The organism is Paraburkholderia gardini (genome assembly GCF_907164575.1).
Lineage (GTDB): Bacteria > Pseudomonadota > Gammaproteobacteria > Burkholderiales > Burkholderiaceae > Paraburkholderia > Paraburkholderia gardini.
Genome location: NZ_CAJQYY010000023.1, coordinates 1 through 57,671 on the forward strand (window position 1 = coordinate 1; position 57,671 = coordinate 57,671).

At 62.9% G+C, this 57,671-nt stretch carries 46 protein-coding genes and 1 pseudogene (1 of these 47 running past the window's edge); 35 read left to right on the forward strand and 12 right to left on the reverse strand.

The window, feature by feature from the left end; all coding sequences use genetic code 11:
• Positions 1 to 147: 147 nt before the first annotated feature.
• Complete coding sequence (locus LPA34_RS18790) at positions 148 to 1,536, reverse strand: MFS transporter (RefSeq protein ID WP_228981001.1); 1,389 nt, start codon at positions 1,534 to 1,536, stop codon at positions 148 to 150.
• A gap of 127 nt (positions 1,537 to 1,663) precedes the next feature.
• Here LPA34_RS18790 and LPA34_RS18795 point away from each other — a divergent pair, with 127 nt between their 5' ends.
• Together LPA34_RS18795 and LPA34_RS18800 are read left to right on the forward strand one after the other, a co-directional pair.
• Positions 1,664 to 2,584: a LysR family transcriptional regulator gene (locus LPA34_RS18795; RefSeq protein WP_228981002.1), complete on the forward strand. Its 921-nt coding sequence runs from the start codon at positions 1,664 to 1,666 to the stop codon at positions 2,582 to 2,584.
• A 440-nt stretch (positions 2,585 to 3,024) separates the two neighbouring features.
• On the forward strand, positions 3,025 to 4,011 hold the full coding sequence (locus LPA34_RS18800; protein ID WP_228981173.1) for a hypothetical protein: 987 nt from the start codon (positions 3,025 to 3,027) through the stop codon (positions 4,009 to 4,011).
• Between the two features lie 180 nt (positions 4,012 to 4,191).
• Here LPA34_RS18800 and LPA34_RS18805 read toward each other — a convergent pair whose 3' ends face one another.
• Positions 4,192 to 5,109 carry a LysR family transcriptional regulator gene (locus LPA34_RS18805; protein ID WP_228981003.1) on the reverse strand — a complete coding sequence of 306 codons (918 nt, stop codon included), beginning with the start codon at positions 5,107 to 5,109 and terminating at the stop codon, positions 4,192 to 4,194.
• A gap of 148 nt (positions 5,110 to 5,257) precedes the next feature.
• Here LPA34_RS18805 and LPA34_RS18810 point away from each other — a divergent pair, with 148 nt between their 5' ends.
• Positions 5,258 to 5,962 carry an alpha/beta fold hydrolase gene (locus LPA34_RS18810; RefSeq protein WP_228981004.1) on the forward strand — a complete coding sequence of 235 codons (705 nt, stop codon included), beginning with the start codon at positions 5,258 to 5,260 and terminating at the stop codon, positions 5,960 to 5,962.
• Between the two features lie 264 nt (positions 5,963 to 6,226).
• Positions 6,227 to 6,856: pseudogene (locus LPA34_RS18815) on the forward strand (transposase); the annotation flags it as partial.
• A gap of 38 nt (positions 6,857 to 6,894) precedes the next feature.
• Here LPA34_RS18815 and LPA34_RS18820 read toward each other — a convergent pair.
• On the reverse strand, positions 6,895 to 8,304 hold the full coding sequence (locus LPA34_RS18820; protein WP_228981005.1) for an HdeD family acid-resistance protein: 1,410 nt from the start codon (positions 8,302 to 8,304) through the stop codon (positions 6,895 to 6,897).
• Positions 8,305 to 8,886: 582 nt separating this feature from the next.
• On the opposite strand from LPA34_RS18820, the gene LPA34_RS18825 reads away from it, so the two are divergent.
• Genes LPA34_RS18825 through LPA34_RS18835 form a run of 3 tightly spaced genes read left to right on the forward strand, consistent with a single transcriptional unit; the run spans position 8,887 to position 11,972 of the window.
• Entirely contained in the window at positions 8,887 to 10,068 is a 1,182-nt protein-coding gene (locus LPA34_RS18825; protein ID WP_228981007.1) for a quaternary amine ABC transporter ATP-binding protein, read from the forward strand.
• Positions 10,061 to 10,963: a choline ABC transporter permease subunit gene (choW, locus tag LPA34_RS18830; protein WP_228981009.1), complete on the forward strand. Its 903-nt coding sequence runs from the start codon at positions 10,061 to 10,063 to the stop codon at positions 10,961 to 10,963. The genes LPA34_RS18825 and choW overlap by 8 nt, the downstream gene beginning before the upstream one ends.
• Before the next feature lie 10 nt (positions 10,964 to 10,973).
• A complete protein-coding gene (locus LPA34_RS18835) occupies positions 10,974 to 11,972 on the forward strand; it encodes a GlxA family transcriptional regulator (protein ID WP_228981010.1) in 999 nt (332 codons plus the stop codon).
• Between the two features lie 49 nt (positions 11,973 to 12,021).
• On the opposite strand, the gene LPA34_RS18840 is transcribed toward LPA34_RS18835, so the two are convergent.
• Entirely contained in the window at positions 12,022 to 13,104 is a 1,083-nt protein-coding gene (locus tag LPA34_RS18840) for a GlxA family transcriptional regulator (protein WP_228981011.1), read from the reverse strand.
• A 325-nt stretch (positions 13,105 to 13,429) separates the two neighbouring features.
• Here LPA34_RS18840 and LPA34_RS18845 point away from each other — a divergent pair, with 325 nt between their 5' ends.
• The 7 genes from LPA34_RS18845 (at position 13,430) to fdhA (ending at position 21,785) form a co-directional block, all read left to right on the forward strand.
• The gene (locus LPA34_RS18845; RefSeq protein WP_228981012.1) at positions 13,430 to 14,824 is read left to right on the forward strand and encodes an L-serine ammonia-lyase; all 1,395 of its coding nucleotides are present in this window, start codon (positions 13,430 to 13,432) and stop codon (positions 14,822 to 14,824) included.
• A gap of 38 nt (positions 14,825 to 14,862) precedes the next feature.
• On the forward strand, positions 14,863 to 16,107 hold the full coding sequence (locus tag LPA34_RS18850) for a sarcosine oxidase subunit beta family protein (protein WP_228981014.1): 1,245 nt from the start codon (positions 14,863 to 14,865) through the stop codon (positions 16,105 to 16,107).
• Positions 16,108 to 16,148: 41 nt separating this feature from the next.
• Entirely contained in the window at positions 16,149 to 16,448 is a 300-nt protein-coding gene (locus LPA34_RS18855) for a sarcosine oxidase subunit delta (RefSeq protein WP_228981015.1), read from the forward strand.
• Positions 16,445 to 19,447: a sarcosine oxidase subunit alpha family protein gene (locus tag LPA34_RS18860; RefSeq protein WP_228981016.1), complete on the forward strand. Its 3,003-nt coding sequence runs from the start codon at positions 16,445 to 16,447 to the stop codon at positions 19,445 to 19,447. The genes LPA34_RS18855 and LPA34_RS18860 overlap by 4 nt, the downstream gene beginning before the upstream one ends.
• Complete coding sequence (locus LPA34_RS18865) at positions 19,437 to 20,093, forward strand: sarcosine oxidase subunit gamma (protein ID WP_228981018.1); 657 nt, start codon at positions 19,437 to 19,439, stop codon at positions 20,091 to 20,093. Before LPA34_RS18860 ends, LPA34_RS18865 begins: the two co-directional genes overlap by 11 nt.
• A gap of 61 nt (positions 20,094 to 20,154) precedes the next feature.
• On the forward strand, positions 20,155 to 20,418 hold the full coding sequence (locus LPA34_RS18870; protein WP_228981021.1) for a hypothetical protein: 264 nt from the start codon (positions 20,155 to 20,157) through the stop codon (positions 20,416 to 20,418).
• Between the two features lie 167 nt (positions 20,419 to 20,585).
• Positions 20,586 to 21,785 (forward strand): formaldehyde dehydrogenase, glutathione-independent, encoded by a 1,200-nt coding sequence (fdhA, locus tag LPA34_RS18875; protein ID WP_228981022.1) that lies wholly within the window; start codon positions 20,586 to 20,588, stop codon positions 21,783 to 21,785.
• Positions 21,786 to 21,930: 145 nt separating this feature from the next.
• On the opposite strand, the gene LPA34_RS18880 is transcribed toward fdhA, so the two are convergent.
• Positions 21,931 to 22,926, reverse strand: a complete 996-nt coding sequence (locus LPA34_RS18880) for a GlxA family transcriptional regulator (protein ID WP_228981024.1) — start codon at positions 22,924 to 22,926, stop codon at positions 21,931 to 21,933.
• A gap of 435 nt (positions 22,927 to 23,361) precedes the next feature.
• On the opposite strand from LPA34_RS18880, the gene LPA34_RS18885 reads away from it, so the two are divergent.
• From LPA34_RS18885 to LPA34_RS18930, 10 genes are all read left to right on the forward strand, one after another.
• Complete coding sequence (locus tag LPA34_RS18885) at positions 23,362 to 24,636, forward strand: serine hydroxymethyltransferase (RefSeq protein WP_228981025.1); 1,275 nt, start codon at positions 23,362 to 23,364, stop codon at positions 24,634 to 24,636.
• A gap of 18 nt (positions 24,637 to 24,654) precedes the next feature.
• Positions 24,655 to 25,626, forward strand: coding sequence for a dipeptidase (locus LPA34_RS18890; protein WP_228981027.1), 972 nt, complete (start codon positions 24,655 to 24,657; stop codon positions 25,624 to 25,626).
• A gap of 46 nt (positions 25,627 to 25,672) precedes the next feature.
• Positions 25,673 to 26,209 carry a DUF5943 domain-containing protein gene (locus LPA34_RS18895; protein WP_228981029.1) on the forward strand — a complete coding sequence of 179 codons (537 nt, stop codon included), beginning with the start codon at positions 25,673 to 25,675 and terminating at the stop codon, positions 26,207 to 26,209.
• A gap of 61 nt (positions 26,210 to 26,270) precedes the next feature.
• Positions 26,271 to 28,334, forward strand: a complete 2,064-nt coding sequence (locus LPA34_RS18900; protein ID WP_228981032.1) for an NADH:flavin oxidoreductase — start codon at positions 26,271 to 26,273, stop codon at positions 28,332 to 28,334.
• Between the two features lie 2 nt (positions 28,335 to 28,336).
• On the forward strand, positions 28,337 to 30,250 hold the full coding sequence (locus tag LPA34_RS18905) for a (Fe-S)-binding protein (protein ID WP_228981035.1): 1,914 nt from the start codon (positions 28,337 to 28,339) through the stop codon (positions 30,248 to 30,250).
• A gap of 4 nt (positions 30,251 to 30,254) precedes the next feature.
• Entirely contained in the window at positions 30,255 to 31,427 is a 1,173-nt protein-coding gene (locus LPA34_RS18910; RefSeq protein WP_228981037.1) for an electron transfer flavoprotein subunit alpha/FixB family protein, read from the forward strand.
• Positions 31,424 to 32,200, forward strand: a complete 777-nt coding sequence (locus tag LPA34_RS18915; protein ID WP_228981039.1) for an electron transfer flavoprotein subunit beta/FixA family protein — start codon at positions 31,424 to 31,426, stop codon at positions 32,198 to 32,200. Before LPA34_RS18910 ends, LPA34_RS18915 begins: the two co-directional genes overlap by 4 nt.
• A 73-nt stretch (positions 32,201 to 32,273) precedes the next feature.
• The gene (locus tag LPA34_RS18920; protein ID WP_228981040.1) at positions 32,274 to 33,584 is read left to right on the forward strand and encodes an aromatic ring-hydroxylating oxygenase subunit alpha; all 1,311 of its coding nucleotides are present in this window, start codon (positions 32,274 to 32,276) and stop codon (positions 33,582 to 33,584) included.
• 33 nt (positions 33,585 to 33,617) lie between these two features.
• The gene (locus LPA34_RS18925; protein WP_228981041.1) at positions 33,618 to 34,847 is read left to right on the forward strand and encodes an FAD-binding oxidoreductase; all 1,230 of its coding nucleotides are present in this window, start codon (positions 33,618 to 33,620) and stop codon (positions 34,845 to 34,847) included.
• 145 nt (positions 34,848 to 34,992) lie between these two features.
• Positions 34,993 to 35,850, forward strand: coding sequence for a glycine betaine ABC transporter substrate-binding protein (locus LPA34_RS18930; protein ID WP_228981043.1), 858 nt, complete (start codon positions 34,993 to 34,995; stop codon positions 35,848 to 35,850).
• Between the two features lie 93 nt (positions 35,851 to 35,943).
• Here the strand turns inward: LPA34_RS18930 and purU are convergent, their stop codons facing one another.
• Positions 35,944 to 36,819, reverse strand: a complete 876-nt coding sequence (purU, locus tag LPA34_RS18935; protein WP_228981045.1) for a formyltetrahydrofolate deformylase — start codon at positions 36,817 to 36,819, stop codon at positions 35,944 to 35,946.
• A 240-nt stretch (positions 36,820 to 37,059) separates the two neighbouring features.
• Here purU and LPA34_RS18940 point away from each other — a divergent pair, with 240 nt between their 5' ends.
• Positions 37,060 to 37,806, forward strand: a complete 747-nt coding sequence (locus tag LPA34_RS18940; RefSeq protein ID WP_228981047.1) for an NAD-dependent epimerase/dehydratase family protein — start codon at positions 37,060 to 37,062, stop codon at positions 37,804 to 37,806.
• A 118-nt stretch (positions 37,807 to 37,924) separates the two neighbouring features.
• Here LPA34_RS18940 and LPA34_RS18945 read toward each other — a convergent pair whose 3' ends face one another.
• On the reverse strand, positions 37,925 to 38,368 hold the full coding sequence (locus LPA34_RS18945) for a MarR family winged helix-turn-helix transcriptional regulator (protein ID WP_228981050.1): 444 nt from the start codon (positions 38,366 to 38,368) through the stop codon (positions 37,925 to 37,927).
• Positions 38,369 to 38,500: 132 nt separating this feature from the next.
• Between LPA34_RS18945 and LPA34_RS18950 the strand changes: the two genes are divergently transcribed.
• Together LPA34_RS18950 and LPA34_RS18955 are read left to right on the forward strand one after the other, a co-directional pair.
• On the forward strand, positions 38,501 to 40,036 hold the full coding sequence (locus LPA34_RS18950) for a DHA2 family efflux MFS transporter permease subunit (protein ID WP_228981052.1): 1,536 nt from the start codon (positions 38,501 to 38,503) through the stop codon (positions 40,034 to 40,036).
• A gap of 165 nt (positions 40,037 to 40,201) precedes the next feature.
• Positions 40,202 to 40,843 (forward strand): LysE family translocator, encoded by a 642-nt coding sequence (locus LPA34_RS18955; RefSeq protein ID WP_228981054.1) that lies wholly within the window; start codon positions 40,202 to 40,204, stop codon positions 40,841 to 40,843.
• A 57-nt stretch (positions 40,844 to 40,900) separates the two neighbouring features.
• Here the strand turns inward: LPA34_RS18955 and LPA34_RS18960 are convergent, their stop codons facing one another.
• Complete coding sequence (locus LPA34_RS18960; protein ID WP_228981056.1) at positions 40,901 to 41,980, reverse strand: aldose epimerase family protein; 1,080 nt, start codon at positions 41,978 to 41,980, stop codon at positions 40,901 to 40,903.
• Positions 41,981 to 42,007: 27 nt separating this feature from the next.
• Positions 42,008 to 43,210: a XylR family transcriptional regulator gene (locus tag LPA34_RS18965; protein ID WP_228981058.1), complete on the reverse strand. Its 1,203-nt coding sequence runs from the start codon at positions 43,208 to 43,210 to the stop codon at positions 42,008 to 42,010.
• A gap of 351 nt (positions 43,211 to 43,561) precedes the next feature.
• Here LPA34_RS18965 and xylA point away from each other — a divergent pair, with 351 nt between their 5' ends.
• From xylA to LPA34_RS19000, 7 genes are all read left to right on the forward strand, one after another.
• Positions 43,562 to 44,884, forward strand: a complete 1,323-nt coding sequence (xylA, locus tag LPA34_RS18970; RefSeq protein WP_228981060.1) for a xylose isomerase — start codon at positions 43,562 to 43,564, stop codon at positions 44,882 to 44,884.
• Positions 44,885 to 44,998: 114 nt separating this feature from the next.
• Positions 44,999 to 46,477: a xylulokinase gene (gene xylB / locus LPA34_RS18975; RefSeq protein ID WP_228981062.1), complete on the forward strand. Its 1,479-nt coding sequence runs from the start codon at positions 44,999 to 45,001 to the stop codon at positions 46,475 to 46,477.
• A 146-nt stretch (positions 46,478 to 46,623) separates the two neighbouring features.
• A complete protein-coding gene (gene xylF / locus LPA34_RS18980) occupies positions 46,624 to 47,652 on the forward strand; it encodes a D-xylose ABC transporter substrate-binding protein (RefSeq protein WP_228981064.1) in 1,029 nt (342 codons plus the stop codon).
• Positions 47,653 to 47,752: 100 nt separating this feature from the next.
• Complete coding sequence (gene xylG / locus LPA34_RS18985; RefSeq protein WP_228981066.1) at positions 47,753 to 49,318, forward strand: D-xylose ABC transporter ATP-binding protein; 1,566 nt, start codon at positions 47,753 to 47,755, stop codon at positions 49,316 to 49,318.
• The gene (locus LPA34_RS18990) at positions 49,315 to 50,514 is read left to right on the forward strand and encodes a sugar ABC transporter permease (protein WP_228981068.1); all 1,200 of its coding nucleotides are present in this window, start codon (positions 49,315 to 49,317) and stop codon (positions 50,512 to 50,514) included. The genes xylG and LPA34_RS18990 overlap by 4 nt, the downstream gene beginning before the upstream one ends.
• 468 nt (positions 50,515 to 50,982) lie before the next feature.
• Positions 50,983 to 53,166 carry a DUF6531 domain-containing protein gene (locus LPA34_RS18995; protein ID WP_228981070.1) on the forward strand — a complete coding sequence of 728 codons (2,184 nt, stop codon included), beginning with the start codon at positions 50,983 to 50,985 and terminating at the stop codon, positions 53,164 to 53,166.
• Complete coding sequence (locus LPA34_RS19000; protein ID WP_228981072.1) at positions 53,163 to 53,630, forward strand: hypothetical protein; 468 nt, start codon at positions 53,163 to 53,165, stop codon at positions 53,628 to 53,630. Before LPA34_RS18995 ends, LPA34_RS19000 begins: the two co-directional genes overlap by 4 nt.
• Positions 53,631 to 53,731: 101 nt before the next feature.
• Here the strand turns inward: LPA34_RS19000 and LPA34_RS19005 are convergent, their stop codons facing one another.
• Positions 53,732 to 54,028: a hypothetical protein gene (locus LPA34_RS19005; protein ID WP_228981073.1), complete on the reverse strand. Its 297-nt coding sequence runs from the start codon at positions 54,026 to 54,028 to the stop codon at positions 53,732 to 53,734.
• Between the two features lie 235 nt (positions 54,029 to 54,263).
• Between LPA34_RS19005 and LPA34_RS19010 the strand changes: the two genes are divergently transcribed.
• Complete coding sequence (locus LPA34_RS19010) at positions 54,264 to 55,376, forward strand: GGDEF domain-containing protein (RefSeq protein WP_228981075.1); 1,113 nt, start codon at positions 54,264 to 54,266, stop codon at positions 55,374 to 55,376.
• A 21-nt stretch (positions 55,377 to 55,397) separates the two neighbouring features.
• On the opposite strand, the gene LPA34_RS19015 is transcribed toward LPA34_RS19010, so the two are convergent.
• A complete protein-coding gene (locus tag LPA34_RS19015; RefSeq protein WP_228981078.1) occupies positions 55,398 to 57,128 on the reverse strand; it encodes a peptidoglycan D,D-transpeptidase FtsI family protein in 1,731 nt (576 codons plus the stop codon).
• Between the two features lie 245 nt (positions 57,129 to 57,373).
• Positions 57,374 to 57,671, reverse strand: the final stretch of a protein-coding gene (locus LPA34_RS19020) for a methyl-accepting chemotaxis protein (protein ID WP_228981175.1). 1,247 nt of this gene lie beyond the right edge of the window; only the last 298 of its 1,545 coding nucleotides appear in the window; its start codon lies beyond the right edge, outside the window; it ends in the stop codon at positions 57,374 to 57,376.

Below are 57,671 nucleotides of genomic sequence, written 5' to 3' on the forward strand. Positions count from 1 at the left end.
GCTAAGGCCGACGGCGCGTCGGCCTTAGCGGACGAGCGACTGGCCGTTGCACTTCATCAAGAGACGCTCGGTGCGCCGAGCGTCGAGCGGCCGAGTTGGGCCGATTAAAACCAATCATATCGACAACGCTTTCACCGTCTCACGCCGCTAGCAAGCGCCACCCGGCCGCGCCGGCAAACCGGCCGCTTTCAACCCCGAGATCGCGATCACTATGCCTGCCACCATGACTACGCCTGCCAGTATGACGGCGGTGTGCAGTCCGTTGACTGGATTGCCTGCGGCCCCGGTGATGAGCGACCCGAAGACGCCCACTCCGAGCGCCCCTCCAATTTGGCGCGCCGTGTTCAGCAAACCTGAAGCGATGCCGACCGAACGCGGATCGACATGATCAAGGAGCGCCGTATTGATCGACGGAACGGCCAGCGCGACGCCGACACCGATCGCCAATAACGGCGCGGTAATCGTCAGGTAACTGCTGTTGACCTCGATCACCTCCAGCGACAGAAAGCCGCCCGCCGCCAGCACCTGCCCGGCGACCATCGGAAGACGATAGCCGAAACGCGACGTGAGGGCGCCCGACGCGAGGTTGGCCACGGTGACGACGGCGGTCATCGGCAGGAAGGCCAGACCGGTCTCGAGTGGCGTGTATCCTCTTTCGTGCTGGAAGAAGAGGCTCATGGCGAACATCAATCCGTAGTAGCCGAAGTTGAGCGACAGTCCTATCGCCGAACTCACGCTGACCGCCGGTATCTGGAATAGCGAAAGCGGCAGCATCGGTTCCCTTTGCCACGCTTCCACCAGCACGAACAGTGCAGCGGACGCGACAAAACAAACGATGCCCGTGATTACAGCCGGACTTCCCCAGCCCAATCGGCCACTTTCTACGACGGCGAACATCAACGCCGCAAGCGAAATCACCGCCAGCGTCTGCCCCGCCAGATCGATACGGCGCGTCGCGGTGCGCAGGGTATCGGGCGCATGGGCCAGCGTCAGCCAGATGCCGGTGACACCGAATGGCACGTTGATCAGAAAGATGCCCGGCCAACCGAAACGGTCGATTAGCAGACCGCCGACGAGTGGACCGGCGCCAAGCGCCAACGCGGCCGTCCCGGCCCAGATACTCACGGCCTTTGCCCGCGCCAGCGAGTCGGGAAAGGCCGCGCTGAGCAGCGACAGGGACGACGGCACGCATAGCGCCGCCCCGACACCCTGTACTGTCCGCGCCGCGACAAGCGCGACCGCGCTGGGTGCGAGGCCGCATGCCACCGACGCCAAGGTAAAGACCGCGAAGCCGCCTGCGAACACGCGCCGCGCGCCCAGCTGGTCGCCGAGCGCGCCTGCGCTGAGCAGAAGCGCAGCGAAGGCGAGCGTGTAGGCGTTAAGCACCCATTCGAGTTCCGTCGGGCCGACAGAAAAGCTTTGTTGAATCCGCCCGAGTGCGACGTTCACGACCGTGACGTCGAGGCAGATGATGACGAAGCCAAGACTGGCGGCAACCAGGGCGAGGCGCGGCGAGCGGGTCGATTGTCTGTGCATGATGTGCGATCTGACAGGGCGCGATGCAAACGGGATCGCTTGATCGTGAGCCACGCTGCACTCTAATACCCCAGTCATTCTTGATAAAGCGTCTTAGAATTGGCACAGAATCAACTAATATTGAGCAATGGACCTTCTCAAAGCGATGACGGTATTTGTGCGCGTAGTCGAGACCGGTAGCCTGACGGCCGCCGGGCTCGCTTGTGAGCTGTCGCCCACCATGGTCGGCAATCACCTTCAGGCACTGGAAACCAGGCTCGGCACCAGGCTCATCCACCGCACCACGCGCAAGCAGCAGATCAGCGCGTTCGGGCAGGCCTACTACGAACGTTGTGTAGAAATTCTCGGTCTCGTCAACGACGCCGAGCGATTGGCGCTCGATCATCACGGCACTCCGCGCGGGCGGCTGCGCATCACAGCGCCGGTGATCTTCAGCAACGAGTGCCTGATTCCCGCCATCGCGGATTACTGCGGGCGCTACCCCGGGGTCCAGTTGGACGTCGTCGCCAGCGATGCGTTGTCGGACCTGATCGAGGACGGTTTCGAAGCGGCAATCCGCATCGGTGCGCCGGGCACTCCTGACCTCGTTGCGCGTCCTTTGCAGCCGTATCGCCTCATGCTCTGTGCGTCATCCACCTACCTTGACGCGAACGGCATACCGGCGACGCCAGAGGACCTTCGCTCTCACCAATGTCTGACCTACGCCTTTCCGCCGCGCTCCGAATTGCACACGGCGCAGCCCGAGTGGACACTATCCGTCCCGAACGGACTCGTGAGCGTGCCGGTCGCTGGCCGCCTGAGGATCGACAACGCGGACGCCCTGCGCAGGGCCGTGCTTGCCGGTATGGGGATCGCGATGTTGCCCTCCATTCTGATCGACGCAGATCTCAAGACAAACCGGTTGATCGAAGTATTGCCCGACCATGCCGCGCCCATACGGCCGATCAACCTGCTCTATCTGCGCGACCGCCAGATGTCGCCGAAGCTTCGCAGCTTCATCGAATTTGTCACGGAGCGCTTCGGTAGAACCTCCGATGCTCAGCGTTAAAGCTATCGGTGGGGCATCAGTCTCGGTGCGGCCATAGAGCATCATTCACCTGAGAGTTCACGCGCACACTCGAACGGCTGGCCTGTTCCAGTAGTCGACCTTGCCCGATCAATCAGGCTCGTTGTGTCGTCGCCCGACATGAGGCGGTCACGTCGGGCGCTTAATCCTGTTCAACAGCTGCCGTCGAACTGCGCCGAGTTCTATCGTCTCGTTCAGCGATACAATTGGGCGGGCCTCGATGTAGCCCGTTCCAGGCGCTGCAAACGATGGAACGGTCGCTACTCGCTAGATCCGTGGTTCGGAAGTGTTGTGCTGACACGGAATGCCGTGTCCCGTGGAAGACAAACAAAACGACCTGACTGAGAGGCGTGGGTCATGTGCGTTCGGTACGCTGTGTGGCGCCTTGCAATCGCGCGGGCAAATGGCGAGGTCGCTTGACAATGCCTGCACTCCGGATGCATTGGACCTGCCGCGCATCGTGGGCGTGCGCCGCTCTGGCGTTCACCCTGTTGCCCCGCCCGTCGAATGCGCAGGCCGCGCCGAGCCAATCGACGAGCACTACTGTGATCGGTGGCAATGTGAAGCAGCACGCGAACGCCGTGCTCGCGATCATGACCTACACGACGGTCCCCGACGTTACCACCAGTAACCTGTCGGTCAACAGCGGTACCACCGGTAATCCCGGTTTTGGCCAGACGCAGTTTGGCGGCGGCTTCACGATCAGCAAATCCTTTCCGTTGTACCTTGAAGGGACGCTTGCCTACAGCCGTTACGATCCGATCTTTATCGCTACGGACGGCGCCGAGCAGCGTGCGATCCCGACTAAATGGAACACTTTCAGTAGCACGGTCGGCGTCGGCTGGGATTTCCGGATCACGGATGAACTGGTGTTCCGTCCAATCCTGAACGGTACGATTGGACGTGTCTCAAGCGATCTGAAGGTGGGGCAGTCGATCTTCAATCACGTCACTGACAGCAATCTGAAGTTCCTCGAGAATGGCTCGCTGGACGCGTACGGCTACGGTGGATCACTAATGCTCGACTACGAGCACTACCGCGAAAACTACGAAATCGATGCCGAATTGCGTGCCACCGACATCTACCTTCGCAGCTTCGGCGCTTCGTCGGAGGCTGTTCAGGGTTCGGCCACGGCGCAGCAAGTGAGCCTGTGGACACGCTGGCGAGCGCCTACCGGCTGGCACGCGCTGGACCGGCCGATCCGCTATGTGCTGGAAGCCGCTTATTCGCACTATTTGGGCGACAGCGCCGGCGTGCTGGGGTTCAACGACCTCACGTCGTTGGGAGTCGGGCTTGAACTCGATAGCAGCAAGTATCCCGTCATCATCACTCGCACGCGCGCGATGGTGCGATACGTCTTCGGTCACAACGTCCACGGCGTGTCGTTCGGGTTTGCAATGAGTTTCTAGCTCTTCCGGACCGCCGCTCCCCAGATTCTGGTTTGCTCGCTAGCGCCTGGCTGTTTCCTCGCAAAGCAGGCATGTCCCAAGCCCTGTCGTGCGCCGTCCGGCGTCGGCCACGAACGGATGCTTCCAGGACGGCTCTTTCCGGCACAAGATGCGCCGGGGCAACCAGCGTGCGTCCATTACCTAGACGGCGTATCGGATGATGCTCTGATCTTGAACGTTTGCGACCAACTCGTCGGCACGAGATAAAAGCCGAAGGAGCAGTGGAGTTGTATTCGCACTGTTGTATCCCAGGACGAGATCAATCGTCGGAGGCACGCCGTCAAGCGCCCGGGCAACAACATTCGGTGTCAGCATATTTTGCGCATACAGCGGGATAAGCGTAACGCCACCCGTGGACGTGACGAGCGACATTGCCGACGGCAGGTTCTCGCCTTCGTACCCCGCCTTGAGCGTGATCCCGACTTTCGATGCGTAATCCTGAATCACGGATTTCAATACCGGAGACGTCCTCGACGAACTGACGTAAATTTCGCGGGAAAGATCCTGCGGCCGGATCTTTTTGCGTGACGTCAGGCGATGGTCCGCCGGCAGCACGGCGATCAGAGGCTCCTTTGCCAGGAATTTGAAGGACAGGCCAACGGTCTGTATCTCCGGGCGAAGAAATGCAACGTCCAGCTTCCCTCGCATCAGCCCAAGAGCAAGTTCCGGGGAGGATTGACTGCACAACGTGATTTCGGCCTCGGGTGCCTCCTCCCGGAGGATGCGTAGCGCATGGGGTAGCCATACAACTTCCTGTCCGGCAAGGAAACCCATGGCCAGGACAGGCTTTTCCGGCTGCTCCGCGCGTCGCGCGCCGTCAGTAGCTGCTTCAACTTGCAAGAGCGCCAGGCGTGCGTGATCAAGGAAAATTTTCCCGGCGGCTGTGAGCGCCACGCCACGTGCCTGGCGCTCCAGCAACTTCACACCGATTTCGGATTCCAGATCGCGAATCTGCCGGCTCAACGACGGCTGCGACGTGTGCAGTCGCCGCTGAGCGGCCGTCAACAGGCTACCTTCCTCCGCAACGGCAATGAAATAGCGCAAATGTCGAAGTTCCATCGGATCTCCGGTATACCTTCAAGGCATAGGTTGAATCATACAAAGTCTTTGTCATCGAGGGAACGGACACCTATCGTTGCAGTAGCCCATCGGTGCACCGACGGGCGCACCCCAGTCAAACCGGTCGAATCTAAAAAGGAGAAGGCAAATGTCTATAGATTCCAAGCCCAGCATCGTGTTCTGCCATGGCATTTGGGCCGATGGCTCGTGCTTCAGCAAGGTAATCCCCGCATTGCAGGCGGACGGGCACGAGGTAATCGCGGTCCAATATGGCCTTGACTCATTCGAAGAAGATGTCGCGACAGTGAAGCGCACGCTGAACCGCGTCGGCGGCAGCCCCGTCATCCTCGTAGGGCATTCCTACGGCGGCGCTACCATCACGGCCGCAGGGGTCGATGACCGCGTGGCGGGCCTGGTCTATATCGCAGCGGTCGCCCCGGATGCCGGCGAAACCGTGCAGAACCAGCTCGACAAGTATCCATCGGACATTTTCTCGCGCGTTGAAGTGGCAGACGGGCGAGCCTGGATGCTCCCGAACGGCACTGAGTTCTTCGCTGGAGACCTCTCCTCGGCAGAGCAGAAGCTCGTCTGGGCTACCCATTACGCTCCCGTCTTCGATCTGTTCCAGCAACAGAAACTCGGCGCGAATGACATCGCATGGAAGTCGAAGCCGAGTTGGTATGTTCTGGCGACGCAAGACCACACTGTGCATCCCGACCTGCAACGGTGGGTCTCGAAGCGCATGGGGGCGACCGTCACCGAGGTGGCAAGCAGCCACGTGCCGATGCTGTCCCAGCCGAATGTTGTCCTCGACGTAATCCGCAAGGCGGCCGCAGCTGTTCAGAACGGGTGACGATGGCCGATATTCTCGGCACAGCTGCCAGGCTGGATCGAGCGTGCCCGCAGGTCGCCGGGCCATTCCATGTCGACGGACCTCCGCTACCTGACAGTCAAGCGGCGATGACGGCTTTCGGGCGAATCGATTTCGGCGACCGAAGTCTGCTATGCCATGAGCGGACGTACCTGTTTTGCCGATGCAATGGCTCCTCAGGGTCGAGGCTGTGTGAAAACGCATTGATCGCCTAAACCGAATCAACGCATTCAAGACGGGTGATTCATGAAGCGATTCGTTGAAGGCGAAGACCGCAAGCAGGTAACGCTGTTGCCCGAATGCCTTGATGATTTCGTCGCCGAGGATAACCCGGTGAGAATCATCGAGGCCTTCGTCGAAGAACTCGAACTGGAATCGATGGGCTTTGATGGCGTCACACCATCGACGACCAGTCGCCCCTCCTACCATCCGGGCGTCTTGTTGAAGATATACATCTACGGCTACCTCAACCGGATTCAATCGAGTCGTCGCCTTGAGCGTGAATGTCAGCGCAATATCGAACTGATGTGGCTCACGGGTCGTCTGGTGCCTGACTTCAAGACCATAGCCGACTTTCGGCGGGGCAACGGTACAGGCATCCTCAACGTCTGCCGCCGGTTTGTCGTTCTGTGCCGTGATCTCAAGCTGTTCTCGCAAGCGCTGGTTGCCATTGATGGAAGCAAGTTCAAGGCGTCGAACACCCGCGACCGCAACTTCACGACGGGCAAGATCGACAAGCGGTAGCAACAGATTGAGGAAAGCATCCAGCGCTACCGGAGTGCGCTGGAAACGGCTGACCGGACGCAGCCACCCGAGCGTGAAGCGAAGACAACCCGGCTGCAAGAGAAGATCGGGCAATTGCGCGATCAAATGCGTCGCTTCGGCTGTCATGACAGCGCGCTTTTCAAAGTCTGCTAGACCTCGCTACCGGCCGTGCCTGCCGGCTCAGCGTTACGGCCTTCCCCAGCGGCTTTTTCTTCTTCACGCCATTGCTGCCGCGAGCGATACATCCGTCGCAGCGCGAGCCGCGCCATCTTGCCCCAGCCGGAAGGACGCGGATCGGCCAGCATGCTGAGCGCGCGTGCGTAATCGAGCGTGAGGCCGGGCGTCCACGCCATCGTCGTCGCGCGCTTGCGGATCTGCGCCGCGATCCAGAGTTCGGGCGTGGTCAGCACGCGCACGAACGGCCGCCAGCCGCCCGCGCGTTGCCAGACGCGTGCCGATGCGCCCTCGATGGCCGCTTCCAGCGCGCGCGAAACCGTGCTCGAGCAATTCCGGTGGGTCAGGTTGTAGGTGGCGTCCTGGCGATACGTTTCCCAGAACCGGCGCAGCCGCTCGGGATCGTAATTGCGGATACGGACCTGAACCGTGGATGGACACCACGCGTTCGATTCCGTCGCGTAGTCGGGCTGAAACACGCCGGGCACGTCGTTCTCGCGCGTGGCGCGCAGGATGCGGGTGAAGTCTTCGGGCGAGCGGTCGATCTCCACACCCGGATACAGGCTGATATAGACGCCTTCCGGCGATTCGAGCGCGGCGTGCCCCGTCGAGATCACGCCGTTGCGGTCCACGGCGGCAATGTACCGGTCGACGATCAACTGGCGCCGCGCTTCGGATTTCGACGATCCGACCGGCGTCCACACGTGAACCGTCAATGCGGGTTCGCCGGGCGCGGGCGGTCCGTCCCATTCGACGACGCCGCGTTTTTGCCGCTCGCGCGGCGTCGCGCTCGCCACCTGCGCGGCAGCTTCGCGTCCCACGGCCGGGTTCGCGGCGAGCCGCCGTACGCGTGCGGCGAGCAGGATCATGTTCCAGCCGCCAAACATCAGGCCGAGCCCGAGACAATACGGCACGGTGCCCACGTACCAGGTCGGAAACGGCTGGTAGAAAAAGATCGCAAGCGCGATTTCGACGATGCCGCCCGCCATCGCGAGACGCCACGTGCGAAAGCGTACGATCTTCGCGGACACGATCTGCAGCAGGCCGTCAGCGAGAAAGAGCGTGCCGAAGATCATCGAGAGGATGAAGTTGCCGTGATGATGGCCGCCGAGAATCAGGAGCGCCGCGGTGCTGAACGCCGCGCCTTTCACATGGCGCAGCGTGCGCTGGCCGCCCATCCCCGTCCACGCGACGGCGAGCGTCGCGAGGCCCTCCGCGAGGAGCAGCAGCGCAAACGGCGTGATCGGGAAATACAGCGCGCCATCGAGCGCATCGATGAAGACGAAGATGCCGACGATCGCGCTGATCCAGCCCACCGCCATTAACGGCCGCCAGCGCGTGCGCAGATAATCGACGCCCAGCAGGATCATCACCAGCCGAACCATTGCATTTCTCCAGAGATCGCGTCAATCGCGAGACAGCGCTGCCGGTGTGCCCGGGTGCCGCGCTCATGCATGAGGCGCACGGATGCGGGATCGGATTTTCGTCTGATATTAGCGGTTTGGTTCAGTGGCGACAAATTTCAGGCAACGCGTGCGTCATGGCGTTTTCGTGTGATGCGCAGCAGGGCGTGAGGCATATCCGGCCCTGAGCGTTGTGAGCATGATGAGTCTGTGCCCCGTACGTCGTCACTGACCGTAAGCGCGGCTTGCGCCGGTCACTGCGGCGCCGCAGCACGGATTTGCTTCCGGAACTGTCCAGCCTTTACTTCACCGGATGGCCGCGACGCCTTCCAGGCCGCGGTTTTTTCCTCGGCGGGGGCTTCACTTGCACGCGAGCGACACGCCCGGCTACGCCGGCCAAACCCTTGTCCGGCAAGGTTTTCACCGCCATCGGCCGGCGTCTGCGTCCGAGCCGTGTCGCATTTCCACATGTGCCTGTCGCAATTCATCGGCCCGGCATACTTTTTTCTGGCAACTATGTATGCACGGCGCGGACGCACATGCGCCACACCAGGAGAGCATTCGATGAATTCCCCCAAGGTCGTGGTCGAAGGGCTGTGCAAGGTATTCGGCACCAACCCGAAACAGGCGACCAGCATGCTGGCAGGCGGTGCAACGAAAGAGGAAGTGTTCGCGCGCACCGGTCAGATCGTCGGCGTCCATAACGTCTCCTTCGAAGTCAGGGAGGGCGAGATCTTCGTGCTGATGGGCCTGTCGGGCTCGGGCAAGTCGACGTTGATCCGCCTGATCAATCGCCTCGTCGAGCCGACGGCCGGCAAGGTGCTGATCGACGGCCGCGATGTGGCGAGCGTGCCGCGCCCGGAATTGACGGCGCTGCGCCGCAAGGACATGAGCATGGTGTTCCAGTCGTTCGCGCTGATGCCGCAACGCACCGTGCTGTCGAACGCGGCGTTCGGGCTCGAAGTCGCGGGCGTCGGCAAGAAGGAGCGCGAGCGGCGCGCGATGACCGTGCTCGAGCAGGTTGGCCTCGCGCCGTTCGCCGAAAAGCTGCCGGCGCAGCTGTCGGGCGGCATGCAGCAGCGCGTCGGGCTCGCGCGGGCGCTGGCGGTCAATCCATCGCTGATGATCATGGACGAGGCGTTCTCCGCGCTCGATCCGCTCAAGCGCAAGGAAATGCAGAACGTGCTGCTCGATCTGCAACGCGAGCAGCAGCGCACGATCCTGTTCGTCTCGCACGATCTGGAAGAAGCGCTGCGGATCGGCACGCGGATCGCGATCATGGAAGGCGGCAAGGTGGTGCAGATCGGCACGCCGCAGGAAATCATCACGAATCCCGCCGACGATTACGTACGCGCGTTTTTTGAAGGGATCGACACCAGCCGCTATCTGACGGCCGGCGATCTGATGCAGACCGATGCCGTGCCGCTGATGCACTCGCACACGACGCAGATCGACGCGTCGAGCGTCGCGGCGACGCTGAACGGCCGTGCCGACTACGCGTTCGTGCTCGACAGCGAGCGCAGGATTCGCGGCTTCGTGTGCCGCGATGTGACGGGCGGCGCGTCGCCGCGGCTCAACAACGTCGAATGCATCCACCGCACCACGCCGCTCGACGACGTCGTGCGACGCGTGGTGGCGAGCCGCGCGCCGCTGCCGGTCGTCGAGGCGGACGGCTCCTACTGCGGTTCGGTCAACAAGACGAACGTGCTCAATGTCCTGACCCGTCATCGAGGTTCCCATGTCTGAAATCATTCCGCTTGGCACCTGGGTCGATCACGGTGTTCGTTACCTGCTCGATCATGATGCGAAAACCTTCGATTCCATCGGCAAGGTCATCGAGAGCTTTGCCGCCCTGATCGAGCACGGCTTGCAGGCGGTGCCGATGTGGGCGCTGATGGCGTTTTTCGTCGGTATCGGTTTGTGGCGGGTGGGCTGGCGCTTCGCGTTGTTCACGCTGCTCGCGATGCTGCTGATCTATGGAACGGGCTTCTGGGATCAGACGGTGATCACGCTTGGCCTTACGCTGTCGTCGACCCTGATCAGCCTGCTGATCGGCGTGCCGCTCGGCATCTGGATGGCGAAGAGCCGCTACGTCGAAACGGTGGTGCGCCCGGCGCTCGATCTGATGCAGACGATGCCCGCGTTCGTCTACCTGATTCCGGCTGCGATGCTGTTCGGCCTTGGCCGCGTGCCAGGGATTCTCTCGACGGTGATCTTTGCGATGCCGCCCGCAGTGCGCCTCACGTCGCTCGGCATCAAGCACGTGAACCGCGAAATCGTCGAAGCAGGGCAGGCGTTCGGTTGCACGCCGCTGCAACTGCTCTACAAGGTACAGTTTCCGAACGCGCTGCCGTCGATCATGACCGGCGTGAACCAGACGATCATGATGGCGCTCTCGATGGTGATCATCGCTTCGATGGTCGGAGCGGGCGGTCTCGGCAACGACGTGCTGGCGAGTATCCAGCGGCTCGACATCGGGCTCGGTTTCGAAAGCGGCCTCTCGGTGGTGATGCTCGCGATCATTCTGGACCGCATCACGGAGAGCTTCGGCCGGTCGCCGGGCATGGCGCGCGCGCCGCTGCTGTCGGGCCTGCGCAGCGTGATGAAGGTGCGTCGCGCGCCGGCCGCGCAGCACGGCTGAGCAGCCGGCCATGAAGCGCGACGCGTTTCCCCCTGTCGAACCTTCAGCGGAATCGCCGCTATCCGGGCTCGCGCACTTCGGCTTTCTGACGCTGCCGAATTTTTCGATGATCGCGTTCACAAGCGCGGTCGAAGTGCTTCGCATGGCGAACTATGTGAGCCGCGCGCAGCATTACAGGTGGTCGGTGATCACGCCGGATGGCGAACCGGCGCGCGCCAGCAACGGCATTACCGTAAAGCCCACCACGACGCTCGCCGAAGCCGGCATGCCGGATGTGCTGATCGTTTGCGCGGGCTGGCACGTCAGCGATTACGTCGACGCCACCGTGATCGCGCTGCTGCAGGATGTCGCGTCCAGAGGCATTCCACTGGGCGGCATCTGCACCGGGCCGTACGCGCTGCTAGCCGCGAATCTGCTCGACGGTTATCGTTGTACGGTGCACTGGGAAGACATGTCGCCGCTGCACAAGCGTTACCCGCACGTGCGTTTTGCCGACGAACTGTTCGTGATCGACCGCGATCGCCTGACCTGCACCGGCGGCACCGCGCCACTCGATCTGATGCTCAGCCTGGTCGGCATGCACCTCGGCCGCGCGCTTGCGGCGCAGGTGTCGGAACAGTTTATCGTCGAGCGGATTCGCGGCTCGACCGATTATCAGCACATCCCCGTCGATGCGCGGGTCGGCTTCACGCGTGGAGAACTGGTCGAAGTGGTGCGGCTGATGGAAGCGAATATCGAGGAGCCATTATCGCTCGATGAGCTCGCCCGGCTCGTCAATCTGTCGCAACGGCATTTGCAGCGCATGTTCAAGATGTTCCTCAACGTGTCGCCGACGCACTACTACCTGACCCTGCGTTTGCGTCTCGCGCGCGAACTGCTACGCAATACCGACGCGTCGATTGCGCGCGTGACGACGGTGTGCGGTTTTCATTCGCCGTGTCATTTCAGCAAGGCTTATCGCGCGCAGTTCGGCCACGCGCCAAGCGTCGAGCGGCGCTTGCTGGCGTAGAAAAACGCGTGGCGAATTCGGGTATCCGAACCAGTCCGGCATCAATCGCTCAGATCGCCTGAGCCCGCCCCGGAAAGGTTTCGTCATACCCGGTGCTGTCTTCCGCTTCGGCCACTGTGCCGCGTTGCTCGCGGTACATTATCGGCGGCAGGCCGAATTGCTTGCGGAATTCGCGCCCCAGATGCGATGCGTCGGAAAAGCCGCAACTCGACGCGATATCCGCCACCGTTTTATCCGAGCTTGTCAGCAGCCATGCGGCCGTGCGCAAGCGCACCTGCTTCGCGTAAGCCTGCGGCGCCTTGCCGGTTTGCGCCTTGAAGAGCCGCTCGAGTTGACGGGCAGAGAGATCCAGCTTGTGCGCCAGTTCATCGAGCGACAGCGAACGGCCCACGTGCTGTTCCATGAGCAGGATCGCCCGCTTCACCTTCGGATGCGCGGCGGGCGCGAGACCCGGTGGATGCGGCTGCGGCGCGTTGCCCTTCTGCATGTCGTCGACCAGCAGGATGCGCAGCGCCTTTTGCACGGTGGCCGTTTCGAAGTGACGCAGCAGAATCGCGGCGGCGACGTCGATCGACGCGCGTCCGCCGGAACACGTAATGCGCCGGCGGTCGATCACGAACAGCCGGTCCGCGACCAGCGCATCTTCATTCACCGACGGAAAGCGCTCGATGAAATCCCAGTAATGAAACCAGCTCACGCAAATGCGGTGGCCGTCGAGCACGCCCGCGCGCATCAGTGAAAACACCCCCGTGCACATGCCGACCAGCGTCGCTTCGGTCGCGGCGGCGCAGCGGATGAACGCGAGCGTCGCGTCGCTGGCCGCCAGTCCGGAATGCAGCAGGCCGCCGACCACGACGACATAATCGAACGGCTCCGCGTGATCGAAGGTTTCCCACGGCGTGATCTGGATCCCGCAACTCGCGCGCACCGGTGCAAGGGTTTCCCCTATCACGCTCCAGGAACAGCGCACGGGCTTGCTGAAATCGCCTTCGTCCGCCGACAGGCGTAACAGGTCGACGAAACCCGAGAACGCCGTCAGCGTGAAGTTGGGCAGCAGAATGATGCCGAAGCGGATGCGCTGCTTCGACGGGCCGTCGATGGATCGAAGGGGACGCGGTTCAGCGGAATTCATGCACACAGCCCGCAAGGAAAGGGGTGAATCAAGCATAGCATTCGTAGACGGCGTGGAATCTGGCCGCGCAGGCGCACCACGCAACGCGCCACGGCAATCGTGCCACAGCATCGCCAGTAGCGTTCCACGTGCCTGTCGCAAATGCGTCGGAAGTCTTCGTAAATCCGCCGCCGCGCTGTGCGGACGCGCGCTTTGACGCCACTATCCCATCGCGATGCCGTTTTTATTCTATCGATCCAGATCGACATTTGGTGCAATGGCGGCAAGTACAGGTCATCCCGCGCACAACCCGTCAACCCCGGCATCGCAATGCATAAGGCACGTCATGAACGTTAGCGTCTTCGATCTGTTCAAGACCGGCATCGGTCCTTCGAGCTCGCACACCGTCGGGCCGATGATCGCCGCCTGCCGCTTCGCCTCGCATATCGAAGACGCCAACCTGCTCGGCTTCGTGCGCCGCGTGAAGGTCGAGCTGTACGGCTCGCTCGGCGCGACCGGCAAGGGGCACGGCACGGATAAGGCGGTGCTGCTGGGTCTCGAAGGCAATCTGCCCGATCTGGTCGATCCGGACGTCATCCAGCTGCGCCTGCTGGCAATCCGCGAAACGAAGCAGCTCGTGCTGCTCGGCAAGCATCCGGTCCGCTTCGACGAGCGCGAACACCTCGGTTTCTTTCGCAAGCTGATGCCGGGCGCGCCGGGCTCGGACATCGTGCATCCGAACGGCATGCGCTTTCAGGCTTTCGACGAAAACGGCCAGCTGCTGGTGGAGAAGGAGTATTACTCGATCGGCGGCGGCTTCGTCGTCAATCGCGAAGGCGACCGCGTGAATGCGCTGCGCACCGGTGCCGGCGTACCGTACCCGTTTCGCACCGGCGACGATCTGATGCGCCTGTGCCGCGAAACGGGGCTGTCGATCGCGCAGGTGACGCTCTCCAACGAATGCGCGTCGCGCACCGAACAGGACGTCCGCGAAGGGCTGCTGGCGATCTGGCGCACGATGTCCGCCTGCGTCGAACGCGGCTGCAAGGTGCGAGGTGAATTACCCGGCCCGATGCACGTCAAGCGCCGCGCCGCCGATCTGTGCGAGCAGTTGCGCTCGCGCCCGGCAGAGTCGTTGCGCGATCCGCTGTCGATGCTCGACTGGGTCAACCTTTATGCCATGGCCGTCAACGAAGAGAACGCCGCGGGCGGGCGTGTCGTCACGGCGCCCACGAACGGCGCAGCCGGCGTGATTCCCGCCGTGCTGCACTACTACGTGAAATTCATGCACGCGTCGAACGATGCCGGCATCGTCACCTTCCTGCTGACCGCCGCCGCGATCGGCATCATCTACAAGGAAACCGCATCGATCTCGGGTGCCGAAGTGGGTTGTCAGGGTGAAGTGGGCGTCGCGTGCTCGATGGCCGCCGCGGCGCTCGCGGCGGTGATGGGCGGCACGCCGGCGCAGGTGGAGAACGCCGCCGAAATCGGCATGGAACATAACCTCGGCATGACCTGCGACCCGGTCGGCGGACTCGTGCAGATTCCCTGCATCGAACGCAACGCGATGGGCGCGATCAAGGCGTTGAACGCCGCGCGCATGGCGATGAAGGGCGACGGCCAGCACTACGTGTCGCTCGACAACGTGATCAAGACGATGCGCGAAACCGGCGCAGACATGAAGACGAAATACAAGGAGACGTCGCGCGGCGGGCTGGCCGTGAACGTCATCGAGTGCTGAATGACCGACGAAGCAAAGAGTACAGACAAGGAACGACGATGAGCCGCTATTCGATATTCAGCCTGTTGCGCAACGGGATGTCGTATCACGAGAACTGGGAGCGACAGTGGAAGAGCCCCGAGCCGAAACGTGAATACGATGTCGTGATCGTCGGCGGCGGCGGACATGGTCTCGCCACCGCGTATTACCTCGCGAAAGAGCACGGCGTGCGCAATATCGCCGTGCTGGAGAAAGGGTGGATCGGCGGCGGCAACACCGCGCGCAATACGACCATCGTGCGTTCGAATTATTTGTGGGACGAATCGGCCGCGTTGTACGAGAAGGCGATGAAGCTGTGGGAAGGTCTGTCGCAGGATCTCAACTACAACGTGATGTTCAGCCAGCGCGGCGTGATGAATCTCGCGCACACGTTGCAGGACGTGCGCGACACCGAACGGCGCGTGAACGCGAACCGGCTGAACGGCGTCGATGCCGAATTTCTCACGCCCGCGCAGATCAAGGAAATCGAGCCGACCATCAACCTGAACAGCCGCTATCCGGTGCTCGGCGCGTCGATCCAGCGGCGCGGCGGTGTGGCACGGCACGATGCGGTGGCATGGGGCTTCGCGCGCGGCGCGGATCAGGCCGGCGTCGATATCGTGCAGAACTGCCAGGTCACGGGCATTCGCCGCGACGGCAGCCAGGTGACCGGCGTGGACACCGTCAAGGGTTTCATCAGGGCGAAGAAGGTCGCGATCGTCGCGGCGGGCAACACATCGACGCTCGCCGATATGGCCGGCGTGCGGTTGCCGCTTGAAAGCCATCCGTTGCAGGCGCTGGTGTCCGAGCCGATCAAGCCGGTCGTCAACACGGTGGTGATGTCGAATGCCGTGCACGCGTATATCAGCCAGTCCGACAAGGGCGATCTGGTGATCGGCGCGGGCGTCGATCAATACACCGGCTTCGGGCAGCGCGGCAGTTTTCAGATCATCGAGGGCACGCTGGAGGCGATCGTCGAGATGTTCCCGGTGTTCTCGCGCGTGCGGATGAACCGGCAGTGGGGCGGCATCGTCGACGTGTCGCCGGATGCGTGCCCGATCATCGGCAAGACCGACGTGAAGGGGCTCTATTTCAATTGCGGCTGGGGCACAGGCGGCTTCAAGGCGACACCGGGTTCGGGCTGGGCCTACGCGCACACGATCGCAAAAGATGAACCGCATCCGCTGAACGCGCCGTTCTCGCTGGATCGTTTTTACACCGGCCACCTGATCGACGAGCACGGCGCCGCCGCCGTCGCTCACTGATATTCACGCGCTGCGGGTATAGGGAACAAAGGAGAACATAAATGCTGCTGATCGAATGCCCGTGGTGCGGACCACGCGCCGAAACCGAATTTTCCTGCGGCGGCGAAGCGGATATCGCGCGTCCGCTCGACACCGAAAAGCTCACCGACGAGGAATGGGGCGACTACCTTTTCATGCGCAGGAACCCGCGCGGCGTGCACCGCGAGCAATGGCTGCACGCGCAGGGATGCCGCCGCTGGTTCAAGGCGCAGCGCGACACGGTGAGCTACGAGATTCAGGGCTACGAGACGTTCGAGCGTCCGCTGCTCACGATGGATGGCAACGAGGGCAAGACAGCATGAGCCAGAAAGACCGACTGCCCGCCGGCGGGCGCATCAACCGCGCGATCGTGCTGAACTTCACGTTCAACGGCCGCACGTATCAGGGTTTTCAGGGCGACACGCTGGCTTCCGCGCTGCTCGCGAACGGCGTGCACTTCGTCGCGCGTAGCTGGAAATATCACCGGCCGCGCGGCATCGTCACGGCGGGCGTCGAAGAGCCGAACGCAATCGTACAACTCGAAACCGGTGCTTACACAGTGCCGAACGCGCGTGCCACCGAAGTCGAGCTGTATCAGGGGCTCGTCGCGACCAGCGTGAACGCGAAGCCGAGCATCGAGAAAGACCACATGGCGGTCACCCAGAAGTTCGCACGGTTCATCCCGGCGGGCTTCTACTACAAGACGTTCATGTGGCCGCGCAGATTCTGGCCCAGGTATGAGGAAGCGATTCGCGACGCGGCCGGGCTCGGCACTGCGCCTCGCGAGAAGGACGCGGATCGCTACGACAAGTGCTTCGCGCATTGCGACGTGCTGGTGATCGGCGCCGGCCCGACCGGCCTGGCGGCCGCGCATGCGGCGGCACTTTCGGGCGCGCGCGTGACGCTGGTCGACGATCAGCCAGAACCCGGCGGCTCGCTGCTGTCGTGCCGCGCGGAGATCGACGGCAAGCCGGCGCTGCAATGGGTGCACAAGATCGAGGACGCGTTGCGGCAGATGCCGGAGGTGAAGATCTTGTGCCGCAGCACGGCATTCGGCTATCAGGACCACAACCTCGTGACCGTGACGCAGCGGCTCACCGAGCATCTGCCGGTGTCGCAACGCAAGGGCACGCGCGAGCTGATGTGGAAGATCCGCGCGAAACGCGTGATTCTCGCCACCGGTGCGCACGAACGGCCGATCGTGTTCGGCAACAACGATCTGCCGGGCGTGATGCTGGCTTCGGCGGTGTCGACGTATCTGCATCGCTATGCGGTGCTGCCGGGCCGCAATGCGGTCGTGTTCACGAACAACGACGACGGCTATCAATGTGCGCTGGACCTCAAGACGGCCGGCGCCCAGGTGACGGTGGTCGATCCGCGCGCGGCGGAGTCGAAGGGCACGCTGCCGGCGCTGGCGCGGCGCCATGGCGTCAAGATCATGAACGGCGTGGTCGTCACGGCGGCGCACGGCAAGCTGCGCGTGGCGTCGGTCGAGCTGGCGTCGTATCCGAATGGACAGCCCGGTGCGAAGCAGGGCGATCTCCCGTGCGATCTGCTCGCGATGTCCGGCGGCTGGAGCCCGGTGCTGCACCTGTTCGCGCAGTCGGGCGGCAAGGCGCACTGGCATGACGACAAGGCCTGTTTCGTGCCAGGCAAGGCGATGCAGGCGGAAACCAGCGTCGGTGCGTGCGCGGGCGACTTCGCGCTCGGCCAGGGCATTCGCCTTGCCGTCGATGCCGGCGTCGAGGCGGCGCGCGCTGCCGGACATATCGTCGCGCGGCCGCATCCGGTGCGGGTCGCCGACACGGTCGAGGCGAAGATGCAGCCGCTGTGGCTCGTCGGCGGCCGCGAGCTCGCCGCGCGAGGCCCGAAGCAGTTCGTCGACTTCCAGAACGACGTGTCGGCGGCGGATATTTTTCTCGCCGCGCGCGAAGGCTTCGAATCGGTCGAGCACGTGAAGCGCTACACGGCAATGGGCTTCGGCACCGATCAGGGCAAGCTCGGCAACATCAACGGCATGGCGATCCTCGCGCAGGCGCTCGGCAAGACGATTCCGGAAACCGGCACGACCACCTTCCGCCCGAACTACACACCGGTCACGTTCGGCACGTTCGCCGGCCGCGAGCTCGGCGAGTTTCTCGATCCGGTGCGCAAGACGGCGGTGCACGAATGGCACGTCGAAAACGGCGCGGCGTTCGAGGATGTCGGCAACTGGAAGCGTCCGTGGTACTACCCGAAGCCGGACGAGGATATGCACGCGGCGGTCGCGCGCGAATCGCTCGCGGTACGCACGAGCGTCGGCATGCTCGATGCGTCCACGCTCGGCAAGATCGACATTCAGGGCCCCGATTCGGCGAAGCTGCTGAACTGGGTCTATACGAATCCGTGGAGCAAGCTCGAGGTCGGCAAGTGCCGCTACGGTCTGATGCTCGACGAAAACGGCATGATCTTCGACGACGGCGTCACGGTGCGCCTCGCCGACCAGCATTACATGATGACGACCACCACCGGCGGCGCGGCGCGCGTGCTCACCTGGCTCGAACGCTGGCTGCAAACCGAATGGCCGGACCTGCGCGTGCGTCTCGCATCCGTCACGGATCACTGGGCGACGTTCGCGGTGGTCGGTCCGAACAGCCGCAAGGTGTTGCAAAAGGTCTGCCACGACATCGACTTCGCGAACGCCGCGTTCCCGTTCATGAGCTATCGCGAAGGCACGGTGGCCGGTGCGGCCTCGCGCGTGATGCGGATCAGCTTCTCGGGCGAACTCGCCTATGAGGTGAACGTGCCGGCCAACGTCGGACGCGCGGTGTGGGAAGCGCTGATGGCCGCCGGCGCGGAGTTCGACATCACCCCGTACGGCACCGAAACCATGCACGTGCTGCGCGCCGAGAAGGGCTACATCATCGTCGGTCAGGATACGGATGGCTCGATGACGCCGTACGATGTCGGCATGGGCGGACTTGTCGCGAAGTCGAAAGACTTTCTCGGCAAGCGCTCGCTCACACGAAGCGACACCGCGAAGGCCGGGCGCAAGCAACTGGTCGGGCTGCTGCCGGACGATCCGTCGTTCGTGATCCCCGAAGGCTCGCAGATCGTCGCCGGTCCCTTCCAGGGCGACACCGCGCCGATGCTCGGTCATGTCACGTCGAGCTATTACAGCCCGATCCTGAAGCGCTCGATTGCGATGGCGGTAGTGAAGGGCGGACTCGACAGGATCGGCGAAACCGTCACGATTCCGCTTGCGAACGGCAGGCAGATCGCGGCCAGCATCACCAGTTCGGTGTTCTACGATAGCGAAGGAGCACGTCAACATGTGGAATGAAACAACAGGGAGACCGTCGATGGTCGATCGCGCTGTCGGCAGGCAAACCGGTGTGTGGCAGGAGTCTCCGCTGGTCGGCGTGGACGCGTTGCTGAAGAAGCATCAGGCAACGGCATCGTCCGCGTTTCGCCTGAGCGAGCGGCCGTTTCTGGAACTGGTGAACGTGCGGGGCGATACCCGCGACGCCGCGTTCATGCGCGCAGTGGAAAGCGTGCTCGGCTGCCGGCCGCCGGAAAAACCCAACACGACGGCGCAAGGCAACGGTTACGACGTGCTGTGGCTGGGCCCCGACGAGTGGCTGGTACGCTCGGCCACGGCGCACGACGCCACGCGTAGCGCGCCGCTGCTGGCGAAACTCGGCGCCGCGTTTGCGGGCCTGTTCGCGTCGGTGGCGGATATCGGCAGCGGCTATACCGTGCTCGACATCAGCGGCACGCGTACGCGTGACGTGCTGGCGCGCGGCTGCCCGCTCGATCTGCATCCGCAGTTGTTCGCCGTCGGACAGTGCGCGCAAAGCCACTATTTCAAGGCGTCGATCACGCTGTTGCCCACCGGGCCGGATAGCTTCGACATCGTTGTGCGCCGCAGCTTCGCGGACTATTTCGTGAAGATCATGCTCGACGCGGCCGACCCGCTGATGTCGTGATGCGCCGCGAGCGGTGCCGCGCCGCATCGCTCGCTTCGCACTTTTCCTGTCTGTGACCGACATGACGTCGACACGTCTGGCCACCGCGCGCCTCACCGAGCGCGCGTGCCATCAGGGCGATGCACACGCCGCGCTCGCGTTGCTCGATCAGAGCATCGTGTTGCGGCACCGGCGGATCGCGCTGATCCGTTATCTGCTCGCGCAACAACTCGGCGCCGAACTGCAGCCGCGACATCACGACTACGTGCGCAAGATCGCCGCACGGCTGAGCGCGCAGGCGCTCGCGCGCATTGCCGGCGCCGCGCGCGCACGGCTGCGGCCGTAGCGCCCGCTTTTGGCTCTGCGCGCCTGGGCGATTGCACCGCGCATGTCGGTTCCGGCCAAACGGGTGTCGCGTTCGGGTCATGTCCTTTGTTTGCGAGGGCGTTACGCTCGTTAGACGGCGCGTGACTTCGAACCGGCGCGCCGCTCACAAGACATGGAGACAGGCAAATGAGCAGCAATCGCGGCGTCGTGTATCTCGGGCAGGGCAAGGTGGAAGTGCAGTCGATCGACTATCCGAAGATGGTCGATCCGCGTGGCCGTGCAATCGGCCACGGCGTGATCCTGAAAGTGGTGAGCACGAATATCTGCGGCTCCGACCAGCACATGGTGCGCGGCCGCACCACGGCTGAAGTCGGCCTCGTGCTGGGTCACGAGATCACCGGTGAGGTGATCGAAACCGGCCGCGACGTGGAAACCCTGAAAATCGGCGATCTCGTCTCCGTGCCGTTCAACGTCGCGTGCGGTCGTTGCCCGACCTGCAAGGCCCAGCATACCGGTGTATGCCTGAACGTGAATCCGTCGCGCGCGGGCGGCGCTTATGGCTACGTGGACATGGGCGGCTGGATCGGCGGCCAGGCCGAGTACGTGATGGTGCCGTACGCCGACTTCAATCTGCTCAAATTCCCCGACCGCGCGCAGGCGATGTCGAAGATCCGCGATCTGACCTGCCTGTCCGACATTCTGCCGACCGGCTATCACGGCGCGGTGATGGCCGGCGTGAAGCCCGGCGCGACCGTCTACATTGCCGGCGCCGGCCCCGTCGGGATGGCGGCGGCGGCTTCGGCGCGCCTGCTGGGCGCGGCCTGCACGATCGTCGGCGACATGAACGAAGCGCGGCTCGCGCATGCGCGCAAGATGGGTTTCCAGACCATCGACCTGTCGAGAGACGCCACGCTCGGCGAGCAGATCGAGCAGATTCTCGGCAGGCCCGAAGTGGATTGCGCGGTGGACTGCGTCGGCTTCGAGGCGCACGGCCACGGCAGCAGCGGCCAGCATGAAGAGGCGCCCGCCACGGTGCTCAATTCGCTGATGGAAATCACCCGGGCCGCGGGCGCGATCGGCATTCCGGGGCTCTATGTGACGGACGATCCGGGTTCTGCCGATGCCGCCGCGCGCAAGGGCAGCCTCAGCATTCGCCTCGGACTCGGCTGGGCCAAGTCGCACTCGTTCCATACGGGGCAGACGCCGGTGATGAAGTACAACCATAACCTGATGCAGGCGATCCTGTGGGACCGTCTGCCGATCGCGGACATCGTGAACGTGACGGTCGTGTCGCTGGATGACGCGCCGGAAGGCTACCGTCAGTTCGACGGAGGCGCACCGAAGAAGTTTGTCCTCGATCCGCACGGTTTGCTGAAAGCGGCCTGACGCAGAGGCGCTTTGCTTCTGGCCGGGTTCTGGCTTTCATTCGAACCTGCTCGACTCGATAAACCACGCACGCGTTGAACGGAAAACCGTTTAACGCGCGCGTCGTTTTTTCAGGCTGGACAGGCCCGCGTTCCGCGTAGCAGTGTCAGGCCAGCATCGCCGGCGCGGCGGCGAGCGATGGCGCCTGCTTGCGCCGCTCGCTCGTCGGCGCGGTGCCGAAGGCGTCGCGATAGCTCTTCGAGAAGTGGCACGCCGACTGGAAGCCGCAGGCCATCGTGATGTGCATGATCGACATGTCGGTCTGCAACAGCAACTCACGCGCGCGCCGCAGGCGCAGCGTCAGATAGTAATGTGTGGGCGTCATCCCGAGATGCTCGCGGAACAGGCGCTGCAACTGCCGTTGCGACATGCCCGCGAGCCGTGCGAGTTCTTCGCGCGACAGCGGCTCTTCGATGTTGTTCTCCATCAGCGCGATCACTTCGAAGAGCGACTTGTTGGCCGAGCCGAGCCGCGCGACCAGCGGCATCTTCTGCTGCGCGCTGGTATCGCGCACATGTTCGACGATGAACTGCTCGGCGATCTGCGTGACCCGCGCGGTGCCCACGCGCGGCGCGATCAGGTTCAGCATCATGTCGAGCGGCGCGACGCCGCCGGTGCAGGTGACGCGATCGCGGTCGATCACGAACAGTTCTTTCAGAAAGCGCGTGTCGGGAAACTCTTCCTTGAGCGCCGACATGTTCTCCCAGTGAATCGCGCACGCGTAGCCGCCCAGCAAACCGGCGCGCGCCAGTGCATACGTGCCCGTGCACAGGCTGCCGAGCACGCAGCCCATGCGGGCAAAGCGGCGCAACGCAAAGAGGTGTGCGGGCGTGGTGGCGCGCTGCACGTCGATGCCGCCGACCACGAACACGATATCCGGCTGGCCGACGCATTCGACCGGCCCGGTGTCGACCGACAGCCCGTTACTCGCCATCACCGGCCCGCCTTCGGGGCTCACGATCGACCAGCGATAAAGCGTTTGCCCCGTCAGATAGTTCGCCATGCGCAGGACTTCGATGGCGTTGGTGAACGCGATCATCGTGAAGTTGGGCACCGGCATGAATGCGAAATGCGACAGCGACGCCGTGCGATCGGTGGACATGGGGGGAATGATTCCTTCGAATCTGTAATGTCGCGTCGCCGTGGGGAAGTGGCGACTCCTGTGATTCTGAGGACCAGGGCAACTGCCGTGCCATCAGGCTAAACCCTTGTTTTCGCGTGGAAACGTGCCCGTGACGTCGGGCAGGCAGCACCACGACGGCGCTGCCGCCGCACCGGTGCGCACCTGAACCGCGCGTGACGGTCAGTTGCGGTGCAACATCGGCCCGGCCGTTCGAAAACCGGCTGCGGAGACGCCGATAGCGACTTGTCGAAAAAGGTCGTGCATGGCGGAAAAGGTAAAGAACGCGTCTGAATTCATAAATTGGCGCGCGAGCCGAACGTCAAGAATAGAAGCCATGCAGACGGGTTGCGGCAGCGTTTCAAGGCGTCTTCCGGCACGCGTCAACGGCTTGTTTCCTGAACTCACGGACCTTCCATGTCGAACCCGAATCCCTTCTTTGAAGAATCGCTGCCGACGCGCGATGCGACGGTACGCGGCGCCATTTTGAAAGAGCTCGAGCGCCAGCAGTCGCAAGTCGAGCTGATCGCGTCGGAAAACATCGTGTCGCGGGCGGTGCTCGAAGCGCAGGGCTCGGTGCTGACCAACAAGTATGCGGAAGGGTATCCGGGCAAGCGTTACTACGGCGGTTGCGAATACGTCGACGTGATCGAATCGCTCGCGATCGACCGGGTCAGGCAACTGTTCAACGCGAAATTCGCCAACGTGCAGCCGCATTCGGGCGCGCAGGCAAACGGCGCCGTAATGCTCGCGCTGGCGAAGCCGGGCGACACGGTGCTCGGCATGTCGCTCGACGCGGGCGGCCACCTCACGCACGGCGCAAAGCCGGCGCTCTCGGGCAAGTGGTTCAACGCGGTGCAGTACGGCGTGAACCGCGAGACGATGCTGATCGATTACGCGCAGATCGAGGCGCTCGCACAGCAACATCAACCTGCGCTGCTGATCGCCGGCTTCTCGGCCTATCCGCGTGCGCTCGATTTCGCGCGGCTGCGTGCGATCGCCGACAGCGTCGGCGCGAAGCTGATGGTGGACATGGCGCACATCGCGGGCATCATCGCGGCGGGCCGTCACCCGAATCCGGTCGAGCATGCGCATGTCGTCACGTCGACGACGCACAAGACCTTGCGCGGTCCGCGCGGCGGCTTTGTGCTGACGAATGACGAAGAGATCGCGAAGAAGATCAATTCCGCGGTGTTTCCGGGCTTGCAGGGCGGCCCGCTGATGCATGTGATCGCCGGCAAGGCGGTCGCGTTCGGCGAAGCGCTGCAACCGGATTTCACGACCTACATCGACAACGTGCTCGCCAATGCGCAGGCGCTGGGCGCTGTACTGAAGGCGGGCGGCGTCGATCTGGTGACGGGCGGCACCGACAACCACCTGCTGCTGGTCGACCTGCGGCCCAAGGGGCTCAAGGGCAACCAGGTCGAGCAGGCGCTGGAGCGCGCCGGCATCACCTGCAACAAGAACGGCATTCCTTTCGATACCGAGAAGCCGACGGTGACCTCCGGCATTCGCCTCGGCACGCCGGCTGGCACGACGCGCGGCTTCGGCGTCGCTGAATTCCGTGACGTGGGCCGCCTGATCGTCGAAGTGCTCGATGCGCTGCGCGACCACCCTGAAGGCCATGCCGCCACCGAACAACGCGTGCGCCGCGAGATTTTCGCGCTATGCGAACGCTTTCCCATCTACTGAGCACGCCCGGAGCACACGATGAGCACTCTGCACGACAACAGCATCATCATCGACGGTCTGAACATTTCGAAGTTCGAGCGTTCGGTGTTCGAGGATATGCGCAAGGGCGGCGTGACGGCAGTGAACTGCACGGTGTCCGTCTGGGAAAGCTTCCAGAAGACCGTCGACAACATCGCGGAAATGAAGCAGCAAATCCGCGAATACGGCGAGATCCTGACGCTCGTGCGCACCACGGACGATATCCATCGCGCGAAGAAAGAGAACAAGACCGGCATCATCTTCGGCTTCCAGAACGCGCACGCATTCGAGGACAACCTCGGCTATATCGAGGCGTTCAAGGACCTCGGCGTGAACGTGGTCCAGCTTTGCTACAACACGCAGAACCTGGTGGGCACGGGCTGTTATGAACGCGACGGCGGCCTCTCGGGCTATGGCCGCGAAGTGATTCAGGAGATGAACCGCGTCGGCATCATGGTCGATCTGTCGCATGTGGGCGGCAAGACCTCATCCGAAGCGATTGCCGTTTCGAACAAACCGGTGTGCTACTCCCATTGCTGCCCGTCGGGCCTGAAAGAGCATCCGCGCAACAAGAGCGACGAACAGCTGAAAGAGATCGCGGACGCAGGCGGCTTTGTCGGCGTGACGATGTTCGCGCCGTTCCTGAAGCGCGGCCCCGATGCGACCGTCGAAGACTATATCGAGGCGATCGAATACGTGGTGAACCTGATCGGCGAGGATCAGGTGGGCATCGGCACGGACTTCACGCAGGGCTACAGCACCGAATTCTTCGACTGGATCACGCATGACAAAGGCCGTTATCGCCAGCTGACGAACTTCGGCAAGGTGGTGAATCCGGAAGGCATCCGCACGATCGGCGAGTTTCCGAACCTGACCGCCGCGATGGAGCGCGCCGGATGGAGCGAGACCCGCATCAGGAAAATCATGGGCGAAAACTGGGTGCGGGTGTTCGGCGAAGTGTGGAAGGTCTGATTTCCACCCGCTCACAAAACCGCCCACACAACAACGGAGTCTCCACATGCAACCTCAACTGCCGATCGATGTCGATCCGGACACCGGCGTCTGGACCACCGACGCGCTGCCGATGCTGTACGTGCCGCGCCATTTCTTCACGAACAACCATACCGCTGTTGAAGAAGCGCTCGGCCGCGACACGTATGCCGGGATCCTGTATACGGCGGGTTACAGGTCCGCGTATTTCTGGTGCGACAAGGAAGCGAAGCAGCACGGCATCGCCGGCATGGCGGTGTTCGAGCACTACCTGAAGCGTCTGTCGCAACGCGGCTGGGGTCTCTTCAGGATCGCCGAAGCCGATCCGTCCAGCTCGCATGCGCGCATCGAACTGCATCACTCGTCGTTCGTGCTCGCGCAGCCGGGCAAGGAGGGCAAGCTTTGCTACATGTTCGCCGGCTGGTTCGCGGGCGCGCTGGACTGGGTCAACGATACGGCGCCGGATCCGGCACGCAAGGGTCCACCGTCATATTCGAAAGAAGTGCAATGCGCGGCCGAAGGCCACGATCACTGCGTCTTCGAAGTGTCGCCGCTGACGTCGTAACCGCAGACGAAAACGCGCGCGTACTAGCGCAACAAGCCTGTTTATTCCGAGGTCGATCGCGATGCGTTACCCGAACCTTTTCAAGCCTCTCACGCTGAACCAGCTGACCTTGCGCAACCGCATCGTCAGCACCGCGCACGCGGAGGTGTATGCGGAACCCGGCGGCTTGCCCGGCGACCGTTATATCCGCTACTACGAGGAGAAGGCGAAGGGCGGCGTCGGCCTCGCGGTGTGCGGCGGCTCGAGCCCGGTGTCGATCGACAGTCCGCAGGGCTGGTGGAAGTCGGTGAATCTGTCGACCGACAGGATCATCGATCCGCTCGCGCGCCTCGCCGAGGCGATGCACCGGCACGGCGCGAAGATCATGATCCAGGCCACGCATATGGGCCGCCGTTCGGCCTTTCACGGCGAGCACTGGCCGCATCTGATGTCGCCGTCCGGCGTGCGCGAGCCCGTGCACCGCGGTAACGCGAAGATCATCGAAGTGGAAGAGATTCGCCGCATCATCGACGACTTCGCGGCCGCCGCGAAGCGCGTCAAGGATGCGGGGATGGACGGCATCGAAATCTCGGCCGCGCACCAGCATCTGATCGATCAGTTCTGGAGCCCACGCACGAATTTTCGCACCGACGAATGGGGCGGATCGCTCGAAAACCGTCTGCGTTTCGGCACCGAAGTGCTGAACGCGGTGCGCGAAGCGGCAGGCGCGGATTTCTGCGTCGGCCTGCGCATGTGCGGCGACGAATTCCACGAAGACGGGCTCGATCACGAGCAATTGAAAGAGATCGCCCAGGCGATGTCGGAAACCGGCCTGATCGATTATCTCGGCGTGATCGGTTCCGGCGCGGACACGCACAACACGCTGGCGAACTGCATGCCGCCGATGGCGCTGCCGCCCGAGCCGTTCGTGCATCTCGCGGCCGGCATCAAGGCGGTCGTGAAGGTGCCGGTGATGCACGCGCAGAGCATCCGCGACGCGGGCCAGGCTGAACGTCTGCTCGCCAGCGGCATGGTCGATCTGGTCGGCATGACGCGCGCGCAGATCGCCGATCCGCATATGGTCATCAAGATCCGCGATGGCCGCGAAGACGAAATCAAGCAGTGCGTCGGCGCGAATTACTGCATCGACAGGCAGTACAACGGGCTGGATGTGCTGTGCGTGCAGAACGCGGCGACCTCGCGCGAAGCCACCATGCCGCACGTGATCGCGAAGACGCGCGGGCCGAAGCGCAAGGTGGTCGTGGTCGGCGCGGGTCCGGCGGGACTCGAGGCGGCGCGCGTGGCGAAGTCGCGCGGTCATGACGTGGTGCTGTTCGAGAAGAACGACTACGTCGGCGGCCAGATCATGCTGGCCGCGAAAGCGCCGCAGCGCGAGCAGATGGCGGGCATCGTGCGCTGGTTCGATATGGAAACCAGGCGCCTTGGCGTCGACCGTCGTCTTGGCGTCGCCGCCAGTCAGGCTGACATCATGGCCGGGAAGCCGGACATCGTCGTGCTGGCGACGGGCGGTTCGTCGTTCACGTCGCAAGTCGCAGCATGGGGCGTTGACGCGGGACTCGCGGTCAGTTCGTGGGATGTGCTGTCGGGCAAGGTCGAGCCGGGCAGGAACGTGCTGGTCTATGACGGCGTGAGCACGCATGCCGGCGCGGGCGTCGCCGACTTCATGTCGAGCCGCGGCTCGAACGTCGAGATCGTCACGCCCGATGTGAAAGTGGCCGATGACGTGGGCGGCACCACGTTCCCGATCTTCTATCGCCGTCTCTATGCGCAAGGCGTGATTCACACGCCGAACTACTGGCTCGACAAGGTCTACGAAGAGAACGGCAAGAAAATCGCCGTGATCCGCAACGAGTACACCGAAGAGCAGGAAGAGCGCGCGGTCGATCAGGTCGTGATCGAAAACGGCAGCACGCCGAACGACGCGTTGTACTGGGCGCTCAAGCCGGAGTCGGTCAATCGCGGCCAGGTGGACGTGCACAAGCTGTTCGCCTCCGAACCCCAGCCTTCGCTGAGCGAGGAAACCGGTAACGGCCGCTTTCTGCTGTTTCGCGTTGGCGACTGCATTTCGATGCACAACATTCACGGCGCGATCTACGACGCGCTGCGCCTTTGCAAGGATTTCTGACGATGAGCCCCGTGTTTGTCATCACCGCCCTGCTGTGGCTGTCGGTGGCCGGTCTCGCGTTCGCGCTGGCCAGACGCGCCGCTTACTGGCGCGCGGGCCGTGCGACGGCAGCGGGCGCCTACGGCTGGGCGAATCTGCTTGCGATTCCAAAGCGCTATTTCGTGGACCTGCATCATGTGGTTGCACGCGATCCGTACATCGCGAAGACGCACATGGCGACCGCGGGCGGCGCGATCCTCGCGATGGCGCTGGTGTTCGTCAACTACGGGCTCGCGATCTATTCGCCGTGGCTCGACAGGCTGATCTTGCTCGCGGCGCTCGTGATGCTGGTGGGCGCGGTGTTCGTCTGGCGCCGGCGGCATGGCGCGAAGGCGGCGCCGGCACGGCTCTCGCGCGGACCGTGGGATCATTTGCCGCTGCTGCTCGGGTCGTTCGCGCTGGGTCTCGCGCTTTTTATCGCGCTGCCGGCGGCCGCGATGTCGGGTGCGCTCGCGGTGATCGTCGCGTTGCTGATCGGCGTGGGCGCTTTCACGATGACCTTCGGCGCCGCGCGCGGAGGCCCGATGAAGCATGCGCTCGCCGGGCTCCTGCATCTCGCGTTTCATCCGCGTCAGGAGCGTTTTACCGGGTGCAACGATAACGACGTCGTGCCGCCGACCGCGCTGAAGGCGCCGCTGCTCGATGCAAAGGAATACGGTGTCGGCAAGCCGGTTGAGTTTCGCTGGAACCAGTTGCTGAGCTTCGATGCGTGCGTACAGTGCGGCAAGTGTGAAGCCGCGTGTCCCGCGTTCGCCGCCGGTCAGCCGCTCAATCCGAAGAAGCTGATCCAGGACCTCGTCACCGGAATGGTGGGCGGCACGGACGCCGCATACGCGGGCAGCCCGACGCCCGGCATTCCGCTCGGCCAGCACGGCGGCGCGCCGGGCAAGCTGCTGGTTTCGAGCCTCATCGAAGCGGATACGCTGTGGTCGTGCACGACCTGCCGCGCCTGCGTGCAGGAGTGCCCGATGTTGATCGAGCACGTCGACGCGATCGTGGATATGCGGCGCAACCAGACGCTGGTCGAAGGCAACGTGCCGGGCAAAGGGCCCATCACGCTCGCGAACCTGCGCGAGACCGGCAGCGCGAACGGCTACGACATCGGCGCGCGTTACGACTGGGCCGTCGATCTGCAGGTGCAGGTCGCGCAGCCCGGGCGCCCGGTGGACGTGCTGCTGATTGCCGGTGAAGGCGCGTTCGACATGCGTTATCAGCGCACGCTGCGCGCGCTGGTGAAGGTGCTGAACCGCGCGGGCATCGACTATGCGGTGCTCGGCGGTGTCGAAACCGATACCGGCGACACCGCGCGGCGGCTCGGCGACGAAGCCACGTTCCAGCAGCTCGCACACAAGCTGATCGACACGCTGTCGCGGTACGCGTTCCGCAAGATCGTGACCGCCGACCCGCATGTGCTGCACAGTCTGCGTAATGAATATCGCGCGCCTGGCGGTTTCTACGAAGTGCAGCATCACACGGCGCTGATCGAGGAGCTGGTTGCCAGCGGCAAGCTGTCGGTGCGCGCGGTCGCCGCATTCGCGGACCGCAGGATCACGTATCACGATCCGTGCTATCTGGGTCGCTATAACGGTGAAACGAAAGCGCCGCGACGCCTGCTGAAATCCATCGGCATCGAGGTGGTGGAAATGGAGCGCAACGGTATGCGTGGGCGTTGCTGCGGTGGTGGTGGTGGTGCCCCGTTGACCGATATTCCCGGCAAGAAACGCATTCCCGACATCCGTATCGACGACGCGCGCGCGGTCGGCGCCGACATCGTCGCGGTGGCTTGCCCGAATTGCACGGCGATGCTCGAAGGCGTGGTCGGCCCGCGTCCGGAAGTGCTCGACGTCGCCGAACTGGTTGCAGCGGCACTAGAGTAACGCGATGAACAATCTCAAGCGAATCGATCCGCGCCGGCCGTTCACGATCACGGCGGAAGGGCTCAAACGCATCACGGCAGGCGTTGCCGGTGCCGCGGATCTGGCCGGATTTTTTGCGCCTGGTTCCGCACATCGTGAGCTGCCGAAGCCGCGTCGCACCACGGCCACGCCGCAGCGCGCGATGCTGGTCGCCGCGCATGCCGACCGTGGCGCGCTCGATGATCACGCACGCCAGACGCTGGCCGCCGCGGCGCTGATCGCGGACGCACAAACCGAAATTGTGTTGCTGATATTCGGTGAGTTTACCGGCGACGCGGCTGCGTCCGGCGCCGACAAGCTGATCGAGCTGTCGATGTTCGACCGCCGCCGGTTTGCGCCAGTCGACGAATTGAACGCACTGGCCGCGTGCATTGCGGCCTATGCGCCAGCGCATGTTTTCATGCCTGACAACGCAACCGGCGACGGCGATCTGGGTCGTCGTTATGCGGCTGCCGTCGATGCAAACGTCGCGACGCATGTCGTCGAGATCGACGCGACGCATGTCGCGACTTACGTGCAGGCACAACGTGCATTCGCCTCGCGCGGGTTGCCCGAAGTCGTTCTGCTCGCGCCGAACGCGGTCGATCCGAAATTGCCGTTTATCGGTGCGGGTGAACGCGTGGTGTGGCGCTTCGACGGCGAGCCCCCCGTGTCGTCCAGAGGCGTGGTGCGCGATCTCGGCATCGAGGAGACCGACGCTGCCGGACTCGCGCTGGAAGAAGCGGATTTCATCGTGTCGGCGGGCAATGGCGTGAGCGATGTCGTCGCGTTCGAGCATCTGGCGAGCACGCTGGGCGCCGCGATCGGCGCAAGCCGCGTCGCCGTGGACGACGGCAAGTTCACACGCGACAAGCAGATCGGCGCGACCGGCAAGACTGTCGAGGCGAGCGTCTATATCGCGTTCGGTATTTCCGGCGCGGTGCAGCATCTGCAGGGCATCAAGGATTGCCGGCACGTGATTGCCGTCAATCTCGACGCCAGCGCACCGATCGCCAGACGCGCGGACCTGACCGTGATCGCCGACGCGCGCGAAACCATCGCGGCACTGACGGAGGCAGCGGCTGCCGCGCGCAGCGCGAGCGGCACGGGCGCCGCGCTGTTGAATTCCGCCGCCGTTGCAGAAGGATCGCTCGTATGAAAATCGCGGTACTGGTCTCAGTGGGACGCCATCCGGTGAGCGGCACGGCGCGCTACAGCCGCAACGACGCAACCGCGCTGAGCCTCGCGCTGTCGCTCGCGAAACAGCACGCCGCGACGCTCGACGTGCTGCATGCCGGCGACCCGTCGAATCCCGCGTTAAGCGAATATCTCGCGCTGGGCGCGCGCAGCGTCGAAGTGCTTGACCTGTCGTCGATACCGCAATGGCAAACCGATGCGGCGCCGCCGCTCGCCACGCGCCTGAAGGGCTACGACCTGGTGCTGACCGGCACTCGTGCCGAAGGCGCGTTCGACAGCGGCATGCTGCCGTATCGCGTCGCGAATGCGCTGGCGATTCCTCTGGTCGGCGCGGCCGTCGATCTGACGATTCGCGACGATTGCGCCGAGATCCGCCAGTTCATGCCGAAGGGTTTGCGCCGGCGGGTGGAAGTGGATCTGCCAGCGCTGATCGCCGTGCATCCGATGGCAAACGCCGCGCCGACGTACGCGTACGCACGCCTGCGCGAAGGCACGATCCGCGCGGTTCCGGTGCAGGCCGTAACCCATGCTGACCACCTCGCCTGGACCATCCGCCCGGCCACCGCCAGGCCCGTGCGCCTCGCCGCCGCCGAAAAACGCTCCGGTCACGCCCGCATGCTTTCGGCGACCACGACGGAAAGCCGCGGCGGCAACGTCGTAATTGAAGGGAGTTCCGTCGAAAAAGCACAAGTGATCCTCGCGTATTTGCGCGAGCATCAACTCGTGGATTACTGATTTCCGGTTCCGGCCAGCATGCGACCAGGAGGGCCTGGCGCGGCGCCAGACGAGACACGCAACGGAGCACACAATGAAAGTTTCCGCAGACGTTCGCGCGATGATCGAACGCCGCAAAAGAGGCCATACGCTGGAAGCGCCGTTCTATACGAGCGAGGACATTTTCGCGCTCGATCTCGACGCGATCTTCCGGCAACACTGGATTCAGGTCGCAGTCGAACCGGACGTACCGGAGCCGGGCGATTACGTCACGGTCGAAATCGGCAACGATTCGATCCTGATCGTGCGCGACGACGACATGCAGGTGCGCGCGTTCCACAACGTGTGCCGCCATCGCGGCGCGCGGCTGTGCAATGCCGGCAGCGGTTCGCTCGGCAATATCGTGTGCCCGTACCACAGCTGGACCTACAGCCTGACCGGCGACCTGATGTTCGCCGAACACATGGGCGATCAGTTCGACCGCTGCAAACATAGTCTGAAGACGGTGCACGTCGAGAACCTCGCCGGGCTGATTTTCATCTGCCTCGCCGACACGCCGCCCGCGGATTTCGCGGTGATGCGCGCCGCGATGGAGCCGTATCTGTTGCCGCACGAACTGGCGAACTGCAAGATCGCGGCGTCGATCGACATCATCGAGGAAGGCAACTGGAAGCTGACGATGGAGAACAATCGCGAGTGCTATCACTGCGTCGCGAACCATCCCGAGCTGACTGTTTCCCTGTACGAATACGGGTTCGGTTATCAGCGCACGCCTGCCAATGAAGAAGGCATGGCCGCTTTTGAAGCGACCGTGGCGCGCCGCACCGCGCAATGGGAAGCGATGAAGCTGCCGTCGGCGGAAATCGACCGGCTCGACGATCTTGTCAGCGGCTTTCGCGCGCAACGTTTGCCGCTCGATCGCGACGGCGAATCGCAAACCCTGGATGCGCGCGTGGCGTCGAAGAAACTGCTCGGCGGTTTCGAGCAGGCCGACCTCGGCGGGCTGTCGTTCTGGACCCAGCCGAATTCGTGGCATCACTTCATGAGCGACCATATCGTCAGCTTCTCGGCGATTCCGCTGTCGGCCGGAAAAACACTGGTACGCACCAAATGGCTTGTGCACAAGGACGCGCGCGAAGGCATCGATTACGACGTGGACAACCTGACAGCCGTATGGCGCGCGACCAACGACCAGGACCGCACGCTCGTCGAGTATTCGCAGCGTGGCGCGAACAGCAGCGCGTATGAGCCGGGCCCGTACTCGCCGTTCACCGAAGGACTCGTCGAGAAATTCTGCGCGTGGTACATCGGCCGCATGGCGGATTACAGCAATGCGCCGCACACCACGGATGCCGGCGAAATGCCGGTTTCGGACGATGAAAAAATCGTGTCATTCAAGCGCTGAGCGTGACGCCGCAACCAGGTGCCGGAGAAAACAATGATGCGCGATCAGGCCGCATTTCAGCCCCATCCCGATGCGGCTCAGAGCCGCGTCACGCAGCCGCGGTTCTGGGAGACGTTGCCGGCGCGCTGGGACAGCGATACCGACGACACGCTGGTGTGCTGCCAGGTCCGGCAGGAAACGCATGATGTAAAGAGCTTCTTCTTTCGTGCGCCGTCCGGGCGGGCGTTCGTTTTCGAACCGGGGCAGTTCATTACGCTCGAACTGGAGATCGATGGCGAGCCGGTGAACCGCTGCTATACGATCTCGTCGCCGCCTACCCGCCCGCACACCATTTCGATCACGACGAAGCGGGTGCCGGGCGGCAAGGTGTCGAACTGGCTACACGACAATCTGCACGTTGGCATGCAGGTGCGCGTGCTGGGGCCGTCCGGCGAATTCACCTGCGCGCGGCATCCGGCGCGCAAGTATCTGTATCTTTCGGCGGGCTCGGGTATCACACCCTTGATGTCGATGAGCCGCGCGCATCACGAGCTCGGCGAAGACAGCGATATTGTGTTCGTGCACAGCGCCCGTACGCCGGACGACATCATTTTCGCGCGCGAACTCGATCTGATCGCATCGAATCAGGCGAATTTCCGCACGGCTTTCGTTTGCGAACGGGTGGGCGCGCGCACGAACTGGCCAGGTGTCACCGGTTTTCTGACGTTACCGCTGCTCAAGCTGATCGCGCCGGATTTTCTGGAGCGGGAAATCTTCACCTGCGGGCCGGCGCCGTATATGCAGGCGGTGCGCAATCTGCTGAAGGAGGGGGGCTTCGACCGCGTGCATTATCACGAGGAAAGCTTCTCGTTCGAAACGGTCAGTGAAATAGTCAGTGAAGCGCTCACGCAATCGACGGACGCGCACGTGGCCGAGGCGTTGCAGACGGTGTCCGCTTCTGTCGACGCGCGGGAGCAGTCAGCCGGGTTCGCGCCCGGGCCGGCACCGGTCGAGACGGACGTCAGATTCAAGGTCAGCTTCGCTAAAAGCAATCGCGAGATCGAGTGCGCCAGCGGACAGCATGTGCTCGATGCGGCAAAAAAAGCCGGCGTGCGTCTGCCGTCGTCGTGCACGCAGGGCATGTGCGGTACCTGCAAGGTCAAGCTCGTGTCGGGCGAGGTCGCGATGAAGCACGCGGGCGGCATTCGTCAGCGCGAAATCGATCAGGGCATGGTGCTGCTGTGCTGCAGCAAGCCGCTGAGCGATCTGGTCGTCGACAAGTAAGACGCGAACACGGTGCATTTGCTGTTCGCGGGCGTTGCAGGTCGCTTGCGGACAACTGGATGTCGGAAATCGGCGCTACCTGGCAATTCTGGCTGGCGATGCTGAATGCTCAATGGTTGTCTGGATGGTAAACGGGAGAACGGCGATGAGACTGATCAAAAAGATACTGGTGTTGAGCGCGATGAGCGCGGCGCTGGCGGCGAGCAGCGTGAGCGTGTCGGCGGATACGAAGCCGACCATCAAGATCGGCTATGTGGAAGGCTGGGACGATAGCGTGGCGACCACGAACGTGGCCGCGCGCGTGATCGAGAAGCGCCTTGGCTACCAGGTACAACTCGTGCCGGTCGCGGCCGGTGTGATGTGGCAGGGCGTGGCGCGCGGCGACCTCGACGCGACGCTGTCCGCGTGGCTGCCGGTCACGCACGGCGCGTACTGGAACAACTTCAAGGATAAGGTGATCGACCTGGGCACGAACTTCAACGACGCGAAAATCGGTTTGATCGTGCCGGAAAACGCAGACGTGAATACGCTCGGCGATCTGGAAGCGAAGAAGGCGGAGTTCGGCTCACGCATTGTCGGCATCGATGCCGGTGCGGGCGTGATGGAGAAAACCAGCGAAGCGATCAAGGCCTACAAGCTCGACTATCAGTTGATGCCCAGTTCGGGCAGCGCGATGACCGCTGAACTGGCGCGCTCGGAAGCCGCTAACAAGCCGATCATCGTGACGGGCTGGAAGCCGCACTGGATGTTCGCGAAGTACAAGCTGAAATTCCTCGACGACCCGAAGAAAGTGTTCGGTGAAGCGGAACATGTGGATAGCGTCGTGAATCCGGAACTCGAGAAGAAGGCGCCGTCAGTCGTCGCGTTTCTCAAGAAGTTCCAGTGGAAACCGGGCGAGATCGACAGCGTGATGCTGGCGACCCAGAGCGGCGAGAAGCCGACCGCCGCCGCGGATGCGTGGATCAGCGCGCACAGCGATCGGGTGGATAGCTGGGTGAAGTGACGCACGCGCTGCACTGACCGGTTGAATCCGCACTGCATCGCGGCAACGTCACTGGAGAAAGAGAAAACGCCGCTGAAAAAGCGGCGTTTTCGCTTATTGCAGCACGACGGTGCGATCGCCGTTGATGAACACACGCCGCTCGATAAACGCCTTCACCGCGCGTGCCAGCGTGATGCATTCGACGTCGCGGCCGGTGGCGAGCAGCCGCTCCGGGCTGTACGAATGATCGACGCGTTCAACCACCTGTTCGATGATCGGACCTTCGTCGAGATCGTCGGTGACGAAATGCGCGGTCGCGCCGATCAGTTTGACGCCGCGCGTATGCGCCTGGTGATACGGCTTTGCGCCCTTGAAGCCGGGCAGAAACGAATGATGGATGTTGATTGCACGCGCGGCGAGTGCGCGGCTCGTTTCGCCCGAGAGAATCTGCATATAGCGCGCAAGGATCATCAGTTCCGCGCCGGACGTCTCGAACAGATCGAGCAGGCGCGCTTCCTGTTGCGGCTTCGTCGCGGCGCTGACCGGCAGATGATGGAAGGGCAGGCCGTGCTGCAGCGCGAGCGGCTCGAGGTCGCGATGATTCGAACCGATGCCGACGATATCCATCTTCAGTTCGCCCATGCGCCAGCGGAACAGCAGATCGGCAAGACAGTGTTCGAGTTTCGACACCATGATCAGCACCTTCGGCCGCGTGCCGACGTCGTGCATCGCCCATGTCATCTGGAAGTGCCCGGCGATCGGTGTGAACTCGCGTTGCAGTGCCTGCAGCTGCAGCGTTTCGTTGCGATCCACGCCATGAAACACGCAGCGCACGAAGAAGCGCTCGCTGAGGTCGTCGTCGAAAACAGTGAGCTCGTCGATATAGCAATGATGCCGGTCGAGAAAGCCGACGACGGCGGCGACCTGGCCCGCCGCGCTCGGACACGCGACGGTCAGCACCAGTTGATCGGGACGGGGATCGGAAGACATGCACGCTCCATTCAGGCTACAGGCGATGCCGCGGGGCGCGGCATGCATCGTCGAAGTAGAGCAAATCAGCCGGGCACGTGGATAGAAGCGAACCGTCGCTGCACTGGAACGGGAACGTCAGTGTGTCATTCGACGTCGGGTTCGGGTTCGCTGAGGAGCCATCGTCGCTAAAACGTTAGAATTTCCCTTACCCCGTCGATGACGGGTTCGCGATGATGATCACTTCAGGAGGGTCGGGACGTGGCACAGGAAAGGATTTTTCTGGCGGGAGCGGCCGGTGCGATCGGCGCGCGCTTGACGCCGTTGCTCGTGAAAGCGGGTTACGCGGTATTCGGCACGACGCGTGATGCGCGAAAGGCCGCGTCGATCGAAGCGAACGGGGCGATGCCCGTGATCGTCGATGTATTCGACGCAGACGCGTTGCGCGCCGAAGTGGCGAAAGTGCAGCCGGACGCCGTCGTGCATCAGTTGACGGACCTGCCGCCCGGCCTCGACAAGACGCGTATGCCCGAAGCCGTGGTGCGTAACGCGGCGATCCGCACGAAGGGCACGCGCAATCTCGTGAATGCCGCGCTGGAAGCCGGGTGTCACCGGATGATTTCGCAAAGCGTTGCGTGGTTTTACGCCCACGGTGCTGTGCCGCTCACTGAAACCGCGCCACTGGATCTCGATCCACAGTCGCCTTCGGCGACGACTGTCGGCGGCATCGTCGCGCTTGAGGAACTCACGCTGCGCACCCCGGATATTCGTGGAACCGTGCTGCGCTATGGGCGTTTCTATGGTCCCGGCACCGGCTTTGATGCACCGCCTGCCACGCCCCGCGTGCACGTGGATGCCGCCGCGCACGCCGCGCTGCTTGTCCTTCAGGTCGATAGCGAAGGTGTGTTCAATATCGCTGAACCCGAAGGCGACATCGATAGCACGAAGGCACGCGAGCAACTGGGCTGGCGTGCGTCGTTCCGTTTAGCGGACACCTCGCTTACGTAAGCTTTTAGCTGGAGGCACGATTGCAGCGCAACCGGCATGTCGAGCCGGTCGTGCTGCAATCGTGCCAATATCCGGCATCCTGGCGTGATACGGGGCGTCGGCATCTGTAAAGCCCCACTCAACTATCGACCACCGTATTCAGGTTGTTGCGCACCCTCTGCAGCAGCGATATCAGCTGCTGCGTTTCTTCCTCGCTAAAGCCGTTGAGCGCCTCGGCCGCGACTTCGTCCCCTACGATGCGGGCGCGGCCGAGCGTCTGCTCCGCTTTTTTTGTCATATGGATCTGTCGTTCGCGGCGATCCTGCGGGTTCGTCGAACGCTCGATCCAGCCGCCTTCCGCCATGCGTTCGAGCAGGCGGCCCGCGGAAATCGGCGCCACTTCGAGCAGATCGGCGAGGCGCGCCTGGTTGACGTCGCCGTAGTACGACAGGTAGGCGAGCGCGCGGCACTGCGCGCGCGTGAGATCGAGCGACGACTTCGCGAGATCGTCGAAACGCTTGCCACACAGGCGTCCGACGTCCGACACCAGAAAGCCGAAGCGCTGTTCAAATGGGGTTTTCATCGGCCAATTATACGAAGGCTTGCGGGATGAAAGCAGCGCGCGCGGTTATTGTCTTTACCGATTGCGCAGCGGGAGACGATCTATATAATAAGCATGCTTACTATATAAGACGCTATCTCGTGACCCCCCCTCATGTCATCTGAAACACAGCCGGACGGCGCGGGCGTTTCGCTCAACCGGCCCATGATCACCGTCTCGATCATGCTCGCGACGCTCATCCAGACGCTCGACAGCACGATCGCGAACGTGGCGCTGCCGCACATGCAGGGCACGCTGTCCGCATCGCAGGACGAGATCACGTGGGTGCTGACGTCATATATCGTCGCGGCGGCCATCGCCACGCCGCTGACCGGCTGGCTGTCGGACCGCCTGAGCGTGAAGCGGCTGCTCGCGCTCGCGATTGGGGGGTTCACGGTCGCCTCGGCGTTGTGCGGGCTTTCGGAAACGCTGACGCAGATCGTCGCGTCGCGTCTGCTGCAGGGTATTTTTGGCGCTTCGCTGGTGCCGCTGTCGCAGTCGATCCTGCTGGACATCAATCCACGCGAAAAGCAGGGCCAGGCGATGGCGGTGTGGGGCATGGGCGTGATGGTGGGCCCGATTCTCGGCCCGACGCTCGGCGGCTGGCTCACGGACAGCTACAACTGGCGCTGGGTGTTCTTCATCAACGTGCCGATCGGCGCATTCGCGCTCTTCGGCGTTCTGACGTTCCTGCCTTCGCGTCCGGCAAAACACGACGCGAAATTCGACGTGTTCGGCTTCGCCACCTTGAGTCTCGCCATCGGCGCGTTGCAGGCAATGCTCGATCGAGGCGAGCAGCTCGACTGGTTCGGCTCGCTGGAAATCCGTATCGAGGCGCTGCTGGCCGTACTCGCGTTCGCGTTCTTTCTCATACACACCGCAACCGCGGGCGCGAAGTCGTTCTTCCGCTATGAACTGCTGAAGGATCGCAATTTCGCCACGGGCACGTGTTTCATCTTCGTGATCGGCGCGGTGATGTACGCGACGCGTGCGCTGCTGCCGCCGATGTTGCAGAACCTGATGAACTATCCCGTCGCGACGACGGGTCTCGTCACCGCGCCGAGCGGCTTTGGCACGATGGTCGCGATGTTGATCGCGGGGCGGCTGCTCAAGCGCGTGGATGCGCGGGTGCTTCTTCTTGCCGGTTTCCTGATTTCGGCGTTCGCGTTGTGGCAGATGATGAATTACACGATCGTGCTGTCGGCGTCCGACATCGTCTGGCCGGGCGTGATTCAGGGCTTTGGTCTCGGCCTCGTGTTCGTGCCGCTAAGTACATTGGCGTTTTCCACACTCGTGCCCAACCTGCGCGCGGACGGCACCGCAACCTACAGCCTCGCGCGCAATATCGGCAGTAGTATTGGCATTTCGATCGTGCAGACGCTGGTGACGCGCAACACGCAGATCGCGCATGCGGGCCTTGCAGCCAACGTGACGGTGTTCAACCCCGCGATCCGGCCGATGCTTCAGGAGGGCTCGAACCTCAACATGGCGGTGCTCGACCAGGTGATCAACCAGCAGGCGTCGATGATCGCGTATCTGAACGACTTCAAGCTGATGTTCGTCGCGACACTGCTTGTCGTGCCGCTGATCCTGCTGATCCGTCCGGCGACGGCACAGCCCGGCGCGATTGCGCACGCGGCGATGGATTGAGCGTGAAGTGAACGCTTCGCGATGGCGTTCTGCGCGCTTTGCACAGTCCGGGTATATTAAGCGCGGTTGCGCGCGGCCTGAATCCACCGCCGCGCGCAGAGCCGGCTCACGTCGCGTATAAATGCCCGTAAACACGCGTAAAGCGTCATTCCGGAAGGAGGCACCATGTTCGATCTGACGACCCTCAGCACGTTCGTAGCCGTCGTGCTTGGCCTGTTCCTGATTCCGGGGCCGGCTGTACTGCTGGTGCTGACGCGCACCGTGCAGGGCGGCCGCAAGACAGGCATTCTCACCGGGCTCGGCATTGCAAGCGGCGACTTCATTCATACGCTGTGTGCTTCGGTTGGACTGTCCGCGCTGCTGATGACGTCGGCGCTGGCGTTCAACGTCGTCAAGCTCGTGGGCGCCGCGTACCTCGTGTATCTCGGCGTGCGTGCGCTGATGGAAAAGCCCTCAGACCCGGCGCTGCCGGAAGCGGCCCGGCCGAAGATGACCGCCGTCACGCCGTCACGCGCGTTCTTCCAGGCGATTCCCGCCGAAGTGCTGAACCCGAAGACCGCGCTCTTCTTCCTCGCGTTTCTGCCGCAGTTCGTGCGTCCGGAACACGGTTCGACGTTCGCGCAGTTCAGCGTGCTCGGGCTGATTTTCGTCGGCCTGAGCGCGGCCTATACGACGGCGATCGTGTTGACCATCCGCCCGCTCGGCCGGCTGGTAAAGCGCCTGTCGTGGCTCAGCCGCTGGCAGGGCAAGATCATCGGCACGATCTTCATTTCGCTAGGCCTGCGGGTCGCGACGCAACATCGCTGAACGCGTGCGCGCTGGCGTCGTTTGACGGCGTGTGATCAAGCGCACCACCGCAGCCCGTTACGTTGCGACGCCCACGTTGTAGCGCGTGAGCTGGCGATAGACTTCGCCAGGCCGCAGGATCACCTGTTCGCGCTCGCGTTCTTCCATGTTGATCTGGTTCGGGAATCCACCCGCTTCGAGACAGAGCCCCGCGTGCTTGCGGTACACGGTACCGTTGCGGCCCACGGTGCCTTCCAGAAAGTTTCCCGTGTAGAACTGCAGGCCACGTTCGTTGGTGGATACCGTGAGCGCGCGGCCGCTCGCGGGTTCGTACGCGCGTGCCACGTGCCGGACCGGGCGCAGGGCGGTATCGGGTGCAGGCACGTCGCGCAGCACGTAGCAATGATCGAAGCCGCCGGCGCGCGCCAGTTGCACATGCGGCCAGTCGAGCCGTGCGCCGACCGGCGCGCTTTGCCGGAAATCGAACGCGTTGCCGGCCACTTCCGCGCGACCGGACGGAATCAGTTCCGTGTCGACTTCGAGGAATTCGTCGGCTTCGATCGTCATCACGTGACCGCGAATGTCGGTGTCGGGCTGGCCCGTCAGGTTGAAATATGGGTGACTCGTGAGGTTGAGCGGAGTGGGCGCATCGGACACGGCTTCGTAATCGATGCCGAGCGTGCCGTCGTCGTCGAGCGTGTAGCGCACCTGGACCGTCACGTTGCCCGGAAAACCCGCGTCGCCTTCCGCGGATTCGAGCCGCATCACGAGCGCGCCGTTATCTTCGTCCGCATCCCACATTGCCCGGTGAAATCCGGCTGCGCCACCGTGCAGCAGGTTCGGTCCGTCGTTGCGGTCGAGCGCGTAATCGATGCCGTCGAGCGTGAAGCGCGCATGCGCGATGCGGTTCGCCCAGCGGCCGACAAGCGCGCCCATATACGTCGTGGCCGAGAAGTATTCGGCAGGCGTGTCGTGACCGAGCAGGATATCGTCGAGACGTCCCGCGCGGTCGGGCGCGTGCCACGACACGAGCGTCGCGCCGAGATCGCTGATGGCGACCTTCATGCCGTGCGCGTTGCGCAGCGTGAAGATGCGCACCGGGTCGCCGCTTGCGAGCGTGCCCCAGGCGGCGGAGGAAAGGTGAGCGAGAGTGATCATGTCGGCGAAAGTGGGGAGGTGAAAGAATCAACCCGGCGCAGCCGACGACGTCGCGCGTTCCTGATACTCGCGCGGCGTGCAGCCGAGTTCACGACGAAAAACCGCGTACATGTATTGCAGCGACGTAAATCCACAGCGGATCGCGACTTCCGCACTCGAGGCATCGCGCTTTGCAAGCATGGTTTTGGCGGCATCCAGTTTATGGCGCAAAATTTCCTGATGCACGGTGCACTGCAGTTCGCGGCGAAAATATTCCTCGAGCGAAGAGCGCGACACGCCGACGTAATCCGCAACCTGTTCGGTGCGAATACCCTGACACGCGTATTGCCGGATAAAGTGCCGCGCCCGCATCACATACGGGCTTGAAAGCGGCTGATGCTTTGTCGATTCGAGCACGTTGATGCCGACGGGCGGCACGAGAATACGCCGCCCCGGAAAACGCGCGCCGTGCAGCATCTGATGCAAAAGGTGCGCGGCGGTGCGGCCCATTTCCTCGGTGCCCTGAATCACCGAGGAAAGCGGAATGCGAGTAAGCGTGCGCGTCAACGGGTCGTTGTCGATGCCGATGATCGCGACTTCTTCCGGCACCGAGACGCCCGCCATCAAACACGCCTGCAGAAGCTGCCGTGCCCGTGCGTCCGTCACGGCGATGATGCCGATGGGTTTCGGCAGATCCCTGAGCCACGCGGCCAGTTGCCCGCTTGCCTGGTTCCAGCCAGGCGCGCTGGTGGGCAGACCGCGATAGATCTCGACGTCGAGCCCCTCCGTATTGAGCAGATGCGTGAACGCGAGTTCGCGCTGCTGTGCCCAGCGGTTCTCCGGCGCTTCCGGCAGGCTGTAAAACGCGAAGCGCTGCAACCCGGCGCCGATCAGATGCGTGAATGCGAGCGAAACGAGCTTGGGGTTGTCGGTCGCGATGTAGGGAAGACCAGGCGGATACTGCGACGCGTCTTCATACGATGAACCGACCGCGACAACCGGCAGTGCGCAGTCGCCAAGCGCTTCGCATACTGCGGGATCGTCGAAATCCGCGATGATGCCGTCGCCGTCGAACCGTTCGATGCCTTCCAGCCGGCAGCGAAAATCTTCTTCGAGGAACAGGTCCCACGCGACGCGCGTCGACAGCAGGTAATTGCCGATACCCGTGATGATCTCGCGGTCGTACACCTTGTTCGCATTGAACAGGAGCGCGATGCGGTGTGTTTTTGGCGGTGTCTGGGCTCGGGTCATCGCTTGGATGGCGTGCGGCGTGTGGACACGCGCGAACCATTCATTGTCTCTTGTCGGCCAGAGTTGACGCTTTAGCGTCTTACTCTGGTCCCATGCAAGTTATTGCGGTTGGGCGTGGCAACCTCGCTCGCGCCGGTTTTAAGTGTGCGGTTATTTTAGGCCGGGAAACCCGCGCCAGGGCGACCGATTGCGATTGCCCGCGAGAAACATTACACAGGCTGCGCAATTTCGCAATTGCCGGGGCGTGCCGCCCACTGGCAGCATGGCGTCAACCTGCATCAACCACCCGCACCGGATCACCGATACTGCGGGAAAACCCGGTTGCAGCGCAACATGACATCAGGAGACGACATGTCCTTTTTCGAACACGTTCCCGCAGTGCAATACGAAGGCTCGCAATCGGACAATCCCCTTGCTTACCGGTTTTACGACCGCAAGAAAGAGGTGCTGGGCAAGACCATGGAAGAGCATTTGCGGATTGCCGTCTGCTACTGGCACACCTTCGTCTGGCCGGGCGCCGACATTTTCGGCCAGGGCGCGTTCAAGCGCCCCTGGCAGCAACCGGGCGACGCGATGGAGCGTGCGCAGCAAAAAGCGGATGAAGCCTTCGCGTTTTTCACGAAACTGGGCGTGCCGTACTACACGTTCCATGACACAGACGTTGCTCCTGAAGGCACGAGCCTCAAGCATTACATCGAGAACTTCTCGCGCATGACCGACTATCTCGCGCGCAAGCAGCAGGATACCGGCATGAAACTGCTGTGGGGCACGGCGAACCTGTTCTCGCATCCGCGTTATGCGGCGGGTGCCGCGACGAGCCCGAATCCCGAGGTGTTCGCCTATGCCGCGACCCAGGTATGCCACGCGCTGGACGCGACGCTCAAGCTGGGCGGCGACAACTATGTACTGTGGGGCGGCCGCGAAGGCTACGACACGCTGCTCAACACGGACCTCGTTCGCGAGCGGGACCAGTTTGCGCGCTTCCTGAACATGGTGATCGAGCACAAGCATCGCATCGGTTTCAAGGGTGCGCTGCTGATCGAACCGAAACCGCAGGAGCCGACGAAGCACCAGTACGACTACGACGTCGCAACCGTGCACGGCTTTCTGCGTCAATACGGTCTGCAGGACGAAATTCGCGTGAACATCGAAGCCAATCACGCGACGCTTGCGGGCCACTCGTTCCATCATGAGATCGCGACTGCATTTGCACTGGGTATCTTCGGCAGCCTCGATGCGAATCGCGGCGATCCGCAAAACGGCTGGGACACCGACCAGTTCCCGAATAGCGTCGAGGAAATGACGCTCGCGCTCTATGAAATCCTGCGTCACGGCGGCTTCACGACCGGCGGCATGAATTTCGACGCGAAGGTGCGACGCCAGAGCGTCGATGCGGAAGACCTGTTCTACGGCCACGTAGGCGCGATCGATGTACTCGCGGTGGCGCTGGAGCGTGCCGCGGTGCTCGTCGAGAACGACCGTCTGGAGAAGTTTCGCCAGCAGCGTTACGCAGGCTGGGATACTGAGTTCGGACGCAAGATCCTGTCGGGCGGCTATTCGCTGTCGACCCTCGCCACCGATGCACTGGCGCGCGGCGTGAACCCGCAGCACGTCAGCGGCCAGCAGGAGCAGCTCGAGAACATCGTGAACCGGGCTATTTACGCGCAACGCTAGGCCGCGGTAAAGGCGCTTCTCGCGCCGCTAAAAAAACGTTAGCGCCACCCGTCAATTTCGCAATGGATGACGGGTCGGCAAGGCGCACACTTGCGCAAAAAAAGGATGGAGACAATGTTCATCGGTATTGACCTCGGCACGTCGGGCGTCAAGGCGGTGCTGCTCGATCGCGACTCACGCGTGCGCTGCACGGCCGGACATGCACTGTCCGTCAGCCGCCCGCACCCGCGCTGGTCGGAGCAGTCGCCCGAAGACTGGTGGCACGCCACGACAGCGGCAATCGGCGACCTGCTCGCGCAGGTCCGTGTGGAAGGCATCGACGCCACGCGTATCGAGGCGATCGGTCTCACCGGCCAGATGCACGGCGCGACGTTGCTCGACGCGAAAGGCGACGTGCTGCGCCCGGCGATCCTGTGGAACGACGGACGCTCGGACGTGGAATGTGTCGAGCTGGAAGCGGCCGTACCGCAATTGCATGCCGTTGCCGGGAATCTTGCGATGCCGGGGTTTACCGCGCCCAAGCTGTTGTGGATCCGCAAGCACGAACCGGATGTCTTTGCGCGTATCGCGCAGGTACTGTTGCCTAAGGACTATCTGCGTTTCCGGTTAACCGGCGATTTCGCAACCGATCCGTCCGATGCAGCCGGCACGCTATGGCTCGACGTCGCAAAGCGCGACTATAGCGACGCGTTGCTTGGCGCATGCGGCTTGATGCGCGCGCAGATGCCCAGGGTCTTTGAAGGCAATCGTATTACCGGAACGCTTAAGCCGGAACTCGCACGCGAGTGGGGCTTGAAGGAAATTCCGGTTGTCGCGGGTGGTGGCGACAACGCAGCGGGCGCCGTCGGTGTCGGCATCGTCAAGCCTGGGCAGGCGATGCTTTCGCTCGGCACATCCGGTGTTTACTTCGCCGTGTCCGATGGCTTTCTCGCGAATCCCGCTTCGGCGGTGCACAGCTTCTGTCATGCATTGCCGCAGACGTGGCACCTGATGTCGGTGATGCTGAACGCGGCCGGCTGTATCGACTTTTGCGCACGTCTCACTGGATATGCGGACGTGCCCGCGCTGCTCGCCGATGCCGAAGCGAATGCAGGCAGCCGGAGCACGTGGTTCCTTCCGTATCTGACCGGCGAGCGCACGCCGCACAACAACGTGAACGCTAAAGGCGTGTTCTACGGCATGACGCCTGAGACGACACGCGCAGATCTCGCCAATGCGACGCTGGAAGGCGTCGGCTTCGCGCTGCTCGACGGCATGGACGCGCTGCATGCGGCGGGCCTCGTGCCCGAGGAAATCACCGTAATCGGCGGCGGTTCACGCAGCGCTTACTGGACGCAGATGCTGGCCGACATTGCCGGCCGTCCGCTGACGTTGCGATCGGGCGGCGAGGTGGGCCCCGCGCTTGGCGCCGCACGCCTCGCGCATCTGGCGGTCGAGCCGTCTGCATCGCTCGAAGCAGTGTGTCCGACGCCCGAAGTCATGGCGGTGCGGGAGCCAGATGCGACGCGCCACGCGTGGTACCGCGACGCGCGCCGTCCCACCTTTCAGGCGCTGTATCGCGCGCTCGAACCCGTGTTTGCGGCCCATCCCTGACGGACGGGCGGAAGCGGACCGATGGTCGCGGCCAGTGCAGCCGCGCCGCGAAAAAGGTAGTGCCTTTGTTGTCATTTGCCCGGCTGCGCAGTCTTGACGCGTGGCCTTTTGATGCAGCATGAAACGACCATAACGAGGAGTGAGACATGAAATTCAAAACACGCCGTTCCCTGCTGGGCACGCTCCTGTGCGGAGCGATGGTAGCCAGCCTGTCCGTCGTCGCGCCGCTCGCGCACGCGAGCAAGGATCATCCTGAAATCGGCTTCTGTATCGACGATCTGCGCGTCGAGCGCTGGTCGCGCGACCGCGACTATTTTGTTGCCGCCGCGCAGAAGCTCGGTGCCACGGTGTCGGTGCAATCGGCCGATGCCAGCGAGGAACGCCAGATCGCGCAGATCGAAAACCTGATCTCGCGTGGCGTCGATGTGATCGTCATCGTGCCGTTCAATTCGAAGACGCTTGGCAACGTGGTGGCCGAAGCGAAGAAGGCAGGCATCAAGGTCATCTCGTATGACCGCCTGATTCTCGACGCCGACGTCGACGCGTACATCTCGTTCGACAACGAGAAAGTAGGCGAATTGCAGGCCCAGGGCGTATTCAACGCACAGCCCAAGGGCAACTACTTCCTGCTTGGCGGCGCACCGACCGACAACAACGCCAAGATGCTGCGCGAAGGCCAGCTGAAGATCCTCAAGCCGGCAATCGATCGCGGCGACATCAAGATCGTCGGGCAGCAGTGGGTGCCGGAGTGGAGCGCCTCGACCGCGCTTCGCATCACCGAAGACGCACTCACCGCGAACAACAACAAGATCGACGCGATCGTGGCATCGAACGACGGCACCGCCGGTGGCGCGATCCAGGCACTGGCCGCGCAGAAGATGGCGGGCAAGGTGCCGGTGTCGGGCCAGGACGCCGACCTCGCGGCCGTGAAGCGCCTGATTGCCGGCACGCAGACCATGACGGTCTACAAGCCGCTCAAGCTGATTGCGGGCGAAGCCGCAAAGCTTGCCGTGGATCTGGCGAAGGGCACGAAGCCGGCGTTTAACGCGCAATACGACAACGGCAAGAAGAAGGTCGACACAGTGCTGCTGCAACCGACGCTCCTCACGAAGAGCAACGTGGACATCGTCGTGAAGGACGGCTTCTACACCCAGTCGCAACTCGCGAGCCAATAAGACGTAAGACGTGCGCGGCTTCTCATCATTCCGTTAGCTGAAGATAAAGCCAGGGCTAAGGATGAACGAAGCCGCGCACTTTGCAACGAGGCAGACGCGAATGGCGCAACCATTGCTGACGATGCGCGGCATCGTCAAATCGTTTTCCGGCGTCAAGGCGCTGGATGGCATCGACCTCGCCGTCTCACCGGGCGAGTGTGTCGGCCTGTGCGGCGAAAACGGCGCAGGCAAGTCGACGCTGATGAAAGTGCTTTCCGGCGTGTATCCGCACGGCACCTGGGACGGCGAGATTCTCTGGGAAGGTAAGCCGCTCAAGGCGGCGAACGTGCGCGATACGGAACGCGCGGGCATCGTCATCATTCACCAGGAACTGATGCTGGTGCCGGAGCTTTCGGTGGCCGAGAACATTTTTCTCGGCAACGAGATCACGTTGCCCGGCGGGCGCATGAACTACGCGGCGATGTACCGTCGCGCCGATGAATTGCTGCGCGAGCTGGATATTACCGGCATCAACGTCGCGCAGCCGGTGATGAACTATGGCGGCGGTCACCAGCAGCTCATCGAAATCGCCAAGGCGCTGAACAAGCGCGCGAAGCTGCTGATTCTCGACGAACCGTCGTCTTCGTTGACGGAAACGGAAACGCGCATCCTGCTCAACATCGTACGCGATCTGAAGAAGCGCGGCGTGGCGTGCGTCTACATCTCGCACAAGCTCGACGAAGTCGAAGCGGTGTGCGACACCATCACGGTCATCCGCGATGGCCGGCATGTGTCGACCGGCCCGATGCACGGGCTGACCACTGAACGCATCATCGCGATGATGGTGGGGCGCGAAATCAGGAACCTGTTTCCGCGCGAGCCACACGAAATCGGCGACGTCATTTTCGAAGCGCGCAACGTGACGTGTTACGACGTCACGAATCCACGCCGGAAACGCGTCGACGACGTATCGTTCACGCTACGGCGCGGTGAAATTCTCGGCGTGGCGGGACTGGTCGGTGCAGGGCGCACCGAACTGATGCAGGCGGTGTTTGGCGCCTATCCGGGCACCTGCACGGCGAGCGTGATGCTCGAAGGCGCGCCGCTCAGGATTCGCGCGCCGGTCGATGCAATCCGCGCCGGCATTGCGATGGTGCCGGAGGATCGCAAGCGTCACGGCATCGTGCCGCAGCTGGGTGTCGGGCACAACATCACGCTTGCGGTGCTGCAACGCTTTGCCAAAGGCGGCCGCATCGACGCCGCCGCCGAACTCGATACCATCCACACGGAAATACGACGGCTGTCGATTCGCGCCGCGCATCCGATGCTGTCGATTGCGAGCCTCTCGGGCGGCAACCAGCAAAAGGCCGTACTCACGAAGATGCTGCTGACGAATCCGAAGGTGCTGATTCTCGATGAGCCGACACGCGGCGTCGATGTAGGCGCGAAGTACGAGATCTACAAGCTGATCTTTCAACTCGCGCAGCGCGGCATGGCGATCGTGATGGTTTCGTCGGAGTTGCCGGAAGTGCTCGGCATCAGCGACCGCGTCATCGTGATCGGCGAAGGCGAGTTGCGCGGCGACTTCATCAACGACGGCCAGACGCTTACGCAAGAACACATTTTGACGGCCGCACTGAACCCAGTGAATTCTTCCATGACTCAAACCGGAGCGAGTGCCGCATGACTCCCGACGTCACTTCCCAAGGCCCCGGCGACGCGGCTTCGTCCGCCTCGTACGGCAGCGGACAGCGTTTCCAGCAACTGTTCGCACGCTACAAGATTCTCGCGCTGCTGCTCGCAGTCACGGCGATCTGGATTTTCTTCTCGTTCCTGACGCATGGCGCGTTCGTCACGCCGCGCAACCTGTCGAACCTGCTGCGACAGATGTCGATCACCGGCATGCTGGCCTGCGGCATGGTGTTCGTCATCATCGCGGGCGAGATCGATCTGTCGGTGGGGTCGCTGCTTGGATTGCTGGGCGGTGTCGCGGCGATTCTCGACGTGAACCGTCACTGGCCGCTTGCCGTGACCGTGCCCGTCGTGATGCTGCTCGGCGTGCTGGTCGGCATGTTCAACGGCTGGTGGTCGACATACCGGCGTGTGCCTTCGTTCATCGTCGGCCTTGGTGGCATGCTTGCATATCGCGGCATTCTGCTTGGGATCACCGGCGGTTCGACCATCGCGCCCGTCTCCGATGGCCTCGTGTTCATCGGCCAGGGCTATCTGCCGCGAATCGCGGGCGATACGCTCGCCGTCGTGATCTTTGCGCTGCTCGCGCTGCTGACGGTGCGCCAGCGCCGCAACCGGCAGCGCTATGAACTGCCGGTCGTGCCGGTCTGGCAGGACGTCGCGAAGATCGTGGGCGCGGGCGTGATCCTGTTCGCGTTTGTCGCCACGCTCGACCGCTACGGCGGCATTCCGGTGCCGGTGTTGCTGCTGCTCGCGCTGCTGGCCGTTTTCACGTGGATCGCAACGCAGACCGTGTTCGGTCGTCGCATCTACGCGGTTGGTTCGAATCTTGAAGCGACGCGGCTGTCAGGCGTCAACACGGATCGCGTGAAGCTTGCGATCTTCGCGCTGATGGGGCTGATGTGCGCGTTCGGCGGCATCGTCAACACGGCGCGGCTCGCGGCCGGCTCGCCCTCGGCGGGAACGATGGGCGAACTCGACGCGATCGCGGCGTGCTTTATCGGCGGCACGTCGATGCGCGGCGGCTCCGGCACGGTCTACGGCGCACTGATCGGCGCGCTGGTGATGGCGAGCCTCGATAACGGCATGTCGATGCTCGACGTCGACGCTTACTGGCAGATGATCGTCAAGGGCGGAATTCTGGTGCTGGCTGTGTGGATCGATGTGGTGTCGGGATCGAACCGGCGGTAAGGCAAGTCGCAAGTCGGGCTCCAGCACGGCGATCGCACAAGACCGGTAAACGATGCGCGTCGATTTCGCTGATCGTCGGCAACGGGCGCATGTTGAAACTGCGACTTTCAGGTTGCAGTGCCCGTTGTCGTTACTGACGAAAGAACCTGTCTTCAGCAAGTTCGATTGCAGCTTTGCGATTTTTCGGACGCCTGTCTACTGAATGCCTCGTTATGGTTGAACGGCTCCTTACAAGGAGCCCACTACACATAACAGGCAGGAGGTTTGATGGGTATCAGAGTGTTTCAGCCACCGCTGATTTCGCGCTTCGCGTGTGCGCTTGCTATATGCACGCTTCTATTCGGAGCAGCATCGTCGCATGCGGCGGGCGGCGACGGAGACTGCCTCGCGGGATATGCACAGTCTGGCGCGATCCCCGGAACCGGAATGTCGTGTGCCCTTAAGGCGGCGGCTGGTTCACCCGGGGGGATGGGCGGTTACACGTGCCTGAATAACATAGATCTAATCTGGAGTTTCTGCAATTCTCCTGCACCGGTTCAACCGGAATCAACTTGTCCTGTCGCGGATCCCGTTTATCCAGGTACCGGATCGGTCACGCTAACTGAAACGGATTTCATTGGCGGTGGTGACGCGCCACTGACGTTCACGCGTACGTATCGCTCGGCGCCACTTGCACCGCCGAGCACTGGTTTAGGCGCGGACTGGACGCACAACTGGCAGCAGCAGCTGGATACGTACTATGCCCGCAGCAGTCCGCCCAGAATCACGGCGTACCGCGATGACGGAGACCGGGTTGCGTTCAGCAAGGTAAGCGGTGTTTGGGTTGCTGCGGGCCGGCCTTCGCTGACGCTAACGGACAACGGTTCTTCGTGGATCATTGCGGACCGGACCACCGAGGTCATTGAAACCTATTCGGCGCAAGGCGTACTGGCGTCGGTTGCGACGCGTCAAGGATGGGTTACGGCCCTTACGTATAGCGACGCAAACACGCCGACCTCGGTCGCGCCGACAAAAGGGCTCTTAACCACCGTTACTTTGCACAGTCCCGATGGCATCGCTTATCTGGACCGTTCACTCAGCATTGTCTGGGATTCGAAATCGCGTATCTCGCAGGTTACCGATTCGACGGGTGCGGTCACCCGATACGGTTACGACGCCAATAACAATCTGACTTCCGTGACGTGGCCGGACGGCAACGTCCGGCGTTACGTCTATGAGAATCGTAATTTCCCCGGCGTGCTGACCGGGCTTATCGATGAAACTGGCTCGCGGATCGCAACGTGGAGCTATGACGGAAATGGGCGCGCGACTGCGGTCACTCATCCTGACTCGACGCAGAACGCACAGTTTGCATATGGGAGCGGGTCGACCACGGTTACCGATAGTCGAGGCAATACAGCACTGAATTTTTCGCTGCTGGCGGGAGGGCACCGTCCGACCGGCAGCGTGGGGTCGACTGGCGCGACCACCGGCATGAGTTGGTACATATCGGGCAACCTGCTCTCCAATACCGCGGCAGACGGGACGAACACCGGCTACAGCTACGACAGCGCAAACCGTCCCATCCGGCAAGTTCGACGCGGCTCGTTCGGTACCGCAACCACATCGGTACGCTACGCCGATGCGAACAGTCTGAGACTGTCAATGGTTGCCGCGCCTGGCATGATTACGTCGTTCGTCTACGACAGCCGCGGAAATCTGGCGGGCGTGGGTGAACAGACCACCGACGATCCGACAGGCGCCAGCGAATTCGATGCGAAATCTGGCGGGCAGTTGCGCGCTACAGGGATGGAATATGACTCGCATAACCGGCTGATTTACGTCTTAGCCACGGTCAACGGCGTGAAGCAGGGCGAATGGGAACAGACATACGATCCCAGCGGTAACAAGCGTTTTCTGGTCGACAGGATGACGATGCAGGTGTGGGGCGTCGGCGTGCGTGACCAGACGAACCGTCCAATACAGCTCAGTGGTCCCGGTTTTATTGTGAATCCGGTTTACGACGTGCGCGGGCGGATTAGTCAATTCATTTACGTTGAGCAGGCAACTGCGCTCAACGGGTTCGTTTCGCGAAGGCTGACGGTTGACTACGGATATTCACCGGATGGGCACATCGTTTCTCGTACGGGCACGGTTCAAAGCAATGGTGGCACCACGTCCGATCTGGGCAGTGCGGAAATCGATTCATGGCTATGGAATTACGAGGATAGTGTTGTCCCCGCGGGCCCAGCACAAGGTCGGCTCGGAGCTGGCATATCGCTGCGTGGACCGCGAGAACCTGGGATCGAGCCTGTGTGCGTCGAGTGTTTTATTCCACCCGTACGATGGGCCGCTGGTGCTGTCTCGTGGGGCACAACGATATTTGGCAAGGGTGGTGAAAGTTGTCAATCAGCGATCGCCGACACATCGACGGTTAATTGGGGAGCTAACGCAAACCAGATATCGCATACTTTCCGTTATCTTGACCGGCAAGGCATCTCGCGTGACGCAGTAATGAGCGCAGTAAAGCAAGATCTCGCCGATAGCGGCGGCAGTCTAAGCGTGGGTCAGGGGAAGTCTTTCTACGTTAACGTAGGCGGGCGGACTATTGAATATTCCGCGTATAGACTGTCGTCTACCGAAATCCGTGTTGGATCGATCAGACCGCAATGATGAAAATGGGGATCGCAGTGCAACGACAACTGACTTTACACGAGCGCCGACTCCTGGAGTTTCTGCTCTCGATCAATGAGCCGTTATATGGCGCTCTTGCGACGGAGTGGAAGACCCAGACCAGTACTCTGGTTGTGTGCGACGTCGACCCATCCTGCTTCTTCGCAAAGCGTGTCGCCCACGTTTTTGAGGCAGATGAATTCGACATCATTACACTTCGTCGGGAGTTGATTGGCATCGACGAAGGCGTGCCAGTTTTGATTTACGCCCTCGTCGAGAAGTCTCCCGGCGGATACGTGCTTGATAGCTTCTCGGTTGACCGCCTGGACGGCAAGGCGCTCAGATCCTTCCCGGATGCCGGGGAGAATCTGATGGTAATGGAAGGGGGACGGCGGATTGATGGAGCGGACTGGCGGAACGTATATTCGGAGTCGGAGTATTCGCCGCCTCGCAAGCTGGTCTAGTTACGAAAGGCAAAAGAAGGGCGCAAAGCAAATTGCTTCCTTGCATGTCCTTCAACGTCGAGCGTTACACAACCTGACCGGAGGGACACGACGCCAACCGGTCAGTTCTGGCGATAACCGCGCCACGTCGCACAACGCCGCCTGAACAGAATATTCAATCCGGACACGGCAAACCCGACGATGATCAGCGCGATGCAGAAATAGAGAAGGACCGAAAGAACTTCCATATCGTCGGGGTTCGCCATTTCATCTTGACCGAAAATATGCAGCATGGCGCGAAGGAACTCGTCGACAGCGTCCGGCATGTTGAACGGTAGCGTCAGGAAAAGTCGCACGAGAAAAAATGCGCCGATGACGGTCAGCGCAAGATTCCCCACATAAAGCACGGTTTTTTTCATCGAACTTCTACTGTTCCATACGCTTTTAGCGTTGTTCCCCGCACCGGTAATTCGGCTAGATGCGAGCGAAGATATCGTTCAATCCGGATCATGAAGGAAGCCGGTATCCCGCCGGATCGCCAACCCGTTTACCCCCATTCCCGCCGCAAAAGGGCTCAAGCCCCAGAAAAATCGGCCGATAACATTACAGATGAGGCCGATGTGCATGCCTCGCCCTGCCCGCCCAACCGATAACGTGACGAATCTCGCCCAAACGCCGCTTTCCGATCGCCTTCGCGCGCTGATCGACACCGTTCAGCACAACGAGCGCACGCTTCGCCGCTTCCAGGACGTGGAGCTGCATCTGATCGGCGCGCAGGACTTCCGGTCTTTCCTCGACACGCTGTTCACCCGTCTGCCGCGCGAATTCACGCTGACAGGCGTCCTGCTCTGGCTAGACGACCGCGCGCCGATGCTGCATGAACTGCTTTCTCCGGAAGCGCCGTACCGTCCTGCCAGCCATCAGCTGAAAACCGCGCGCCATATCGGCGAGGCGGGTGCGCAACTGTGTCAGGGCGGTCGCCCGTGGCTCGGCAAGGCGCGGGAAATGGGCGAAACGGCACGCAACGCGTTCTTCGAGGGCCAGACGTCCGCCGCCAGCGCGATCGTATTGCCGCTCACGACCGCCGGCCGCCCGATGGGCTACCTTTGCCTTGGTAGCGACAACGCAGGGCGCTTTGCGGAAGGCATGGCGACCGACATCCTCGAACGCTTCGCGACGATCGTCAACGCAAGCCTCGATAACGTCGCGCACCGCGAGCGGCTCAAGCAGCTCGGCATGACAGATCCGCTGACGGGTCTCGCGAACCGCCGCTATTTCGACGAGCGCCTGCGCGAGGAAACCACGCGCGCTGCACGCTACGCGCTGCCGGTCGCGTGTCTTTTCATCGACATCGATGGCTTCAAGCAGATCAACGACGGGCACGGTCATCCGACGGGCGACCGCGCGCTCGTGCTCGTCGCCGCCTGCGTGCGGCAACAGGTGCGGCTCGGCGACACACTCGCGCGTTACGGCGGGGAAGAGTTCGCCGCGTTGCTGCAAGGCGATCTGAAAGATGCGATGGTCGTGGCCGAGCGTGTGCGTCAGGCGGTATCGACGCTCGAGCTGCTCGACGACAGCGGCACACGAATCGGACTGACGGTGTCGATCGGCGTGTCGGCGCGCACCAGCAAACGCCGCGACGATCCGTCGACGCTTGGCGTAACGCTGATCGACGAAGCCGACCGCGCGATGTATCTCGCCAAGCGCAATGGGCGCAATCGCGTGCGGGCGCTCCCCGGCAATACGCTGGATGCGCCTGTGCGTTAAGCCAGAGGAACGCGGCACACATTACGCATCAGGCGGCACACCGAGCAGTTGCAGCGCGCCACCGGTCACCGACGAAAACACCGGACCTGCCACGGTGCCGCCATAAAACGCACGGCCAGCCGGATCGTCGATCATGACGGCGACGATCAGCCGTGGATCGCTCATCGGCGCCATCCCGACAAAGAGCGCGCGATAGCGGTTCTTCGCGTAACTCGCGCCGACCTGCTTGCGCGCCGTGCCGGTCTTGCCGCCCACCCGATAGCCTTCGATTGCCGCCGCGCGGCCGGTGCCCCCCGGCCCCGTCGCCATTTCCAGCATCGAACGGATCGACGCCGCCGTCGCGGGCTTCGTCACGCGATGGCCCGGGCTGCGCGGCGCGGCGTCGATGCCAGGCTGCGCGTGATCGAGCAGCAGCGTGGCCGGATGCAGCGTGCCGTCGCCCGCATAGGCGGTATAGACCTGCGCGATCTGCAGAAGCGACGCGGAGAGCCCGTAGCCGTATGCCATCGTCGCCTGCTCGATGGGCCGCCAGCGTTTGTAGGGCCGCACCTTGCCCGCCGCGACGCCGGGAAACGTCAGTGCGGGCGGCTGGCCAAGCCCGTATTCCTGGTACTTCGTCCAGATCGTTTCCGCCGGCAGGTTCAGCGCGAGTTTCGCGAGCGCGATGTTGCTCGACTTCTGTACCGCCTCGGCAACCGTCATCCGGCCGTGATCGGACGTGTCGTGAATCACGTTCGGCCCGATCCGGTAACTGCCTGGCGCCGTATCGATGAGCGTTTGCGGGCGCACCTTGCCTTCATCGATCGATAACGCGACGACGAGCGGCTTGATCGTCGAACCCGGCTCGAACGTGTCGACGACCGCGCGGTTGCGCAACTGCCGGCCGGTCAGGCGCGTGCGGTCGTTCGGGTCGAACGTGGGCCAGTTCGCGAGCGCGAGCACTTCGCCGTTGCGCGCGTCGAGCACGACGACGCTGCCGGCCTGCGCGCCGTGTTTTTCGACGGCCGCGCGCAACTGCGCGTAGGCGAGTTGCTGGATGCGCCGGTCGATCGTCAGCTGGACTGTCGCGCCGTTCTGCGCCGGTACGAGCGGCCGTGTCTCGGACACCACGCGGCCAAGCCGGTCGCGGATCACTTCGCGCTCGCCCGGTGCGCCGCTCAGCCACGCGTCGGCGGAGAGTTCGATACCTTCCTGGCCCTTGTCCTCGATGTCCGTGAAGCCCACCACGTGCGCCGCCGATTCGCCTTCGGGATAGAAGCGCTTCGTGTCGGCGATCTGCATCAGGCCCGCAAGTCCGAGCCGGTCGATCTTTTCGGCGGTATCGACGTCGACCTGGCGCTTGAGCAGCACGAACTGCCGGTCGGCGGTGAGACGTCGCCGCAGCTCGGGAACCGGTATGTCGATCAGCTTCGCGAGCGGCGCGAATGCGGCCTCCTTGATGAGCCGCGGCGTGGCCCAGATCTCGAAGGTCGCGAGACTTACGGCGAGCATCGCGCCATGCCGGTCGACGATACGCCCGCGCGTGGCGTCGAGTTCGATCGTGCGCTGATAGCGCTTTTGCCCCTGCTCGATATAGAAGTCCTGGTTCGCGACCTGAATCCAGAACGCGCGCCCCACCAGCGAGGCAAACGCCACGAAGATGATCAGGAGGACCAGCTTCGAGCGCCACATCGGCAGACGCGAGGCGAGGAGCGGATTCTGCGGTGTGCCCGCATGCGGATCGCGGCGCGGCGGAGTGTGCTTTGAGTTCATCGCACCGATTGTAATGAGATCGTAATATCGATGTCAGCACGATGCGGAAAAGGGTGGGACCGGCGAACGCCGTCCCGGAAGAAGCGGCGCCTGGAAAGCGGCTCCGCAAAAAAAAAATGCCCGGCCGTAATCTGCTTTAAAAGCCCGGCCGGGCGATTCGTTCTATCACTGCGTCGTCCCCGACGCGGCGTGTTTGCGAGGCGCTGCCGATCTCCGGGCGCCTTCTTTTTTATCCTGCCCTGCGCTCAGGCCGGCAGCGAGAAGCTCGCGATCGCTTCGCGCAACGCGCCGACCTGATCCTTCAGCGAATGCGCGGCGGCTGCAGCCTCCTCCACGAGCGCGGCGTTCTGTTGCGTCACCTGATCCATTTCACCCACCGCGCGATTGACCTGCTCGATGCCCGCGCTCTGCTCGCGCGACGCGTTACTGATTTCCTCGAGAATCTCGTTCACGCGACGCACCGACTGCACGATCTCCGTCATCGTCGAGCCGGCGTTCGTCACGAGCGACGCGCCTTCTTTCACCGTATCCGTCGACGTTTCG

What these genes read in the sequence shown, in the direction of transcription:
- LPA34_RS18810 (WP_228981004.1), top strand. Translation starts at nt 5,258, where the DNA reads ATGTCTATAGATTCCAAGCCCAGCATCGTGTTCTGCCATGGCATTTGG.
- LPA34_RS18925 (WP_228981041.1), top strand. Translation starts at nt 33,618, where the DNA reads ATGATGCGCGATCAGGCCGCATTTCAGCCCCATCCCGATGCGGCTCAG.
- LPA34_RS18835 (WP_228981010.1), top strand. Translation starts at nt 10,974, where the DNA reads ATGAAGCGCGACGCGTTTCCCCCTGTCGAACCTTCAGCGGAATCGCCG.
- LPA34_RS18900 (WP_228981032.1), top strand. Translation starts at nt 26,271, where the DNA reads ATGCGTTACCCGAACCTTTTCAAGCCTCTCACGCTGAACCAGCTGACC.
- LPA34_RS18995 (WP_228981070.1), top strand. Translation starts at nt 50,983, where the DNA reads ATGGGCGGTTACACGTGCCTGAATAACATAGATCTAATCTGGAGTTTC.
- LPA34_RS18840 (WP_228981011.1), bottom strand. Translation starts at nt 13,104, where the DNA reads ATGAATTCCGCTGAACCGCGTCCCCTTCGATCCATCGACGGCCCGTCG.
- LPA34_RS18905 (WP_228981035.1), top strand. Translation starts at nt 28,337, where the DNA reads ATGAGCCCCGTGTTTGTCATCACCGCCCTGCTGTGGCTGTCGGTGGCC.
- xylA (WP_228981060.1), top strand. Translation starts at nt 43,562, where the DNA reads ATGTCCTTTTTCGAACACGTTCCCGCAGTGCAATACGAAGGCTCGCAA.
- LPA34_RS18945 (WP_228981050.1), bottom strand. Translation starts at nt 38,368, where the DNA reads ATGAAAACCCCATTTGAACAGCGCTTCGGCTTTCTGGTGTCGGACGTC.
- LPA34_RS19005 (WP_228981073.1), bottom strand. Translation starts at nt 54,028, where the DNA reads ATGAAAAAAACCGTGCTTTATGTGGGGAATCTTGCGCTGACCGTCATC.
- LPA34_RS18915 (WP_228981039.1), top strand. Translation starts at nt 31,424, where the DNA reads ATGAAAATCGCGGTACTGGTCTCAGTGGGACGCCATCCGGTGAGCGGC.
- LPA34_RS18880 (WP_228981024.1), bottom strand. Translation starts at nt 22,926, where the DNA reads ATGTCCACCGATCGCACGGCGTCGCTGTCGCATTTCGCATTCATGCCG.
- LPA34_RS18805 (WP_228981003.1), bottom strand. Translation starts at nt 5,109, where the DNA reads ATGGAACTTCGACATTTGCGCTATTTCATTGCCGTTGCGGAGGAAGGT.
- LPA34_RS18910 (WP_228981037.1), top strand. Translation starts at nt 30,255, where the DNA reads ATGAACAATCTCAAGCGAATCGATCCGCGCCGGCCGTTCACGATCACG.
- LPA34_RS18965 (WP_228981058.1), bottom strand. Translation starts at nt 43,210, where the DNA reads ATGACCCGAGCCCAGACACCGCCAAAAACACACCGCATCGCGCTCCTG.
- LPA34_RS18960 (WP_228981056.1), bottom strand. Translation starts at nt 41,980, where the DNA reads ATGATCACTCTCGCTCACCTTTCCTCCGCCGCCTGGGGCACGCTCGCA.
- LPA34_RS19015 (WP_228981078.1), bottom strand. Translation starts at nt 57,128, where the DNA reads ATGAACTCAAAGCACACTCCGCCGCGCCGCGATCCGCATGCGGGCACA.
- LPA34_RS18795 (WP_228981002.1), top strand. Translation starts at nt 1,664, where the DNA reads ATGGACCTTCTCAAAGCGATGACGGTATTTGTGCGCGTAGTCGAGACC.
- LPA34_RS18920 (WP_228981040.1), top strand. Translation starts at nt 32,274, where the DNA reads ATGAAAGTTTCCGCAGACGTTCGCGCGATGATCGAACGCCGCAAAAGA.
- LPA34_RS18870 (WP_228981021.1), top strand. Translation starts at nt 20,155, where the DNA reads ATGACGTCGACACGTCTGGCCACCGCGCGCCTCACCGAGCGCGCGTGC.
- xylF (WP_228981064.1), top strand. Translation starts at nt 46,624, where the DNA reads ATGAAATTCAAAACACGCCGTTCCCTGCTGGGCACGCTCCTGTGCGGA.
- LPA34_RS18800 (WP_228981173.1), top strand. Translation starts at nt 3,025, where the DNA reads ATGCCTGCACTCCGGATGCATTGGACCTGCCGCGCATCGTGGGCGTGC.
- purU (WP_228981045.1), bottom strand. Translation starts at nt 36,819, where the DNA reads ATGTCTTCCGATCCCCGTCCCGATCAACTGGTGCTGACCGTCGCGTGT.
- LPA34_RS18990 (WP_228981068.1), top strand. Translation starts at nt 49,315, where the DNA reads ATGACTCCCGACGTCACTTCCCAAGGCCCCGGCGACGCGGCTTCGTCC.
- fdhA (WP_228981022.1), top strand. Translation starts at nt 20,586, where the DNA reads ATGAGCAGCAATCGCGGCGTCGTGTATCTCGGGCAGGGCAAGGTGGAA.
- LPA34_RS18855 (WP_228981015.1), top strand. Translation starts at nt 16,149, where the DNA reads ATGCTGCTGATCGAATGCCCGTGGTGCGGACCACGCGCCGAAACCGAA.
- xylB (WP_228981062.1), top strand. Translation starts at nt 44,999, where the DNA reads ATGTTCATCGGTATTGACCTCGGCACGTCGGGCGTCAAGGCGGTGCTG.
- xylG (WP_228981066.1), top strand. Translation starts at nt 47,753, where the DNA reads ATGGCGCAACCATTGCTGACGATGCGCGGCATCGTCAAATCGTTTTCC.
- LPA34_RS18825 (WP_228981007.1), top strand. Translation starts at nt 8,887, where the DNA reads ATGAATTCCCCCAAGGTCGTGGTCGAAGGGCTGTGCAAGGTATTCGGC.
- LPA34_RS18890 (WP_228981027.1), top strand. Translation starts at nt 24,655, where the DNA reads ATGAGCACTCTGCACGACAACAGCATCATCATCGACGGTCTGAACATT.
- LPA34_RS18845 (WP_228981012.1), top strand. Translation starts at nt 13,430, where the DNA reads ATGAACGTTAGCGTCTTCGATCTGTTCAAGACCGGCATCGGTCCTTCG.
- choW (WP_228981009.1), top strand. Translation starts at nt 10,061, where the DNA reads ATGTCTGAAATCATTCCGCTTGGCACCTGGGTCGATCACGGTGTTCGT.
- LPA34_RS18850 (WP_228981014.1), top strand. Translation starts at nt 14,863, where the DNA reads ATGAGCCGCTATTCGATATTCAGCCTGTTGCGCAACGGGATGTCGTAT.
- LPA34_RS18865 (WP_228981018.1), top strand. Translation starts at nt 19,437, where the DNA reads ATGTGGAATGAAACAACAGGGAGACCGTCGATGGTCGATCGCGCTGTC.
- LPA34_RS18820 (WP_228981005.1), bottom strand. Translation starts at nt 8,304, where the DNA reads ATGGTTCGGCTGGTGATGATCCTGCTGGGCGTCGATTATCTGCGCACG.
- LPA34_RS18885 (WP_228981025.1), top strand. Translation starts at nt 23,362, where the DNA reads ATGTCGAACCCGAATCCCTTCTTTGAAGAATCGCTGCCGACGCGCGAT.
- LPA34_RS18895 (WP_228981029.1), top strand. Translation starts at nt 25,673, where the DNA reads ATGCAACCTCAACTGCCGATCGATGTCGATCCGGACACCGGCGTCTGG.
- LPA34_RS18950 (WP_228981052.1), top strand. Translation starts at nt 38,501, where the DNA reads ATGTCATCTGAAACACAGCCGGACGGCGCGGGCGTTTCGCTCAACCGG.
- LPA34_RS18930 (WP_228981043.1), top strand. Translation starts at nt 34,993, where the DNA reads ATGAGACTGATCAAAAAGATACTGGTGTTGAGCGCGATGAGCGCGGCG.
- LPA34_RS18860 (WP_228981016.1), top strand. Translation starts at nt 16,445, where the DNA reads ATGAGCCAGAAAGACCGACTGCCCGCCGGCGGGCGCATCAACCGCGCG.
- LPA34_RS18955 (WP_228981054.1), top strand. Translation starts at nt 40,202, where the DNA reads ATGTTCGATCTGACGACCCTCAGCACGTTCGTAGCCGTCGTGCTTGGC.
- LPA34_RS18790 (WP_228981001.1), bottom strand. Translation starts at nt 1,536, where the DNA reads ATGCACAGACAATCGACCCGCTCGCCGCGCCTCGCCCTGGTTGCCGCC.
- LPA34_RS19000 (WP_228981072.1), top strand. Translation starts at nt 53,163, where the DNA reads ATGATGAAAATGGGGATCGCAGTGCAACGACAACTGACTTTACACGAG.